At 69.7% G+C, this 53002-nt stretch carries 77 protein-coding genes (1 of these 77 cut by a window edge); 39 read left to right on the plus strand and 38 right to left on the minus strand.

Features of this window, described 5'->3' with window-relative positions; genetic code table 11:
• Nucleotides 1-195, minus strand: a 195-nt coding sequence (locus tag VF632_RS24495) for a hypothetical protein (protein WP_331025572.1), incomplete at its 3' end; no start/stop codon positions are given.
• Nucleotides 192-935, minus strand: coding sequence for a hypothetical protein (locus tag VF632_RS24500; protein ID WP_331025573.1), 744 nt, complete (start codon nucleotides 933-935; stop codon nucleotides 192-194). The genes VF632_RS24500 and VF632_RS24495, both read right to left, overlap by 4 nt.
• A 62-nt stretch (nucleotides 936-997) precedes the next feature.
• On the opposite strand from VF632_RS24500, the gene VF632_RS24505 reads away from it, so the two are divergent.
• From VF632_RS24505 to VF632_RS24535, 7 genes are all read left to right on the plus strand, one after another.
• Nucleotides 998-1327, plus strand: coding sequence for a hypothetical protein (locus VF632_RS24505; RefSeq protein WP_331025574.1), 330 nt, complete (start codon nucleotides 998-1000; stop codon nucleotides 1325-1327).
• Nucleotides 1328-1339: 12 nt separating this feature from the next.
• Nucleotides 1340-1987 (plus strand): hypothetical protein, encoded by a 648-nt coding sequence (locus VF632_RS24510; protein ID WP_331025575.1) that lies wholly within the window; start codon nucleotides 1340-1342, stop codon nucleotides 1985-1987.
• Nucleotides 1984-2280 (plus strand): hypothetical protein, encoded by a 297-nt coding sequence (locus tag VF632_RS24515; protein WP_331025576.1) that lies wholly within the window; start codon nucleotides 1984-1986, stop codon nucleotides 2278-2280. Before VF632_RS24510 ends, VF632_RS24515 begins: the two co-directional genes overlap by 4 nt.
• Nucleotides 2281-2401: 121 nt before the next feature.
• Nucleotides 2402-3547: a bifunctional DNA primase/polymerase gene (locus VF632_RS24520; RefSeq protein WP_331025577.1), complete on the plus strand. Its 1146-nt coding sequence runs from the start codon at nucleotides 2402-2404 to the stop codon at nucleotides 3545-3547.
• 27 nt (nucleotides 3548-3574) lie between these two features.
• Nucleotides 3575-5290 (plus strand): DUF3987 domain-containing protein, encoded by a 1716-nt coding sequence (locus tag VF632_RS24525; RefSeq protein ID WP_331025578.1) that lies wholly within the window; start codon nucleotides 3575-3577, stop codon nucleotides 5288-5290.
• A 415-nt stretch (nucleotides 5291-5705) separates the two neighbouring features.
• On the plus strand, nucleotides 5706-6125 hold the full coding sequence (locus VF632_RS24530; protein ID WP_331025579.1) for a hypothetical protein: 420 nt from the start codon (nucleotides 5706-5708) through the stop codon (nucleotides 6123-6125).
• 197 nt (nucleotides 6126-6322) lie between these two features.
• Entirely contained in the window at nucleotides 6323-6952 is a 630-nt protein-coding gene (locus VF632_RS24535; RefSeq protein WP_331025580.1) for a hypothetical protein, read from the plus strand.
• Between the two features lie 67 nt (nucleotides 6953-7019).
• Here the strand turns inward: VF632_RS24535 and VF632_RS24540 are convergent, their stop codons facing one another.
• From VF632_RS24540 to VF632_RS24700, 33 genes are all read right to left on the minus strand, one after another.
• Nucleotides 7020-7196: a hypothetical protein gene (locus tag VF632_RS24540; RefSeq protein ID WP_331025581.1), complete on the minus strand. Its 177-nt coding sequence runs from the start codon at nucleotides 7194-7196 to the stop codon at nucleotides 7020-7022.
• Nucleotides 7197-7509: 313 nt separating this feature from the next.
• Complete coding sequence (locus tag VF632_RS24545; protein ID WP_331025582.1) at nucleotides 7510-7680, minus strand: hypothetical protein; 171 nt, start codon at nucleotides 7678-7680, stop codon at nucleotides 7510-7512.
• Nucleotides 7671-8147 carry a hypothetical protein gene (locus VF632_RS24550; RefSeq protein ID WP_331025583.1) on the minus strand — a complete coding sequence of 159 codons (477 nt, stop codon included), beginning with the start codon at nucleotides 8145-8147 and terminating at the stop codon, nucleotides 7671-7673. Before VF632_RS24550 ends, VF632_RS24545 begins: the two co-directional genes overlap by 10 nt.
• 78 nt (nucleotides 8148-8225) lie before the next feature.
• A complete protein-coding gene (locus tag VF632_RS24555) occupies nucleotides 8226-8729 on the minus strand; it encodes a hypothetical protein (RefSeq protein ID WP_331025584.1) in 504 nt (167 codons plus the stop codon).
• A 235-nt stretch (nucleotides 8730-8964) separates the two neighbouring features.
• A complete protein-coding gene (locus VF632_RS24560) occupies nucleotides 8965-9471 on the minus strand; it encodes a hypothetical protein (RefSeq protein WP_331025585.1) in 507 nt (168 codons plus the stop codon).
• 82 nt (nucleotides 9472-9553) lie between these two features.
• Nucleotides 9554-9712 (minus strand): hypothetical protein, encoded by a 159-nt coding sequence (locus tag VF632_RS24565; RefSeq protein ID WP_331025586.1) that lies wholly within the window; start codon nucleotides 9710-9712, stop codon nucleotides 9554-9556.
• A gap of 68 nt (nucleotides 9713-9780) precedes the next feature.
• Complete coding sequence (locus VF632_RS24570) at nucleotides 9781-9960, minus strand: hypothetical protein (RefSeq protein ID WP_331025587.1); 180 nt, start codon at nucleotides 9958-9960, stop codon at nucleotides 9781-9783.
• Nucleotides 9961-10120: 160 nt separating this feature from the next.
• Entirely contained in the window at nucleotides 10121-10294 is a 174-nt protein-coding gene (locus VF632_RS24575; protein ID WP_331025588.1) for a hypothetical protein, read from the minus strand.
• Complete coding sequence (locus VF632_RS24580; protein WP_331025589.1) at nucleotides 10294-10521, minus strand: hypothetical protein; 228 nt, start codon at nucleotides 10519-10521, stop codon at nucleotides 10294-10296. Before VF632_RS24580 ends, VF632_RS24575 begins: the two co-directional genes overlap by 1 nt.
• Nucleotides 10518-10727, minus strand: coding sequence for a hypothetical protein (locus VF632_RS24585; protein WP_331025590.1), 210 nt, complete (start codon nucleotides 10725-10727; stop codon nucleotides 10518-10520). Before VF632_RS24585 ends, VF632_RS24580 begins: the two co-directional genes overlap by 4 nt.
• Nucleotides 10724-10927, minus strand: coding sequence for a hypothetical protein (locus VF632_RS24590; protein WP_331025591.1), 204 nt, complete (start codon nucleotides 10925-10927; stop codon nucleotides 10724-10726). The genes VF632_RS24585 and VF632_RS24590 overlap by 4 nt, the downstream gene beginning before the upstream one ends.
• The gene (locus VF632_RS24595) at nucleotides 10924-11319 is read right to left on the minus strand and encodes a hypothetical protein (RefSeq protein ID WP_331025592.1); all 396 of its coding nucleotides are present in this window, start codon (nucleotides 11317-11319) and stop codon (nucleotides 10924-10926) included. The genes VF632_RS24590 and VF632_RS24595 overlap by 4 nt, the downstream gene beginning before the upstream one ends.
• Complete coding sequence (locus tag VF632_RS24600) at nucleotides 11316-11585, minus strand: hypothetical protein (protein WP_331025593.1); 270 nt, start codon at nucleotides 11583-11585, stop codon at nucleotides 11316-11318. Before VF632_RS24600 ends, VF632_RS24595 begins: the two co-directional genes overlap by 4 nt.
• On the minus strand, nucleotides 11582-11977 hold the full coding sequence (locus tag VF632_RS24605) for an HIT family protein (RefSeq protein ID WP_331025594.1): 396 nt from the start codon (nucleotides 11975-11977) through the stop codon (nucleotides 11582-11584). Before VF632_RS24605 ends, VF632_RS24600 begins: the two co-directional genes overlap by 4 nt.
• Entirely contained in the window at nucleotides 11974-12198 is a 225-nt protein-coding gene (locus VF632_RS24610) for a hypothetical protein (protein WP_331025595.1), read from the minus strand. Before VF632_RS24610 ends, VF632_RS24605 begins: the two co-directional genes overlap by 4 nt.
• Nucleotides 12195-12419 carry a hypothetical protein gene (locus VF632_RS24615; protein WP_331025596.1) on the minus strand — a complete coding sequence of 75 codons (225 nt, stop codon included), beginning with the start codon at nucleotides 12417-12419 and terminating at the stop codon, nucleotides 12195-12197. Before VF632_RS24615 ends, VF632_RS24610 begins: the two co-directional genes overlap by 4 nt.
• Nucleotides 12416-12751 carry a hypothetical protein gene (locus VF632_RS24620; RefSeq protein WP_331025597.1) on the minus strand — a complete coding sequence of 112 codons (336 nt, stop codon included), beginning with the start codon at nucleotides 12749-12751 and terminating at the stop codon, nucleotides 12416-12418. Before VF632_RS24620 ends, VF632_RS24615 begins: the two co-directional genes overlap by 4 nt.
• Before the next feature lie 23 nt (nucleotides 12752-12774).
• Nucleotides 12775-13110, minus strand: coding sequence for a hypothetical protein (locus VF632_RS24625; protein WP_331025598.1), 336 nt, complete (start codon nucleotides 13108-13110; stop codon nucleotides 12775-12777).
• 15 nt (nucleotides 13111-13125) lie between these two features.
• Nucleotides 13126-13488, minus strand: a complete 363-nt coding sequence (locus VF632_RS24630; protein WP_331025599.1) for a hypothetical protein — start codon at nucleotides 13486-13488, stop codon at nucleotides 13126-13128.
• Nucleotides 13485-13841 (minus strand): hypothetical protein, encoded by a 357-nt coding sequence (locus VF632_RS24635; RefSeq protein ID WP_331025600.1) that lies wholly within the window; start codon nucleotides 13839-13841, stop codon nucleotides 13485-13487. Before VF632_RS24635 ends, VF632_RS24630 begins: the two co-directional genes overlap by 4 nt.
• A complete protein-coding gene (locus VF632_RS24640) occupies nucleotides 13834-14040 on the minus strand; it encodes a hypothetical protein (RefSeq protein WP_331025601.1) in 207 nt (68 codons plus the stop codon). The genes VF632_RS24635 and VF632_RS24640 overlap by 8 nt, the downstream gene beginning before the upstream one ends.
• A gap of 134 nt (nucleotides 14041-14174) precedes the next feature.
• Nucleotides 14175-14474: a hypothetical protein gene (locus tag VF632_RS24645; RefSeq protein WP_331025602.1), complete on the minus strand. Its 300-nt coding sequence runs from the start codon at nucleotides 14472-14474 to the stop codon at nucleotides 14175-14177.
• Between the two features lie 59 nt (nucleotides 14475-14533).
• Nucleotides 14534-15229 (minus strand): hypothetical protein, encoded by a 696-nt coding sequence (locus VF632_RS24650; RefSeq protein ID WP_331025603.1) that lies wholly within the window; start codon nucleotides 15227-15229, stop codon nucleotides 14534-14536.
• Complete coding sequence (locus VF632_RS24655; protein ID WP_331025604.1) at nucleotides 15229-15606, minus strand: hypothetical protein; 378 nt, start codon at nucleotides 15604-15606, stop codon at nucleotides 15229-15231. The genes VF632_RS24650 and VF632_RS24655 overlap by 1 nt, the downstream gene beginning before the upstream one ends.
• Before the next feature lie 55 nt (nucleotides 15607-15661).
• The gene (locus tag VF632_RS24660; protein ID WP_331025605.1) at nucleotides 15662-15889 is read right to left on the minus strand and encodes a hypothetical protein; all 228 of its coding nucleotides are present in this window, start codon (nucleotides 15887-15889) and stop codon (nucleotides 15662-15664) included.
• Nucleotides 15890-15954: 65 nt separating this feature from the next.
• Nucleotides 15955-17028 carry a hypothetical protein gene (locus VF632_RS24665; RefSeq protein ID WP_331025606.1) on the minus strand — a complete coding sequence of 358 codons (1074 nt, stop codon included), beginning with the start codon at nucleotides 17026-17028 and terminating at the stop codon, nucleotides 15955-15957.
• Nucleotides 17028-17366 (minus strand): hypothetical protein, encoded by a 339-nt coding sequence (locus VF632_RS24670; RefSeq protein WP_331025607.1) that lies wholly within the window; start codon nucleotides 17364-17366, stop codon nucleotides 17028-17030. Before VF632_RS24670 ends, VF632_RS24665 begins: the two co-directional genes overlap by 1 nt.
• A complete protein-coding gene (locus VF632_RS24675; RefSeq protein WP_331025608.1) occupies nucleotides 17366-17587 on the minus strand; it encodes a hypothetical protein in 222 nt (73 codons plus the stop codon). The genes VF632_RS24670 and VF632_RS24675 overlap by 1 nt, the downstream gene beginning before the upstream one ends.
• Entirely contained in the window at nucleotides 17587-18204 is a 618-nt protein-coding gene (locus VF632_RS24680) for an isochorismatase family protein (RefSeq protein ID WP_331025609.1), read from the minus strand. The genes VF632_RS24675 and VF632_RS24680 overlap by 1 nt, the downstream gene beginning before the upstream one ends.
• 9 nt (nucleotides 18205-18213) lie before the next feature.
• Nucleotides 18214-18345 (minus strand): hypothetical protein, encoded by a 132-nt coding sequence (locus VF632_RS24685; RefSeq protein WP_331025610.1) that lies wholly within the window; start codon nucleotides 18343-18345, stop codon nucleotides 18214-18216.
• A gap of 30 nt (nucleotides 18346-18375) precedes the next feature.
• Complete coding sequence (locus VF632_RS24690) at nucleotides 18376-18756, minus strand: hypothetical protein (protein ID WP_331025611.1); 381 nt, start codon at nucleotides 18754-18756, stop codon at nucleotides 18376-18378.
• Nucleotides 18753-18893: a hypothetical protein gene (locus tag VF632_RS24695; protein ID WP_331025612.1), complete on the minus strand. Its 141-nt coding sequence runs from the start codon at nucleotides 18891-18893 to the stop codon at nucleotides 18753-18755. The genes VF632_RS24690 and VF632_RS24695 overlap by 4 nt, the downstream gene beginning before the upstream one ends.
• Nucleotides 18893-19231, minus strand: coding sequence for a hypothetical protein (locus VF632_RS24700; protein ID WP_331025613.1), 339 nt, complete (start codon nucleotides 19229-19231; stop codon nucleotides 18893-18895). Before VF632_RS24700 ends, VF632_RS24695 begins: the two co-directional genes overlap by 1 nt.
• A gap of 71 nt (nucleotides 19232-19302) precedes the next feature.
• Here VF632_RS24700 and VF632_RS24705 point away from each other — a divergent pair, with 71 nt between their 5' ends.
• The 8 genes from VF632_RS24705 (at nucleotide 19303) to VF632_RS24740 (ending at nucleotide 23937) form a co-directional block, all read left to right on the plus strand.
• Nucleotides 19303-19545, plus strand: coding sequence for a hypothetical protein (locus tag VF632_RS24705; protein ID WP_331025614.1), 243 nt, complete (start codon nucleotides 19303-19305; stop codon nucleotides 19543-19545).
• A 36-nt stretch (nucleotides 19546-19581) separates the two neighbouring features.
• Nucleotides 19582-19971 carry a hypothetical protein gene (locus tag VF632_RS24710; RefSeq protein ID WP_331025615.1) on the plus strand — a complete coding sequence of 130 codons (390 nt, stop codon included), beginning with the start codon at nucleotides 19582-19584 and terminating at the stop codon, nucleotides 19969-19971.
• Entirely contained in the window at nucleotides 19955-20257 is a 303-nt protein-coding gene (locus VF632_RS24715; protein ID WP_331025616.1) for a hypothetical protein, read from the plus strand. Before VF632_RS24710 ends, VF632_RS24715 begins: the two co-directional genes overlap by 17 nt.
• A 68-nt stretch (nucleotides 20258-20325) precedes the next feature.
• On the plus strand, nucleotides 20326-20595 hold the full coding sequence (locus VF632_RS24720; protein WP_331025617.1) for a DUF7681 family protein: 270 nt from the start codon (nucleotides 20326-20328) through the stop codon (nucleotides 20593-20595).
• Nucleotides 20596-20659: 64 nt separating this feature from the next.
• Nucleotides 20660-22312, plus strand: a complete 1653-nt coding sequence (locus tag VF632_RS24725) for a Kelch repeat-containing protein (RefSeq protein WP_331025618.1) — start codon at nucleotides 20660-20662, stop codon at nucleotides 22310-22312.
• A 5-nt stretch (nucleotides 22313-22317) separates the two neighbouring features.
• Nucleotides 22318-22776, plus strand: a complete 459-nt coding sequence (locus tag VF632_RS24730) for a hypothetical protein (protein WP_331025619.1) — start codon at nucleotides 22318-22320, stop codon at nucleotides 22774-22776.
• Between the two features lie 7 nt (nucleotides 22777-22783).
• A complete protein-coding gene (locus VF632_RS24735; protein WP_331025620.1) occupies nucleotides 22784-23122 on the plus strand; it encodes a hypothetical protein in 339 nt (112 codons plus the stop codon).
• Complete coding sequence (locus VF632_RS24740) at nucleotides 23119-23937, plus strand: N-acetylmuramoyl-L-alanine amidase (RefSeq protein WP_331025621.1); 819 nt, start codon at nucleotides 23119-23121, stop codon at nucleotides 23935-23937. The genes VF632_RS24735 and VF632_RS24740 overlap by 4 nt, the downstream gene beginning before the upstream one ends.
• 120 nt (nucleotides 23938-24057) lie before the next feature.
• Here the strand turns inward: VF632_RS24740 and VF632_RS24745 are convergent, their stop codons facing one another.
• Nucleotides 24058-24228 carry a hypothetical protein gene (locus VF632_RS24745; protein WP_331025622.1) on the minus strand — a complete coding sequence of 57 codons (171 nt, stop codon included), beginning with the start codon at nucleotides 24226-24228 and terminating at the stop codon, nucleotides 24058-24060.
• A gap of 158 nt (nucleotides 24229-24386) precedes the next feature.
• Here VF632_RS24745 and VF632_RS24750 point away from each other — a divergent pair, with 158 nt between their 5' ends.
• The 17 genes from VF632_RS24750 (at nucleotide 24387) to VF632_RS24830 (ending at nucleotide 46417) form a co-directional block, all read left to right on the plus strand.
• On the plus strand, nucleotides 24387-24539 hold the full coding sequence (locus VF632_RS24750; RefSeq protein WP_331025623.1) for a hypothetical protein: 153 nt from the start codon (nucleotides 24387-24389) through the stop codon (nucleotides 24537-24539).
• A gap of 64 nt (nucleotides 24540-24603) precedes the next feature.
• Nucleotides 24604-24876: a hypothetical protein gene (locus tag VF632_RS24755; protein ID WP_331025624.1), complete on the plus strand. Its 273-nt coding sequence runs from the start codon at nucleotides 24604-24606 to the stop codon at nucleotides 24874-24876.
• 80 nt (nucleotides 24877-24956) lie between these two features.
• Nucleotides 24957-26564 carry a terminase large subunit domain-containing protein gene (locus tag VF632_RS24760; protein ID WP_331025625.1) on the plus strand — a complete coding sequence of 536 codons (1608 nt, stop codon included), beginning with the start codon at nucleotides 24957-24959 and terminating at the stop codon, nucleotides 26562-26564.
• Nucleotides 26561-27349: a hypothetical protein gene (locus VF632_RS24765; protein ID WP_331025626.1), complete on the plus strand. Its 789-nt coding sequence runs from the start codon at nucleotides 26561-26563 to the stop codon at nucleotides 27347-27349. Before VF632_RS24760 ends, VF632_RS24765 begins: the two co-directional genes overlap by 4 nt.
• Before the next feature lie 69 nt (nucleotides 27350-27418).
• Nucleotides 27419-27595, plus strand: a complete 177-nt coding sequence (locus VF632_RS24770; RefSeq protein ID WP_331025627.1) for a hypothetical protein — start codon at nucleotides 27419-27421, stop codon at nucleotides 27593-27595.
• Nucleotides 27595-27909, plus strand: coding sequence for a hypothetical protein (locus VF632_RS24775; RefSeq protein WP_331025628.1), 315 nt, complete (start codon nucleotides 27595-27597; stop codon nucleotides 27907-27909). The genes VF632_RS24770 and VF632_RS24775 overlap by 1 nt, the downstream gene beginning before the upstream one ends.
• Nucleotides 27909-28367, plus strand: coding sequence for a hypothetical protein (locus tag VF632_RS24780; protein ID WP_331025629.1), 459 nt, complete (start codon nucleotides 27909-27911; stop codon nucleotides 28365-28367). The genes VF632_RS24775 and VF632_RS24780 overlap by 1 nt, the downstream gene beginning before the upstream one ends.
• On the plus strand, nucleotides 28364-28555 hold the full coding sequence (locus VF632_RS24785) for a zinc finger domain-containing protein (RefSeq protein WP_331025630.1): 192 nt from the start codon (nucleotides 28364-28366) through the stop codon (nucleotides 28553-28555). Before VF632_RS24780 ends, VF632_RS24785 begins: the two co-directional genes overlap by 4 nt.
• Nucleotides 28552-28917 (plus strand): DUF1360 domain-containing protein, encoded by a 366-nt coding sequence (locus tag VF632_RS24790; RefSeq protein ID WP_331025631.1) that lies wholly within the window; start codon nucleotides 28552-28554, stop codon nucleotides 28915-28917. The genes VF632_RS24785 and VF632_RS24790 overlap by 4 nt, the downstream gene beginning before the upstream one ends.
• The gene (locus tag VF632_RS24795) at nucleotides 28914-29300 is read left to right on the plus strand and encodes a hypothetical protein (RefSeq protein WP_331025632.1); all 387 of its coding nucleotides are present in this window, start codon (nucleotides 28914-28916) and stop codon (nucleotides 29298-29300) included. The genes VF632_RS24790 and VF632_RS24795 overlap by 4 nt, the downstream gene beginning before the upstream one ends.
• 119 nt (nucleotides 29301-29419) lie before the next feature.
• Nucleotides 29420-30997 carry a hypothetical protein gene (locus tag VF632_RS24800; RefSeq protein ID WP_331025633.1) on the plus strand — a complete coding sequence of 526 codons (1578 nt, stop codon included), beginning with the start codon at nucleotides 29420-29422 and terminating at the stop codon, nucleotides 30995-30997.
• Complete coding sequence (locus tag VF632_RS24805) at nucleotides 30994-39756, plus strand: 2'-5' RNA ligase family protein (protein ID WP_331025634.1); 8763 nt, start codon at nucleotides 30994-30996, stop codon at nucleotides 39754-39756. Before VF632_RS24800 ends, VF632_RS24805 begins: the two co-directional genes overlap by 4 nt.
• The gene (locus VF632_RS24810) at nucleotides 39753-40625 is read left to right on the plus strand and encodes a hypothetical protein (protein ID WP_331025635.1); all 873 of its coding nucleotides are present in this window, start codon (nucleotides 39753-39755) and stop codon (nucleotides 40623-40625) included. The genes VF632_RS24805 and VF632_RS24810 overlap by 4 nt, the downstream gene beginning before the upstream one ends.
• Nucleotides 40626-40768: 143 nt before the next feature.
• Nucleotides 40769-42145 (plus strand): zeta toxin family protein, encoded by a 1377-nt coding sequence (locus VF632_RS24815; RefSeq protein ID WP_331025636.1) that lies wholly within the window; start codon nucleotides 40769-40771, stop codon nucleotides 42143-42145.
• Nucleotides 42142-42456, plus strand: coding sequence for a hypothetical protein (locus tag VF632_RS24820; RefSeq protein WP_331025637.1), 315 nt, complete (start codon nucleotides 42142-42144; stop codon nucleotides 42454-42456). The genes VF632_RS24815 and VF632_RS24820 overlap by 4 nt, the downstream gene beginning before the upstream one ends.
• Nucleotides 42457-42458: 2 nt before the next feature.
• The gene (locus VF632_RS24825; protein ID WP_331025638.1) at nucleotides 42459-44999 is read left to right on the plus strand and encodes a hypothetical protein; all 2541 of its coding nucleotides are present in this window, start codon (nucleotides 42459-42461) and stop codon (nucleotides 44997-44999) included.
• Between the two features lie 248 nt (nucleotides 45000-45247).
• A complete protein-coding gene (locus VF632_RS24830) occupies nucleotides 45248-46417 on the plus strand; it encodes a hypothetical protein (protein WP_331025639.1) in 1170 nt (389 codons plus the stop codon).
• Nucleotides 46418-46479: 62 nt separating this feature from the next.
• Here VF632_RS24830 and VF632_RS24835 read toward each other — a convergent pair whose 3' ends face one another.
• Complete coding sequence (locus tag VF632_RS24835) at nucleotides 46480-46872, minus strand: hypothetical protein (RefSeq protein ID WP_331025640.1); 393 nt, start codon at nucleotides 46870-46872, stop codon at nucleotides 46480-46482.
• The gene (locus VF632_RS24840; RefSeq protein ID WP_331025641.1) at nucleotides 46869-47108 is read right to left on the minus strand and encodes a hypothetical protein; all 240 of its coding nucleotides are present in this window, start codon (nucleotides 47106-47108) and stop codon (nucleotides 46869-46871) included. Before VF632_RS24840 ends, VF632_RS24835 begins: the two co-directional genes overlap by 4 nt.
• 170 nt (nucleotides 47109-47278) lie before the next feature.
• On the opposite strand from VF632_RS24840, the gene VF632_RS24845 reads away from it, so the two are divergent.
• The 7 genes from VF632_RS24845 to VF632_RS24875 form a co-directional block, all read left to right on the plus strand.
• Complete coding sequence (locus VF632_RS24845) at nucleotides 47279-48874, plus strand: major capsid protein (protein ID WP_331025642.1); 1596 nt, start codon at nucleotides 47279-47281, stop codon at nucleotides 48872-48874.
• A 44-nt stretch (nucleotides 48875-48918) separates the two neighbouring features.
• The gene (locus VF632_RS24850; protein ID WP_331025643.1) at nucleotides 48919-50073 is read left to right on the plus strand and encodes a hypothetical protein; all 1155 of its coding nucleotides are present in this window, start codon (nucleotides 48919-48921) and stop codon (nucleotides 50071-50073) included.
• A gap of 59 nt (nucleotides 50074-50132) precedes the next feature.
• On the plus strand, nucleotides 50133-50846 hold the full coding sequence (locus tag VF632_RS24855) for a hypothetical protein (RefSeq protein ID WP_331025644.1): 714 nt from the start codon (nucleotides 50133-50135) through the stop codon (nucleotides 50844-50846).
• A gap of 3 nt (nucleotides 50847-50849) precedes the next feature.
• Nucleotides 50850-51404 carry a hypothetical protein gene (locus VF632_RS24860; protein WP_331025645.1) on the plus strand — a complete coding sequence of 185 codons (555 nt, stop codon included), beginning with the start codon at nucleotides 50850-50852 and terminating at the stop codon, nucleotides 51402-51404.
• Nucleotides 51404-51826 carry a hypothetical protein gene (locus tag VF632_RS24865; protein ID WP_331025646.1) on the plus strand — a complete coding sequence of 141 codons (423 nt, stop codon included), beginning with the start codon at nucleotides 51404-51406 and terminating at the stop codon, nucleotides 51824-51826. Before VF632_RS24860 ends, VF632_RS24865 begins: the two co-directional genes overlap by 1 nt.
• Before the next feature lie 61 nt (nucleotides 51827-51887).
• Complete coding sequence (locus tag VF632_RS24870) at nucleotides 51888-52373, plus strand: hypothetical protein (protein ID WP_331025647.1); 486 nt, start codon at nucleotides 51888-51890, stop codon at nucleotides 52371-52373.
• 228 nt (nucleotides 52374-52601) lie between these two features.
• A protein-coding gene (locus VF632_RS24875) for a hypothetical protein (protein ID WP_331025648.1) crosses the window boundary here: on the plus strand, nucleotides 52602-53002 show its 5' end (the start). It continues 2917 nt past the right edge of the window; only the first 401 of its 3318 coding nucleotides appear in the window; the start codon lies at nucleotides 52602-52604; its stop codon lies off the right edge, out of view.

The raw sequence follows: 53002 nt of genomic DNA on the forward strand, positions 1-53002 counted from the left end.
CCCGGCGGCCAGCCGGTAGATGGTGTCGGCCCAGGCGGCGGCGTCCGGGGTGTTCACGGCCAGCAGGGCGGTCGCAGCAGCGTCCAGCACGTCCCTGGGCTCGTAGCTGACCCGGGTGCCCTGGTGCTGGGTCAGGGTGACCTCGGCGACCGGCTCCAGCTCGACGGCGGCGGTGCCGTGACTGATCCGGATCACAGGAAGGTCTCCTTCGCTGAGACGGTGATCTGCCGCCGGGGCTTGGCCGGGACAGGCGTGGGAGACGGGGCGGAGACGGCCGGTTCCCGGGGGACCGGCGGTAGCGCGGGGACGGGCACGGGCCCCTCGTCGTGGCGCAGCGCGGCCCGGTACCGGTTGACACCCCACTGGACGGCGAAGCAGGACCAGAGGAAGTGGTGCTTGAAGCCGCGCAGGTCCCACTCCCAGGCGTCGGAGAACCGGAAGCGGTCGGCGTGCCCCTGCCACTCGAAGCGGTCCACGGCCGAGCGGAAGGTGCCCTCGTCCTCCTCGACCTCCCCGTCCAGGATCTCGTGGCAGATGTCGTCCCAGAGATCCCGGGTCGCGGCCAGCACCCAGCCGTGCTCGTCCGCCCACTCGCGGAAGTGCTCGATGACGTGCTGGCGGGCCAGGTCCGGCTCGTAGGCCCGGATGTCCCCGGCCTTGACCTTCTCGCCCCAGTAGCCGGGGTTGATGTCCTGGCCGGGGCGGCCGAAGAAGGTGGTCATGTCCTCGACGCGGCTGAACACGTAGGTGCCCATGTCGCCGTTGAAGCACAGCGACCCGGGCCAGGTGATCAGGTCGAACCAGTAGAGGCCGGTGTCCGGTCGCCGGAAGGTCAGGTGCCGGTACAGGCCGTCGTCGTGGAGCACGGTCATCTCGTGCTTGGCCGTGTCCATCACGAAGATCTTGGCGGCGAGAGGGTGTCTCGTCTGAGTCATCTGAGATCCGTATCTAGTTGACGTTGTTGATGCAATCTAACATACCCGTTAGAGTGAACGGCATGAGCAACTTCAAGCGCCACCTGACCCTCGCAGGGGGGTCTGACAGAACCGTCATCCAGAGGTTGAGGTACGCCAGCCTTCCCGCCCGTGACCTGCACTTTCGCGGTCGGTGCCTGGTCAGGCTCACACCCCGCCGGGCGCGCAACGTCTACGGCCTGGTGACCGTGCTGCGGGCTCACCCGAACGGGTTGTCCGTGCTGAAGCGCGACATCGAGGGTCTGCGGACACCCCGGCGGCAGTGGCTGAAGCTGCGGCTGATCTGCGGCGTCCTCGTGTGCACGCGCTGGGGTTCGGTCATGGTCCAGTGGCGGGGGTTCCCCCGTGGCTGAGGGCAGGCACTGATGCCGCGCGGAGTGAAGTCCGAGCCGGGGCCGATGCGCTACGACGTGTGCCGGAGTCCTCGCGGCCGGGCCGGTGCCGAGCGGCACCGGAAGGACGGGACGCCGTCCTGTCAACCGTGCCGGGACGCGGCGTCCAAGGCGCACCAGCTCTACAAGCTGCGGTGCATGAGGCAGGGCGAGCAGCTGGTCTCCAGCATCGGCACCCGGCGGAGGCTGCGCGCGCTGGCCGCGATCGGCTGGACCTTCGGCGAGATCGGCACCGAGCTGGGCGGCTGGAACCACACGACGGTCCAGAAGCTGGCCAGCGAGCGGTCCGACCAGTGCTGGCTGTCCACCGTCCAGGCCGTCCGTGGGGTCTACGACCGGCTGTCGATGACGCCAGGCTGCTCTGCCTACGCCCGGAACCGGGCGGCGCGGCAGGGCTGGCTCCCGCCGCTGGCCTGGGACGACGAGATGATCGAGGACCCGGACTACGTGCCGCTGGAGCAGGTCATGCGGGACTGGGAGCAGGCGCTGACCGAGGACCGCGCCTGGGAGGCCCGGCACAAGAAGCGGCTGGCCCGGCAGCGCAAGGCGGCCGAGCGGGACTCGGAGTTCCTGGCGCGGCAGCGCGAGCGCGAGCAGACGGCCAGGGAGAGTGCGGCGTGACCACGGCAGCGCGGCGGACCTGGCAGCACCGGGGCGGGCAGGACTGGCGGCCCCTGTTCATCACCCGGCTGGACTGCGGCTGCTGGATCGACTCGATGGCCACCCCGGTCCGGATGTGGGAGCCCTGCATGGCGCACGAGGCCGACGGCCACCTGGCGGCGATCAGCGACGACGACGGGATGACCGTGGCCCGATGTCTGGTCCGTGACTGCAAGTGGACCGTCCGGGAGTTCTACGAGTCGGTGGCCGTCCGTGCAGCTCAGGACCACTGGCAGGACACCCGGGCCAGTTGAGCCCGGGACTATTTGAGGGCTTCACAACACGTAGTGGCCCGGTGCCCAGCTGTGAGCACCGGGATAGTGTCGATGGTCCCGGGACGGCTTCGGCCGGACCGGGATCGCAGGGGGAGATGAGATGGCGACAGCGGCGTTGACGGAGGGCTGGCCCGCACGGAGCGTGCGGAGGCTGGAGCAGGTGATCGAGCCGGGTCCGGTGCCCGGTGACGGGGCGCTGGCGGGCGAGCGCTGGATGCTGGTCTGGAACCGGGACAGCCTCGGCGAGTGCTGCTGCTGGCGCGGCACCGTGCGGTCGGTGGAGTCGCCGGTGGCGTCCGTGGGGTCCTGCCAGCGGCCGGGGAAGCACCCCTGGACGGTGCGGGTTGACGGTGAGCAGTACGGCTTCGTGCACGGGGCGGCCGACGCCCTGGAGTACGTGGAGCTGCTGGACCGCTTCGGGCCACCCGGAGGCGCGCGGCAGCTCGGGGTCGTGCTGGACGACCTCCTCCTGATCGACATCGACGGGCCGCGCGCGCTGCGGGACTTCGCCCGGATGTCGTTCACCGTGCCGAAGGACAAGATCATCGGGGTCAGCACCTCGCCTCGCGGCTACCACGTCTGGCTGGACGTGCCGGGCTGGTCGCAGAAGGCGGTCAACGAGTGGATGGCCAGCTGGCTGGGGCCGCTCGGGGGCTGGGACGGCACCGACGAGAAGAAGGCCGGTCGCCGGGGCTTCCTGGTGGACGTGCGGACCGGGAGCAACCGGTACGCGGTCTGGCCGGGGTCGGCCGCTGAACGGCGCTGGATCTCGCGCCGGGAGTTCGGCGCTGTCCTCGCGCGCGCGCTCGTGGGGATGCCGCCGTGGCGGATGGTCCCGGCCGGGGACAAGAAGGACGGCGGCAACGCCCCGTGGTCGGTTGACATGGGGGACCAGTGGCTCCAGGGCTGGATCAGTGAGCGGTCCGGCGGCGGCGAGATCTCGCTGGAGGGGCTGACGTTCTCGGGGGAGGACGCCGAGCTGGAGATGACCTGGGCGGAGCTGGAGCGCTGGCTGGCGCGGCTGGAGCGCATGGGTGCAGGTCAGGGGCGCAACAACGCGCTGAATCAGGCCGCGTACTTCAGCGGGTCACGGTGCATCGCAGCTGGATGGCCGGTGGACACGGTGCGCGCGCGGATCATCGAGGTGGGGGAAGCAGTGGGCACGCACGGAGTTCGAGCGACGGTGGAGTCGGGGCTGGGCTCCGGCCTGGCGGCGCTGCGCAAGCAGACCCAGGTCAAGGACTGACCCGGGGTGCAGGGGGATGCAGGGAAGGTGCAGGACCCGTGGACGGCGGCCACGGCGCGGATCGTCACGATGATCAAGTCCGGGGTGGACCCGCTGGAGGGGATGCTCGGGGAGGGCTACGGGACTGACCGGACCGTGGAGAAGCACGCGCGGTTGTTCGCCGAGGCCAACAGTGTGGACGTGGCGATGATCATGCCCGTGCTGCTGGCTGCCTACTCCGGGGCCACCCAGGGCGCGTTCCTCGCGCCGCTGTACTCCGAGGACTGGACCCCGGCGCACGTGCCGCTGGTCTTCCAGTTCCTGGGGATCGCGGAGTCGGGGGCCCGCAAGTCCACCGTGCTGAAGGAGGGCCGTGGGCCGCTGGAGCGCGCGATGGCCTGGGGCGTGGCCAGGCGGCGTGAGTGGTGCGCGGTGCAGCAGCAGCTGGCCAAGGAGGCGGCTGGCCACGACGGGATCTCCACGGACAAGTTCGCCGACCTCTACGCCAAGGTCTTCGCCGGTGGGGTCTGTGCCAGCACCTTCGCCGACAACGGCACGCAGGAGGGCATCCGGAACAAGCTCATCGCCAACGGCGGGCACCGCGTGCTGCTCACCGGTGAATCGGATGTCCTGCGCGAGGTCGGTGCCTATGCCAAGGGGGGCGCGGGGTCGCTGGGGTTGTTCGTCCGCACCTGGGACCAGGAGACCCTGTCAACCGACCGCGCCTCTGGGGACTCGCACCTCTACATGCCCGAGGCGTCGATGCCGTTCCTGATCTTCGTGCAGCCCAACGCCTTCACCGAGTACACGGCGGTGTCGGCCCGGGGCTACGACGAGTTCACCGACAAGGGCGTCTTCGGCCGCGCGTGGCTGTGGCGGATGCCCGAGGCCGAGATCCCGGAGTCGTTCACCTTCAAGCCGAAGCCGAAGCCGGGAGAGGGCAGTGGCCTGCTGAACTGCCGCCTGCTGGCCGAGGAGAAGATGCGGGTCCTCGTGGACCGGTCCAACGAGTACCGGGCGACCAAGGGCATCCGGTACGCCTGGGAGACCACCGCCGGTGCGGCGTCGGCGCTGAAGGAGCCCTCGGAGGTGGCCCGGGAGCTGATCGAGCTGGAGCCGGGGATCGGTGAGGACGCCTTCGTCCGGGTGCAGAACATGCTGCTGGAGCTGCGCAGGGCGCTGCGCGAGGCCGACCAGGTCGATGCGGGGCTGTCCTACAGCTACCACCCGCTGGTCGCCCGGTTCACCGACCACGTCATGCGGCTGGCTGCCCTGCTGTCGCTGGCGGATTCTCCGGACACCGCAACGGTTGACACCGCGCACATTCAGGACGTGGCCTGCCGGTTGATGCCCTGGCTGTGGTCGGGGTGGACCTCGGTGATGAGCGAGCGCCGGTCCTCGAACATCAGTGAGCTGGTCGAGGAGTCGGCCCTGAAGAACAGCAAAGGGATCGACCTCACCAAGCGCGGCGCGGTGCTGCGGGCGATGGCGGCGCTCGGGGACGGGCCTAGTGCGATGGCTGGCTTCACCGGGTCGCAGATCTCCGAGCGGGCCCGCGCGGTGGTCAAGGGCGGGAAGAAGATCAGCGGCCTGGGTGCCGAGATGCGCCGGGTCCTCGATGAGCTGGCCAACGCGGGGGAGCTGGTCGAGAGGTTCACCCTGCCCGGCGCGAAGCTGGACGCCACCGGCAAGGCCGCGCCGACCTACCGGCTCACCCCGGCCGGGCATCAGGCGGTGCAGAAGATGGGCCCTGGAGGCAGCTGATCGTTGTCACGGAGCGTGAGCAGTGATGAGGGGCCCTCGCCGTCCGGCGGGGGCCCCTTGTCGTTGCAGTGGCTGTATCTGTGCAGGTCAGGCGGGGTGTTTGCCGTTTCGCCCGTTTCGCCCCTGTTCCGCCCTTGCTTCGCCCGGACGAAAGTGCAGGTCAGGGCCCATTTCGCCCATTTCGCCCGTTTCGCCCGGGGGCAGATGTCGGAGGAGGTGATCGTCACTGTGTGTGCGTCGCGCGCGCTTGCGTGACGTGACCCGTGTTGAGAGAGAGTAGTAATACTTCTTATGCAGATTACTGGGCGAAATGGGCGGAATGGGGCGAAATGGGTCTGACCTGCGGTTTTGCTGGGCGAAACGGTGGGCGAAATGGGGGCGGAACGGTGGGGCGAAGCGGCGGGGGTGGTGGGTGATGGCCGGTCAGCCGGTGCGCAGGGGGCGGATGACGCCCGCCGAGCGGGCGACGCGACGGGTCGGGGAGCTGAAGGCCAAGGGGCGGGGGCTGCCCGTGGGGGCCCGGGAGTCGAGGGCCCATGCGACGCAGGTCTGGGAGGCGGCACGGGCGGAGGTGGCGGCGAAGGCGGCCGTGCTGGAGGTGGTGACCAGGGAGGCGGGAGCGGCGGCGCTCCAGGGGCAGATCGACCTGGTGCTGATCACGGCGGTGGCCGGGCACCTGGGGAGGTGCGAGCTGTGCTGGCGGAAGTGGGTGGACGGGTACCGGCCGGGGGACCTGCTGACGGCGGTCATCCGGTCGGGACCGGCCGGGGACATCTTCAAGGCGGTCGAGCGGGAGACGAGGGCCCAGGCCCGGAAGCAGGGGAGGTCGCCGTGAGCTGGAGGAGGCCGCTGCCGGGGAGGTGGTCGGGGGCCTGGAGGAGGGCTGGTGCGGCGATCGAGATGCTCAGCCTCGCGCGCGTACATGCGCGCGGGCGCGTAGGCACGCGCAGACGGGCGACCCCCGCCGAAAGATCTTGAACTCGGTGAGCGTTTCTAGTTGAGTTTGTTGACACGTCAGCCGATACTCAGTGCATGACGCAGAACGAGGACTTCCAGCCCGTAACCAAGATCAGCATCATCAGCGCCGTGGTGGCGCTGGCGTTCATCGCCCTGGTGCTGGCCATCTGGCCGACCAGCGGCGCGCAGACCGCAGCCGCTGCGCAGGCTCAGCCGACCCAGACCCTGGCCCAGATGACCGCAGAGCCGGTGGCCGAGCCGAGGGCCCAGGCGCAGATCGCCGCTCAGCCGTCCCAGCTGGCCGCTCCGGCCCTCGCAGCCCCTGCTGGGACCACGGACATCCCCCAGGCGATCTCAGCCCGTCCTGCGGCGTCTGAGCCGGTTCAGCGCAACGGCGCTGGGACCTCGATCCCGACCACCGATGAGCTGCTGCCCGCGACCAACCCCGTGCCGTTCGACGCCTGGGCCACCCCGGCCGACCAGGCCGAGGCGGCGCAGTACCGCGCCGAGCACCCGATCGCCTGCGCCGACTACGCGATGCTGACCGCCGAGGACGGCACCTGCGTGACCTCGGACTTCTACGCCGACCAGACGTTCCGCACCGACCCGGAGAGCAACCCCGCCGAGGTCATCCAGGAGGACGACCCCCGCTGGGACTGCGCCACGATGGGCAACCGGATCTGCGGGCCCCAGCCCCTCAACTGATCAACCCGCTCAGAAGCCCGTCAGCATCAGCTGACGGGCTTCTGGCATGTCCGGGCCCGGAACCCCCTCAGAGGCCGGGAGCGGGCGGCTCAGGCGGCGCGCTGGCCCCCTCATCACGTCCACGTGCCCAGCGCACACCGCGCCAGAAGCCGTGGGCCCAGGACAGGCTCCAGCCCGCGAACGCGGCCAGCATCACCGAGCCCGCCCACATCAAGATCCCGAAGCTGGACAGCAGCACGTCCATCAGTCCCGCTCCCCCATGCGCCGTCTGCGCTCAGCCCTGGTCTCCCGGCCGGGCTGATAACCGGGGTTATCAGCAGGGTCTGGGACAGCATCACGAACGTGTGGGACAGCGTTCAGCCGGGCCTGGACAGGGATCTCAGCGGTCTTCGAGTCAGCCCCAGCTGCGTCAACCGCTGGGAGAACGTGCAGGTCAGGGCCGGTTGACACGGGCTGATCGGCGCTCGAACGCTCATCAGCTGAACGGCGTGCGAAGAAGCCGATCAGCACGCCCAGGCCGAGACATCCCCAGCAGATCAGGACCCAGGCGATCGTGTTCACCGGCCGATGCTGTCCAGCTCGCGCCAGAGCTGGTCCATCGACTCGATGTCCGCCCTCGGCCGCCTGGAGCGGTTGAGCTTCACCAGGCGGTGCGTGAACCACAGCAGCGCGCCCACCACAGCCGCCCAGACGGCCGCCACGACCCCCACGATCAGCCCTACGCCCACGGGTTGCCCCAGTCCTCCGGATCGCTGGGAGCGCCAGGGTGGCCCTCACCCTCGCTCATCGGCATCAGCTCGGCCTCAACGATCTCGCCCTCGTCGTCATCGAGCAGACCGAGCGCATCAGCCATCGCGCCGGTCTGCTCAGCGCTGGACATCAGCGCCTGCGTCGGGCCCTTCAGGTCCTTCAGCCGCTTCCTGATCACCTCAGCGGGCGACAGCTGGGTGGTCAGGCCGTAGTCCTCGGCCTCCTGCGGCACCACCCTGAAGTGGACCTCCTTCGGCGGGGCCAGGCCGACCCTGTCCAGGATGGCCGTGGCCGCCTGGACCCTGGCCACCTCGGACTTGCCGTTCTCAGCGATGTCAACCAGGGCAGATGCCGCCACCGGTGCGCCGCCCGCCAGCACCTTCCACGCGGTCTGGATGTGCTCGGGCCCGCCCTGGACAGCCGGGGACTTCGAGGGCTCAGCCATCGCTCATCAGCTCATCGCTCATCAGCTCATCAGCGCTCATCAGCTCATCAGCCGCGCTCATCGGCCCACCCTCATCAGTCACCAGCCCAGCACGCCCTGTGCCCAGCATCCCCCACCGCAGGCGCGGCAGCTCAACTCCAGAGCAGGCCGCCCTCGCCGTGTGCGCCGCGTGGCCGGGCCGACAGCCACCTCCCGGCACCGGCACTTGCCCCACGCGATCTCGGCGTCCTGGGGCTTCCCAGCGGGCAGCATCCGCCAGGCCACGCCGGGGGCCGTGCCCACCAGCACCAGGCCCTGCCGCCCCTCCAGGCGGGCCAGCCCCGCCACCTTGGCCATGCGCTGGAAGTGCGGGCCCTTGACCTCCAGCCAGGCGCGCGCCCCCGGCAGCTGGAAGTCCGGCAGGTACCAGCCGCCCCCTGGCAGCACCACGCGCCGGGGCTCGTAGGCCCAGGGGACCCCTGCCAGGTCCAGGCAGCGGGCCCAGCGGGCCTCCAGGGCGGAGCGGAGCAGGACCCCCCGGTGCAGGGTGGGGCGGGCGTCGTGCACGGAGGGGTGACGCCGGGCAGGGGTGGGTGCTCGCACGAATCCGAGTGTGCCTGTGCTCGTGTGCTCCGACTGGGACTCCCGAATCCGGCTATGGTCAGTTGATCTTGATTTGGAATGGTTTGGATCTTGGTTTTTACTCGGCCACCCCCCTCCGCAGCGGGACCCCGAAAACATGATGATCTTGATCGCGTCCCCCTCCGCCATGTCAACCGCCAGGAATGCAGAGGGCCCCTCCTCCATCCCGGAGAAGGGGCCCTGACCAGCAGTTCTCTCAGCCCTTGTCCCAGGGGATCACCCCCAGCGACGCCGTGAAGCACCCGGTGATCAGCGGCGCTCCACCCAGGAACGCTCCCGCCACCCCGACGGCGCAGGCACCCGCCGTCTTGCGGACCGCCTTCGGCAGCAGCTTGAACTTCTTGCAGTTCACCTCGACCGACATGCCGCCGGTCCCGGCGACCACCAGCCAGCAGTGCAGCCGGTTCTTCACCACCGTCACGTAGCCGTTGGACGGCACCCCGGATGCCACCGTCTGGATCTCCGGCGACCCGAGATCCGTCTCCCCGACGACGACCTGCTCCACGCCCTGCGACTGCCCGCCCAGCTCTGCCGGGCTCGACCCCCAGAACCCCCGACTCAGGAAAGCCACCGCCAGGATCAGCACCAGCACGACCGCCAGCCGCCACCTCGATCCGCTGGCCCAGCCCTTCCTCCCCCGGCGATCGGGAGGGTCCTCGGGCTCCGGTCCCAGCTCCAGCACGTCCTGCTTCCGCTCCGCCATCAGATCCCACCCACCTGCCGCCCGCTCCCGTCGAACGGGATCCGGTCAGGTTGACAGCGCGTGCCGCTCTGGTCCACCACTCTCAGGACGGGGACGGCGACGGCGGATGCAGGTCACCCAGGATCAGCTCCTCGATCTTCTCGGCCAGGTCCACGTTCAGCGCGATCCCGGCCGAGATCCGGGACGTGCGGTAGACCCCGCAGCCCCGGCAGACCATCCACAGGCTCCAGGCCTGGTCCATCGGGTACTGCTCGGACTCCTCCGGCCCCTGCCAGCCGACCTCGACCGGATGCCCCGCCCCGCTGACGCTCACGACCGCAGGTGCCCCCGCGCCCTGGCCAGCTCCACGGACCTGACCCGCGCCTCCGCCATCCACGCCAGATCCGCCTCTCCGACCTCCATCCCGAGCGCGATCAGCGGCCTCCCGGGAATCCCCGAGTCCACGAACACCTCGACATCCCGCCCCTTGCCGCTCAGCGGCTTCTTCACGGCTTCCTCCCCCTCGGTGGCGGTCCCGGGATCTTGTCCTGGACCTTCAGCGCGGGCGCGTTCCTGACCTTCCGCTGCCCGCCGCCGCTCCGCCGGGATCCGGGCAGCGCACCGATCAGCGCCAGCAGCAGCAACAGCGACACCGCGAGGCAGACGGCGCTCACCGCTGCCCCCGCAGCGCGCCGACCATCATCGCCACCACGACCTCCTTGGCCTGGACCTCCGTCCAGCCTTCCGCCATCAGGCCCTGGACCTGCCCCTTCATCACGTCCGAGAGCCCCGACAGGGTCTGCTTCAGCTGCTCGGCCATCGCCAGCAGTTCCATCTCGTCCATCAGAACTCCTCCTCCCCCTCCTCGCCGGTCACGCACAGCCGTTCCCGCACCGACACGCAGCTGGCGATGCACCGGCCGTCCCCGGTGAACGGGCAGAAGATCTGCTCCTCGCCAGCTCCGGTGTCAACCGCCTCCCCGCCGACCCGGCACTCCCGCGCCTTGCACTTGCCGATCAGGTAGCCGTGCCGACACAGCTTCTTCGGCGGCCGGGGAACGGGGCGGCTCACCGGCCCATCACCCTGTCCCAGCGGGTCCGCCACAGCAGAGCGCGCTCCGCCGACAGCGGCCCACCCAGGCCGCTGGGGCTGGAGCCGTAGTCGTAGCTGCCCTCGCAGACCCAGCACCCCATCTTCGGCGGGCTGGAGTTGCACACCGGGCAGTACTTCCAGGCCAGCCGGTAGCGCCCCACCCAGTACCGCAGCCAGCGCTTCATCTGCCCGACCTCCGATGCCGTTGCTGCTGCCGCTCCAGCACGTCCCGGACCACCCCGGGCTGCCAGGACCCCGGGTCCAGCAGCACCCCCGCCACCCTGCGCCCGAGCACGGCCAGCGCGTCCGGCGGTTCGGCGGGGCAGTCCAGCAGGTGCTGGGCCTGGCTGGCGTGCCCGCGCGGGCAGCTCTCCCAGCTGCTCACTCCGCGACCCCGTCCAGGGCGGCGCGGATCTCGGCCGCCACGACCGGGCCGTTGAGGGTCCAGTCCTCGTCGTCCCAGCGGTCGGCCAGCTCCCGCACCCGCCGCAGCGCCTCCGTGTCAGCAGCCCGTTGGGCGGCGATCACCTCGGACAGGTTGACCAGGCTGGCGTGGATGCCCTGCTCCAGGTCGTCGCGGTCAGCCCGGTGGTAGAGACCGGCGACCCGGTCAGCCTCGGCCGCGAAGTCGATGGGGCCGTCGTCCTGCTGCGCCTCGGCCGGGGGCTCGGACGGCCGGGTGACAGGCTTCGGCTCCCCGCACGTCCGGCAGTAGTACGGGCGGTCGGTGCCGTTCCACCAGACGTGCTGGTGCCCGCTCTCCTCCGCGACGCTCACGAGGGGTCCACGTCCAGCACCTGGGCCAGCTCCACCGGCAGCTGCCCCTGGTACTTCTCCAGCAGCACCGCGATCCGGTACCGCAGCGACACCAGCTCCAGCGCCTGGGCCGCCACCAGCTCCGCAGCGACGTGCGCGATCACGTCCTCCCCGAGCCGCACCTGCCCGCAGCGGCACCCCGAGAACGGCCCGTCCTCCGAGCGCATCACGGGGTGGTGCGCCAGCAGCACCGGCCGCAGCGCCTCGATCTCGGCCCGGCTGCTCACTCGCCCACCCCCATCCGGTAGCCGTCGTCCAGGCCCTCGCGGTAGGTCCGCTTCTCCTGGCCCGTCCACGGCAGCGCCAGGCCGTCCCCCGGACGCCGGGGCACGACGTGCGCGTGCAGGTGCATCACGGTCTGGGTGGCCACCGAGCCCACACTGGTGATCAGGTTGTAGCCGTGCGCGCCCTGCCCGGCCGCGAACGCCGCCGCCCGAGCCATCACCAGGCCGGTGGTCACCGGATCCTCCAGGGCGTCAGCCACGTGCCGTTTCGGGATCACCAGCGTGTGCCCCAGCGACACCGGGTTCAGCGGCACGATGGCCAGGGCGTCCCCCCAGTCGCAGAGCACGTCCGCCTCGGCCCGCCCCGCCGCGATCTCGCAGAACACGCAGCTCATCGCGTGCTCACCCACGGGCCGACCTTCACAGTGCGCTCCATCAGCGTGATCTCCAGGTCTGCTGTCTGCTCGGTGCCACCCAGCCACTGGTCGGCGGCCTCCCGGTTGCGCTGGACCACCAGCTCCCCGACCTGCTGGGAGGGCACCCAGAACCAGATCGCGTACTCCACCCGCTCGTGCGGGAGGTTGTCCGGCCCGGTGGCCGTCCCCGCAGTGCTCACCGCGCCACCTCCCGATCGCGCTGGGCCTGCGCCTGGATCGCGGCGTCCTGGGCCCGGATCCGGCGTCCTGCCGCCCCGCCGTCGGTGCTCCGGTCCGCTGTCACCGCGCCCAGCAGCTGCCCCAGCGCCCGCAGCATCCGGTAGGCCACCCAGGCCAGCCAGACGATCAGCAGGTCCAGCCCGGTGACGGGTGTGTCCAGCAGCTCCCGCACGCCGCTCACCGGAACAGCTCCGGCAGCTCGGACATCAGGGCCCGCGCTGTCTGCCGGTACCGCTGCCGGGTCTCCTCCAGCTGGCTGCGCCAGCTGTGCGGCCCGCCGAACTCCCCGTGCAGCCAGTGCGCCAGCTTCTCCACCGGCACGGTGTCATCAGCCTCCAGCACCTCCGGGGCCTGACCCGTGTCAACCGTGCTCAGCTTCATCTCTCCCCCTCCATCCGCCTCGACCGGGTGCTCCCGGTCCATGTGCTCGAAGATCAGCTCCGAGGTGGGCGGCCCCCAGGGGACGCCGCAGGCCCGGGTGTTGCACTGCCAGCACCACCAGACCCCGGGCATCCCCACGTCCCCGGCCTGCGGGGTCAGACCGCCGGGACCCACTCCTCCAGCAGCTCCGCCAGCCAGCCGGGCATCTGGTCCACCGGCCGGTCTCCGGGTCCCCGGTGCCGGACCAGGTCCCCCAGGTAGCGGATCGGCGTCTGGCCGCCCCCGGCGGTCCCGGTCCGCACGGCGTTGCCGTGCCGGTCGGCGAAGATGACCCAGGACAGCCGCCAGGCCCCCGTCCCCTCGGCACGCCACCACTGGGCGGTGACCTCCCTGACCGGCAGCCCGCCGGTCACCGTGCGGGGCAGCTCCCAGTTCCCCTCCGGCTCCAGCCGGATCTCCCGGGTGACCTGCTCCAGCACGAGGTGGCTCATGCCTTCCAGGGTCGCTCACGCGCTCTGCTGCCTCTCGCTGAGCACCGGCACGTCCCGGTTGAGCTGCCGGGCGCGCTGCCGCCGGATGGCCTCCTCGCGGAGGTCCGTCTTGTCCGTGGGGTCGATGACGGTGAAACCCGGGACCTTCGTGTAGTGCCGGTTGTCCAGCTCGAAGGTCCCCGGCTCGACGTAGTCGGTGCGGACCTTCGGGCACGACGTGCAGCGCAGCTTCACCACCCAGACCTCCCGGCCGACCGGTGAGAACCGGTTGACAGGGCCCTGCTCCCAGCTGTGCCCGTAGGCCTTGCAGCGCAGGACGCCGTCGGAGAGGTCCGTGACCGACTGGACGTAGTACTTGCTCCGTGCGGTCCGGCTCATCCGGGCACGTCCATGCCCAGCGCCGCCCGCAGCTCGGCCACTCCGACCACGGGCACCTGGTCCGTGCTGACCTCCCGGACCAGTGCCTCGACCCGGGCCAGCTTGAACTCGGACTCCTCGGCGCGGTCGATGTGGCCGTCCCGCTGGTTGACAAGGTCCCGGACGCCGCGCAGGCCCAGCGGGTAGTCGATCCCGGCTGCGTGGAGGATCTGGTTCAGCGCCTCCTCCCGCTCCTCCCGCGCCTCGGCCATCGCACCGGCGATGTCGGCGATGTCCAGGGAGTGCCCCAGGGCCCGCTGCGTCTGCACCAGGTCCCGGGCGCGGTTCTCCTCGGCTGCGGTGGGCTCAGCCACCCGGGGCCTCCTCCACCTTGGCCGCGCAGGTCACGCAGGACCGTGCGATGACCGAGCCCCCGGGGCCGTCGGGCCCCTGGGGCTGGCCGCACAGGGCGGTGCCCTTCTGCTTCGGGTCCGGGATGTGCAGGCCGCCGTCCAGGCCCTGGACCCAGCGGGCCAGCTCGGCGGGCTCGGGGGCACGGTGCTTGCCGCCCATCAGATGCTCGTGTCAGGTGTGTGCGTCATGCCGTGACTATGGCAGATGCTGTCAACTGTGTCAACGAGACATGCGAAAGGCCCGCTCCCCGGGGTCAGGGGGAAGCGGGCCTTCGGTGAGCGTAGATGCTCAGGTCAGGGCTGCGTGCGCAGCCACTCGGCGAATCCCTCGGTGTCGCCGTCCCAGCTGCCCAGGCCGAAGCTCAGGCTGGGCTTGTCACCGATCAGGCGGCCGGTCGGGGTGATCACGACGAAGTCCCGGTCGGTGGCGATCATCTGGGCGGTGACCTCGGCGGCGGGAACCTCGCGCCGCTGGAACGGGCCGTTGAGGTAGGCCAGGGCCTCCTCGGTGGTGTTCGCCCCGGCGGCGATGGCGCGGGCCATCAGGTCGTCGTCGGTGGTCAGGTCGGCTGCGGTGTAGCTCGTCTGCGTCATGGAGAAAGTAAAGCACCCCGTGTCAACAGTGTCAACACGGGGTGCTTCGGCGTGGCGTGTCAGCCCTCGATGGCCTCGACGGTCTCGCCCTCCAGGACCGGCAGCTCCAGCAGGCCGCTGGCCTGACCGGCCTCCAGGCCCAGGTGCGCGGCGTGCTGGGAGACCATCGCCTCGATGTCGGCGCGGGCCTTCTGCACGACGTTCTCGGTGTCCTCGCGCAGCACCTTGGAGGCGTAGCCGACGTTGGCCTCGGCGTTCTCCAGCGCGAAGTGCAGGTCGCGCAGCGCGTCGTTGCGCACCTTGGCCGGGGCCTTGTCCTTCAGCGCCTGCTCGTAGGTGGCCATCGCCTTCTTGGCCCGGCCGAACATCCGCTCGGCCGCGCCCTTGACCGCGTCCATCGACTTGGCCAGCCGGGGTGCGAAGGGCAGCTCGGGGAGCTGACCCTGGCCACGCACCCAGCGCAGCGTGGCCGGGACGCCGGAGGTGTTCATCGAGGACACGAAGCTGGCCCACTGGGCCTCGCTCAGCTCGACCTCGATCAGCTGCTTGCTGCCGCCGTGGATCCAGTCGTGGTTGTTCTCCCGCTTGCGGGTGGCTGCCTCGATCGTGATCCGGATGGTGGTGCCGTGCTTGATGTCGGAGTCGAACAGCACCACGCCGGGGGTGCTGGTGACCCGGGCAGCCCGGATCATCCCGAAGGCTGGGTGCTCCTCCGCGCCGTACTGGTTGACAGTGGGCTCGACGGTCTCGCGCATCAGTTGATCACCCCGGCCGCGCGCAGCTCGGTGCGCAGGTCGCGGACATCGTCGCTGGCGTGGTTGGCCAGCAGGTAGCCGTCCTCCAGGGTCTTCAGGTAGCTGTTCTGCCGCTCCCGGGCCCGCTCCACGGTCAACTCCATGTCCTCGGTCAGCTGCTGCCGCTGCCCGGTGCTCAGGACCGTGTAGCCCAGCTGAGCGGCCAGGTCCTTCAGCAGCTGCTCGGCGGAGGCCCGCAGGGTCAGGACGGTCATGTCCGGATCGCCCAGCGTGCCTTCCAGCTTCAGCTGGAAGGTCTCGGCCGGGGTGCCCGCGTAGGCGGTGGAGACGAAGATCGTCTCGGCGGCGATGGTGGGAGTGGTGCTGGTCTGCGTCATGGGAGAAGTATGCACCCTGATGTCAACAGTGTCAACAACCTTCGTGCGTGTTGTGTCAACCGGTGACGGGCGGCAGCACCAGGAACAGCAGGCCGACCAGCACGAGGGTGGCGGCGATGACCGCCAGGAAGATCCAGCCGCGACGGACCAGCTCCTGCTCGGCCTTGCTCGGCGGGACCGGGGGCTTGCGGGTCTGGGCCGGGATGAGCGATGTCCGGGGAGCCGCCTGGGGCGCTGGCCGGACGGCGGGCGGGGGAACGGGTGGGAGGGAGTGTCGGGGCACGGTCTCTCAACACAGCGAAGACCCGCACCCATCCTTCGGGTGCGGGTCCTCGGCGTGTCAACTGCTCAACGGTGGAGTGCGTACACCTTGTCGGTCACGACCAGCGGCTTGTCCTTCGGGCCCTTCACGAACGGCGCGATCCAGATCCGGGCCCGGTAGACACCGGGACCCATCTCCTGCGCCAGCGGGTGGTTGGGCCCGCAGGCCTGCCAGCGCCAGAAGCCACGGACCACCCAGCGGTGCGACCACTCCACCAGGGACTCGCCCTCGGACTTCTTGCTCTCGCGGTTGCGCAGCTGGATGACCGTGACCCGGTCCGGGATCCCGGCCCGCCCAGCCCGCTTGCGCCGGGACCTGTCAACCGGGGCGTCGGAGGTGTCGGTGATGGTCTGGCCCAGCAGCAGCCAGAAGGCGTGCATCAGGCGCATCGGGTTCGTGTACTGGTGCGGCACGTCCCCCTCGGCCAGGATCTCCGCCCGCTTGGCCTCGTCCGGTTCCACGGCGGCCGGACCCAGGCGGGTCTGGTCGTAGGCGGTCTCCGCCCCGATGAAGCCCCAGCGGCCCAGCAGCCGGTCCAGTGCCTCCACCTCGCCGGGACCCGGCGGGTTGCCGCTGCTGTCCACCGAGGTGGGCAGCAGCCGGTAGATGTCGTCGGGCTCCTCGCGGTGGTCGTTGAACAGGTAGATCACCGTGGCCTCGAAAGGCTCGCCCTTGTCGTGCCGGGGCTCGGCGTAGTTGGCCAGCACCGGCACCCAGACCGCCCAGCTGACCAGCATCTTCCGGCCGCGCACGTCGTAGAACGGCAGACCGCCCTCGAACCGGGCGATGCCCGATCGGGTCGGCATGATCGTCCGGTCGATCCGGTCCAGGTCGTCCAGCTGGCTGGCCGCGTACTGCACGACCGTGCCCATCTCCGCGCTGACGTGGTAGGCCTCGGCCTTCGGCAGCGTGATCCGCAGGGCCTCGACCACGGCGGCCGACTGGGACTGGATCAGAGACTTCGGGGTGGCCTGCTTCAGCGGGTTGAACGGGGCCTTCAGGTCCAGGCTGACCTGGTGCCGCCAGGCCCGGCGGATGACCGGGTTCTCCAGCCGGACCATCAGGTCGGCCTTGTGGTCCAGCACCTCGGGAGCACGCATCAGCTCTCCACCACCTTCGCGGCCTTGGCCAGTTCCTCGGACTCGGTCAGGGGCAGTCCGCGCCCGAAGTCGTGCAGCACCTCCACGACACCGCTCCGCCGGGACGTGCACTCCAGGGAGCGGCTACCGGTCCGGGCGTAGCGCCAGCCCGGGGACTCCCAGCGGGAGTTGACGTACCGGCGGCCGGGCGTGCGCCGTTCGCGGGTGAGCAGCGCCCGCTCCACCGTGCCGATCGTCTCGCCGTCCAGGCGGACCTGGTAGCGCGGCAGCTTGATCGGCTCGCGCTTGTGTACGGCATCGCGGGTGCTGGTCAGCACCAGCTCCACGGTGTGGTCCATCAGCGGGTCTCCTCCCAGTTCGTGACGGTGCGGCTCTCGACCAGCACCCGGTGGACGCTGGACCCGTAGACCCGGTGGTTGATCCCCCAGCCGTGCGTGCGGGCGGCGTCCTCGGTCGGGAACGGGCCGTTCGGGTGTGCTGCGACCCGCCGCTGCGCAGGCTGACGGCAGTACGTGCACGGGTCCTCCGTGCACTCGATGACCGCCTGGAACTCCTCCATCAGAGGAAGTCCGTCGTGATGATCCGAGCGCCCATCCGCTGCATGTCGTCCAGCGCCACCTTCGTGGTGCCCTCCGCGACCCCGGCGGTCAGGTTCTTGATCACCCGGACCTCGGCCAGGCCCGACAGCTGGAGGGCGTCCAGCGTGGACTGGTAGACGCAGTAGTCGGTGGCCAGGCCGACCACGTCCATGCTGGTCACGTTGTAGCGGCCCAGGTTCCAGCTCATCGGCTGGCGGGTCAGCGCGCCCTCACCCTGGAAGGCCGAGTAGTCCGGCCGACCCATGCCCTTGACGATCTCGACCCACCGGCCCAGGCGGCCGGACAGGGTCGGGATCAGGTCGGGGTGGTAGTCCGCCCCGGCGGTGTTCCGCACGCAGTGCACCGGCCACGTGTGGACGTAGTCGGGGTCCTCACCCTCGGGGGCGAAGTGCCCGCCGTTGGTGTCCGGCAGGGCGTTGTGCACGTCCCGGCTGGCGAACACCATCGGGTAGAGCCCCGGGCGGGTGTCCAGCAGCTGGGCGATCCCAGCGGCGACGGCGTTGCCGCCCTCGACGGCGAGTGCGCCGCCCTCACAGAAGTCTCGCTGCACGTCCACGATCAGCAGTGCTCGGGCCATCTCGGTCTCCTAGTTGCTCAGGGCCCGCAGGCGTCGTGCCTGGAGCCGCCACATCAGCAGCGCGGTACGGATCTGGCCCATCTGCGGGGCGGTTGCCTCGGTCTGGAAGATCCCGTTCTGCGTCATGGGGAAAGTATGCACTCTAGTGTCAACAGTGTCAACGAACTAGAGCTAGGGCGTGTCGGTCACGACGTACTCGGGGCCCGTGACCCAGCGCTTGGCCATCCGCAGCGCCCGGCCGGGGTACTGCGGGCGGAGCCGGTTCCAGTGCCGGTTGGCCTCGAACTGGTCGCTGGTCCAGCGGTAGGCGGGGATCCAGTCCCCGGCTGAGTTCAGGTACTCCACGCGGTACTCGGCCGCGAAGCTGGAGGTGTCCAGCAGCCGCATCGTGTTGGCGGCCACCACGAACTCGGCCGCGTTCCGGGCGGCCAGGCGCGGATCGCCCAGGAAGCTGGCCACCGGTTCGTCGTCCTGCGGGTTGCCGGTGCCCGCGCCCTCGTAGACGTGCTCGGGCCGGTGCGTGCCGACCCGGAAGACCCCGGACGCGGTCACGAGATGCCCGCTGCCACGGTGAAGATCAGTCCGGCCGTGCAGAGCCCGAGGTAGAACGCCTGATGGGAGGACTGCGGACGGCGGGCGAAGATGCCCATCAGGATCAGGAAGGAGATCGCCAGGAGAACGGTGGGCATCAGACACCCACCAGCACGCCGGGCTGGCCCTCGATGACCACCCGGAAGGACTGGACCTGCTCGGTGCGGACGCGCTTGATCTGGCTGTAGCGGGCCTCGGGGCCCTCCCAGGCGGTGTACTGCTCCCACCGGCCGCCGGTCCGCCACTCGATGCACGAGCGGCCAGCGGGCTCGGCCTCCACGATCAGGGGCGTGCCGTCCTCGTCCAGGGCGGTGAAGGCGCGCTGCTCGGCCCACTGCTCGGCCTGCCAGCGGAAGCGGGTCTCGAAGGTGGTCCACGGGTCGGACAGGCGGTCCTTGCCCAGGACACGGAACACGGTGGTTCGGGTCTGCGTCATGCCCTCACTCTAGTTGACAATGTTGAGCTGCGCAAGACATACATCCGTGTGTCAACATGGAAGGCATGAGCATGAAGAACGGAGACGCAGCCATCGCCGTCGAGTGGGCGGCCAAGGGCTGGGTCGCCTACATCAACGAGATGACCGCTGGACTCCCTGCAACTCACCCGGTCGATCTGCGGATCCGGGCCGCTGCCGAGTACGCCGGGTTCGGGAAGCTGCCGACCTGGCTGGAGGACGCCGTCCGCGTGCGGCTGTCCGCCCAGCGCGGTGAGGCCCTGGTGCGCCAGCTGGGGGCCCGGCGGGCCGGGTGAACAACTGGTTGACACGGAATCTGCGACACTCGCGCCATGACCGATCCCGATCCCGACAAGGACCCCGCCGACATCCCGCCGCACCTGGCCGAGCCGCCGATGGCGGAGATGGTGCCCCGGCCCATCGAGGTCTCGCCGATCCACTTCCGGGCGCACGGCCGGTGCTACGCCGCCTTCGTCGTGGACGTGATCAGCGAGGACCCGATGTCCCCGGAGTTCCTGGTGGACGCCGTCGTCTTCGCACCGCGCGATCGTGCGCGCAAGGACCGGTTCAGCAACGCCAGCAAGCTGCCGGGCTCGGTCCGGTGGGCGAACAACCTGCACTACGCGCTGCCCGCCGCCGACGGGACCTGGCAGGACACGACCTGGCACTACCCGGGCCGCCAGTGCCTGCCGGAGGTGGTGCTCCGTGGCGCAGACGCCTGAGCCCCTGGAGGGGCTGATCGTGGAGCCCCCGGCCGGTCCCACGGTCATGCGCAAGGCCCACCAGGACGCCATGCGCAAGACCAGCGCGATGGTGAAGGCGCACCTGAAGGATCCGGAGGAGGTCGAGGACTTCGTCCGGGCGACCGTGCTCAGCTACCTGGCCGAGTGGTCGGTGATCTACACGCAGGGCGCTCGGGAGGCGGCGGAGACCACCTCCCGGGTGATCCTCCAGATCCGCCAGGACACGGTCCAGCAGATGACCGACGAGCTGCGGCCGAAGGACTGAGCTGCGTGCCCCGGCCGTGGAGCCGAACTTGACCGGCCGGGGCGCGCTCAGTCTGCCAGGATGCCCGCATGGCCTTGGGCATCCAGGAGATCGTCCGGCGCATGGGGTTCCACCCGGCGACCGTGACCACCATCCCGATCTTCGAGGAGAACAGGCACCAGGCCATCGAGTTCGCGCTGTACCTGGACGAGACCCTGCCCGACGGCCGGGACAAGTCCCTGGCGCTGACCGCCCTCCAGGAGTGCCTGATGTGGGCGAACGCGGCGGTGGCCTGCGTCAGCCCGCTGGAGGACAAGCACCTGCCCCATGACCTGCCGCCCGGCGAGCACCTGGGGTAAGCCCAGCACGACCCGGTAGCTTATGGGTGATCAGCCCGTTGCCCCGCGTTATCTGGAGGACCGAGTGGGTGCCACTCCCGGCCTTGGCTTGACCTGGCCCGAGATGACCGATCCGGCAGACGGGCCAGATGCCTTCTCGGATCTCGCCGGTCAGGTCGAGAGCTACGTGCTCAACCGCACCCCGGTCACCGGTGTCAACCACTACCCGATCCACGACTGGGGCTCGGGCAACGTCCTGCCCGAGAACGCCCGGGTCGGGGACACCTTCTGGCACACCGGGCTGAAGTGCCGCCTCTGGAACGGCGGATCGACCACCGTCGGGACGGTCACGACGCCGATCTGGCACCAGGCCACGCTGGCCCGGGTAGCCGACCGCGCCGCGCGCCTGGTCATCTCGGCGAGCTACCCGACGGTCATCTTCGGCGGCTACCAGGTCCAGCAGATTGACGATGGGTCGATCTGGAGCTGGTCCGGTACCGACTGGAAGGCCGTCGGAGCCGGAGCTGGCGGGGGCGGGGGCAGGCCGGTCCAGGAGACCCTGACCGTCCCCTACGCCTACGACGCTGGAGCCAACCAGTTCACCGGGCCGAACCCTCCACCGACCGGGGTCCAGCCAGCGATTCCGCCCTTCTCCACTGTCGCCCCTTCTGTGGGCGTCTACGACAACAAGATGTGGGTGTTCGGCAGCTCGAACACCTACACCAGTGGCGGCGTGACCGGCGGGCTCTGCGCGTACTACGACTTCGCGGCGAACACCTGGACGATGCGGCAGTCCATGCCGACGGTCCGTTACGGGATGGCCGGAGCGTGGAGTGGCGGGAAGTTCTACGCCATCGCTGGCTACAACGGGGCCAACCGGAACGATATGTACGACCCGGTCACCAACACCTGGCTGGCCAAGGCGTCGATACCAACCGCTGTCAACTACCCCGCCGTAGCAGAACTCGACGGCAAGATCTACGTCATCGGTGGCTCCACGAACACCAGCTACAGCGGTGCATCGAACCTCGTCCAGGTCTACGACACGGTGACCAACACCTGGGAGACCAGGGCGACGATGCCGACCCTCCGGAGTCGGTGCGCCGCCTTCGTCTACGGCGGCAAGATCTATGTGTTCGGCGGGCTGAGCAACGGATCGTCCACGCTTGGTGTGCTGGAGATGTACGACCCGGCCACCAACATCTGGGTGGGCAAGGCCGCAGGCCCGAGCACGTACATGCACAGCCTGCTGGTGCACACAGCGCCTGCGGGTGCACCGATCACCACGCCGATGGTCTATGTGTTCGGCGGTCCTGATTACCCGAACTACATCAGCACCTACAACCCGGTGACGAACATCTGGCAGAGCCTGGGATGGCTGGTCAGCACCTCCTATCTGTTCTCGGTCGCCACCAGTGGTCCTACGCAGCGCTACGTTCAGAACGGCGGAGCGGCCGTCTACGGCCAGCGGTTCTGGTTCATCGGTGGAGACGGCAACGCCCCTGGCAACGCCTTCTGGTGGTACCGGTGGTACGGCTGGAAGGCGAACCCGATCCGGACCCTGGATGGTCCGTCGATTCTTGCCATCATGGAGCCCAACATCACGCTCCGGAACAACCAGACCCTCTACGAGGGCTCGATCGTTGCCGGGATCCTCAACCAGACCATGACGCCCTACGGGGAGCGGATCCAGAACCGCGACATCGACGTGCTCAACATCGTCAACGCCGGAGGCTGACAGCTATGACCACGCCCACTGCCACCGACCCCACCGCGCCCACCGTGGCCGACGTGCGGAACGCGCTGGACTCCCTGTCCGACGAGCAGCGTCCCGACGGTGAGATCACCGACGCCCAGATCACCGCTGCGATCGAGGCGGTGGATCCGGCGGCGATCATCGCGGCCGAGGACGCTCATTGGACGGTGCAGCTCTGGGACCGCCGGTCGCCGATCAACGACGCCAAGGCCGAGCAGATCTTCGCCTCCCGGGACGACATCCCGGGGGTCGGGGATGTCGTGCTGGTGCTCCGGGACGACCAGGTCACCATGCTCCAGCCGCACCTGCCCAACGTCGCTGGCATCCAGCCGATCCCGGTTGGCCGAGGAGCTGCGGTGGGGGAGGAGCTGCGCCAGGAGCTGGCCCGGAACCGGGCGTCCGCCGAGGTCATCCAGGGGATCCTCACGCACTTCGGCGTGAGCTGAGCCGTTCGTGATCGAGCACTCGCGCACGCTGGCTCCCGGCTGGACCGAGGAGCAGCTGGAGCTGACCGAGGCGCACGTCCGGGAGCACCTGGCGTCGATTGCCGACGCCGACGACGACCCGAGCACCCAGGCCGAGGACGTGCGGTTGACGCGGCGGCGGGAGGAGGACGGCGGGCTGACCATCGTCGGCTACCTCGATGCCGAGCCGAACGCCCCGTACCTCCAGCCCGGGTACGACCCGGACGCCGAGGCCCGTCCCGACTGGTTGACATGGACCCCGGCGGACCAGCCGGACTGGGATCCGCACGCCGCTGACCCGGCCGAGCCCGAGGAGCCCTCGAAGTGAGCCTGGTCTTCGCCCGCGCCCTGGCGGAGTTCATGTCCGCGCACGGCGTCCAGGTCACCTGGGAGCCCGGCGCGGAAGTGCGGGGCAACGGCCAGGTGTCGGCCTACCAGGGCGTCTCGGTCCACCACACGGCGACGGCGTCCTCCACGAAGTCCCCCGGGGTGCTCACCGCCGGGCGGCCGGACCTCTCCGCCCCGCTGTGCAACTCATCGGGCCCCTCGGACGGCCGGTTCCACATCGTGGCGGTCAACCCGGCCAACCACGCCGGTGCCTCTGGTGGCTGGGACACCGCGCCGCTGCCGAAGACCGGGCTGTTCAACAAGCTCATGTGGGGCCACGAGACGGTCTACGAGGGCACGAAGCCCATGAACGACGCCCAGTACCGGACCGCCACGATCCTCGGTGCCGGTGTCTGCCGTCTGCTCGGCCACGACTACGACCCGCGCTGGGTGAAGTTCCACCAGGGCACTTCCGTCACCGGCAAATGGGACCCGGGCTACGCCTCGGGGAAGACCTACGACATCAACGAGTTCCGCTCCAAGGTGCTCATCGTGATGAAGGGCCAGGCTCCGGCCCCGGTCCAGATCAAGACTTCGGAGGACGACACGATGTACATCAGCTGCGCCAAGAAGAACGTCACCGCCATCTACTCCGGCGGCATCCTCACCGGGCTGGCATCGGCGGGGGAGATCAAGAGCATGGAGGGCGAGGTGGCCGCTGGCCGCGCTGCCCGGCAGTGGGTCGAGGACTTCACCTTCGACGCCCTGGACCGCCGGTCCAAGCTGCTCACCGGAGAGATCAAGCCCTCCACCTGATCGAGGGAAGCGCCTCGTTCGGCGAGGTGGCACACTGAGTCACGTCGGACGGCCGCTGCGTTGCGACTCGGGCCCCCCAACTGCGTCTGTAGGGGGGCCCGACCCATGTCCAGGCCCAGGTCAGCGCACCGGGGACGGCTGGGTCAGGCGCAGCTTCAGCAGCGGCTCCCGCTCCGTCCGGTGCCGGATGATCCGCTCCCCGGTCGCCACGTCCGTCACATCGACTCCGTCGGGGATGATCAGTGCCAGGCCGACCACGACACCGTGCTGCTGACTCCGAGGCAGTCTCATTCGTTCCCCCTGCGAGTGTGGATCCTGTTGACAATCAAGATTATTCTTACCGCATGACTGAGTCTCAACCAACTAGGCCCGCCGTGCCACCGACGCCGAAGACCCGTCCGGCCCCAGGCACGGCGGTGGTCCGGCGAGGCTCCGAGGACACCGGCGTCGTGGTCGAGACCGACGACTGGTACGACACCCTGCGGATCCGGGGGAAGGCGCTCAGCACGCAGGTGCTGGTCGAGTGGGAGCGCGGCGAGAATCCGGTCCGGCTCTGGGAACTGCTCTCTGACCTGGACTTTCCCGCAGATACCAAGTCGTGATGATGACGCTGGCCTGATCCTGGGTACCGGAACTCCGGGGGACGGATCAGCGTCAGGGGATCAGGTGCCAGAGCACGTCCGGATCAACGTCCACGACATCACACCGCGCACCGCGCCGCCCTACATCCGCGTCACGCACGCCGAGCGCATGGGCCCCGACGTGCTGTCAGGCTCCGGGAGCCTGCTGCTGGTCGGCCCGCTGGGCGTGAACTACTACATCGAGCGGGCCGACAGCGACTCCGTCTACCTCCGCCGCTTCGACATGCCCTCCAGCACGGGTCACAAGTCGGTCACGATCAAGGATCGGGCGGGGGCCTGGAGCTTCATCCGGACCTAGAAGTCGGCGGGCAGCTGTGCGCTCAGGTAGTTCACGCCCGAAGGATCTGCACGCACGCTGCGTGCCAGTAGCCTGGCAGCGTGTCAACCGCTGATCTGTCCCTGGAGCAGATCGTCTCGCTGCTGTCCGAGGAGGAGCAGGAAGCGGTCCTCACCGACATGGAGCTGGACGAGCTGCCCTGGGACTGGGGCTGGACCGGCCGCCCCAGCCAGATCCTCCCCGTCGAGCCGATCGGCCACGGCGAGGACTGGGAGCTGGCCCTGCTGAACGCCGGTCGTGGCTTCGGGAAGACCCGCGCCGGGGCCGAGTACATCCGGGACGTGGACAAGAAGTGGTCCACCCTGCACCGGGACCCCGGCCAGCAGCTGCGTGTGGCCCTGCTCGGCCGCACGGCCGGGGACGTGCGCGACACCATCCTGAACGGCCCCTCCGGCCTGCTGCGGATCTACCCGCCGTCGGAGCTGGACAAGGTCGAGTGGATCTCCAGCCAGCGCCGTGTCAACCTCCCGGGCGGCGGCTTCGCGCTGTGCTTCTCGGCCGAGGAGCCCGACCAGCTCCGTGGCCCGGCGTTCCACGTCGGCTGGGGCGACGAGCTGGCGGCATACAAGCAGGTCAAGGGCGAGGGTGAGTTGGACGCCTGGACCAACCTCCGGATCGCCGTCCGTCTCGGGATGCTGCCCCAGGTCATCGCCACGACCACGCCGAAGCGGGTCAAGATCCTGCGTGAGCTGATCGCCGAGATCAAGGAGAACCCGGGGTCGATGCTGCTGCGCACCGGCAAGACCACGGACAACATCCACCTGGCCCAGTCCTACCTCCAGACCCTGTTCAACCTCTACGGCGGTACCACGCTGGGGGCTCAGGAGCTGGACGGCCTGATGCTGGACGAGGTCAAGGGTGCGACCGTCTCGATGAAGGTCATCGAGGACAACCGGGTCACCGCCGTGCCGCACCAGCGCCCCGGGACCAACTGGCTGCGCGTGGTCTCGGTGGACCCCTCGGTCGCCGAGAAGCCGAACGACGAGTGCGGCATCACGGTCATCTACGCCCCGGCCACGATGCCGATCCTCCAGCGCCACGCCTACGTGGTGGACGACCTCTCGCTGAAGGGCTCCCCGACGGTCTGGGCGGACGTGGTGGTCCGCGCCGCGATCAAGCACCGCGCCACCATCGTGGTGGAGAACAACCAGGGCGGCGGCCTGGTCCGGCGGCTGATCAAGGAGCGCGCGTCGGCCATGAACGTGGCACCGCCGCCGATCCGCGATGTCTGGTCCTCCCGCTCCAAGGCCGTCCGCGCGGAGCCGATCGGGGCCGCCTACGAGCGCGGCCGGGTGCACCACCTGAACACCCTGGTCGAGCTGGAGGACCAGCTGTCGGCCTGGACGCCGGAGGACCGGGGCTACTCCCCTGACCGCCTGGACGCCGTCGTGCACGGCCTGTCCGCGCTGCTGTTCCCCGAGTCGATGACCAAGGGCGGCGGGATTTCCGGAGCTGCCCAGTCGCACTCGCCGGTCGGCGTGCAGATCCCCCGGGTCGGGTCGGCCATCGCCCGCCGGAGCGGCCTGCGGATCGACACCTCCCGCGCCGTCCAGCGCACGTCCGCCTTCCGCTCCGGTGCCCCGGGCATGGGAGCGCCCCGCCGGACGCTGCCCGCCCGCCTCATCCCGCCAGGAGGCTCCAGCCAGTGACCGCCCCACCGCCTCCCACCGGTCCCCAGACGCCCCCTCAGCAGCCCGCCACGACCCAGCCAGCCGGGCTGGAGGCAGCCGCTACCGCCGCTGCCCAGGAGGAGGAGATCAGCGCTCTGGGCCCGGCGCTGGCTGCCTTCGTGGTCTCCGTGCTGGCCTTCGCCCGAGCAGGCGGCCGGGTGGCCGGGCTGCCGTCCACGATCGCCAAGAAGATCGGCTACGACGCGATCATCATCGCGGCGCTCACCGCCGTGGCCATGCGCGCGCTGGACCACCAGCGGACCTTCAGCGGTCCCCGCGCCGCCGAGGAGCTGTGGGAGCACAGCGACCAGGCCGTGGTGGCCGGGGTCGAGGCGGGGCTGGAGACGCTGGCCCAGGCGGCCAAGCACATCGCCCGCTCCGCGCGCGCCGACGAGGCCACCGGCGGATCCCCGGGGGTCTCCCTGCCGGGTGAGCCCTACGACCCCGACGCCGCTGAGCACGCCAAGAGCTACGCCGACCCCGAGCAGATCGCGCTGCCGGTCGTGCAGAGCACCCGGCACGCGGCCCAGCTGGCTGCCGCCGAGGCTGCGGGCTGGACCCGGAAGACCTGGGTGGACATGCACGACAACCGGGTGCGGGCCAGCCACGCCTTCCTCGGGTCGCCGAAGTACGAGTACCACGCGGTTCCGATTCTGGAGCCGTTCGTGACCATCGACGGCAACAAGCTCTGGTACCCCGGCGACACCTCCGCTCCCCCGCACGAGTGGATGCGCTGCCGCTGCTGGCTGAAGCTGACCAGGTAGGGACACATCTGGTTGACACGGACTGACAGACTGGCGATCGTGCCGCCCTCCCGTCGCTCTCAGCTGCTCATGTACTCCCGGCGTCTGCGCTACTGGCTCTGGCAGTTCAGCTGGTTCGGGATCTTCGCCGTGCTGTTCGGACTGCTGGCGGTCGGGCTGTCACTGCACGAAGCACCCATCGGCCAGGTCGTGGCGGCGGGCTTCGCCGCCGTCACGCTGGCCATCCTTTCGACCAAGGAGACCTGATGACCCAGATCGAGTTCACCGAGTCCGAGCCCACCGAGCCCGAGTTCGAGGTCCGCCGGGCGATGAAGAAGCCGGTGGAGATCCAGTCGGTCAAGGCCACCACCGACAACCTGCGCGAGATCGTGGAGTGGATCGAGGGGAACAACCACGCCGCCGTCCTCGGTGAGGGCCAGCTGATCATCCAGACGCTGGAGGGCCCGTTCACCGTGCGCCCCGGCGACTACGTCATGCGCGGCATCCGAGGGGAGTTCTACCGGTGCGACGCAGAGATCTACTCGGAGAGCTACGACGATCTGGGCCCGGCCGAGTCCTGATGGCCGCCATCTCTGACGTGTTCGCCGAGGCCCTGACCAAGGTGATCACCGACCGGCTGAGGCCCGAGCAGGCCAGCCGCCTGGCCGCTCTGGTGGCTGCGCGCGGTGCGCGTCCGAACACCGATGCCTCGGACCAGATCCAGCTGGCGCACTTCATCCTCACGGGCAGCGGGGACATGCCTTCAATCGAGGAGCTTCAGCGTCTGGAGGCCCTGGAGTTCTCCAGGCGAGGCACGGACGAGAGCTACACCGTCGAGCTGGGCGGCCAGCACTTCACGAAGGCCCAGTGGGAGGCCGTCCAGGTCTACGCCCAGGGCACGACCGCCGAGACAGCGCCGCTGGCCGAGGTGGCGATCGAGGAGCACCCCGACGATCCCGGTCCGGCGGCTCCGCCGGACTTCGATGCCGTCCCGCCCGCGCCCCGCGCCGGTGAGGGGTGGCAGGGTCACGCCCCGTGAGCCTGTTCCCCTTCCGGTGTTCGGCCTGCGGGACCGTCCACTACATCAACCGGGCGCTGGCCGTGGAGTGCCCGGTGGAGGCCTGCAAGGCCAAGGTCGGCCAGCCCTGCCGGGATCTCCGGACCAAGGAGGAGGCGGGGAAGACCCGGCTCCAGCCGCACCCCGAGCGAGAGGCGCTGCTGCCATGACGTTCCGCCGCAAGGGTGGGGGTGTCCCCGCTGCAAGCGTGGGGGTCACCCCGCTGCAAGCACTGACCCTCGGGCTGGCCACGGCCCGGTTGACACAGCTGGTGGTGGACGACGAGATCACCGAGCCGGGCCGGAAGGCCGTCCGCCGGGCCTACCAGGCTGCCGCACCCGGCTCCCAGCGAGAGACAGCGCTGGACTTGGCGGACACCGTGCTCAACTGCCACGCCTGCTCATCGGTCTGGGCCGGTGGCGCGGTCGTGACAGCCGAGCTGACCGGGGTGGGACGCTTCCTGGTGCGGGTGCTGGCGCTGAGCCAGGCTGCCCTGGCCGTGAAGGCCGTGATCGAGAGGATCGACCGATGACCGCCAGCATCACCCTGATCGCCGACATCTACCCGGCGTCGATCATCGACGGCCGGACCGGTGCCCGGCCCGAGGGCGTCCCGGCCAAGGCCAAGATCCGGGTCATCCTGGCCACCACCGAGATCAAGGTGGCCTGGGCCGCGCCGGGCGGCGGGGTCGAGAGCCTGACCATCCCGCTGACCTTCGAGGAGACGGCCGAGGCCGACCACAACGGCGGCACCGTCGGGACCTACGAGATCAAGCGCGCGGGCGGGTGTTCGTGCGACAAGATGCTGAAGCGCTGGAACCCCTACGCCGGGCAGCCGACAGCCCAGGTCGTTCGGTCCACGCCCAGCTCACGGACGGAGTCCTGGGGTCTGCCCCAGAAGTACAAGCGGCTCTGAGTCCAGGCCTTGTCAACCGCACCCGGTGACTCTGCCGCTACGCTGCCGTCATGGCTGGTGGGGTTCTCCGACGGAAGCGTGACGCCGCCCCCGAGGAGGGCCTGACCGCCGGAGCGCAGGTGGTCAAGCTCCCGGAGCGCCAGGCATCGGCTGCCCGGTACAGCAAGCCCCGGGCCATCGTCGCCTCCGCCGAGCGGGTGGACCTGGACACCGCCTGGCAGGAACGATCGCGGGCGTCCTACGCCGCCTGGCAGTCCGAGGCCTGGACCGGCTACGAGCGCGTGGGCGAGATCCACTACGGCTTCAACCTGGTCTCCAGCGTGCTGTCCCGGCTGCGGGTCTTCCCCGCAGCGCTGGTTGACACCGAGGAAGCCCCGATGGGGGCCCAGGACGCGGCCGAGAAGGGCCTGGTCAGCACGGACCTGGCGCAGGACGCCGAGGAGATCATGCGGGAGATCTCCGGCCCGGCCTTCGCCGGTCTGGTCCGCAGCTTCGGCCTGAACATGAACGTCCCCGGCGAGTGCTACCTGATCCGCCTGGTGGGCGAGGACAAGGACAAGCGCAAGACGGTCCAGTGGAAGATCGTCTCCACCGACGAGCTGGTCGTGGACGCCACCGGCGCAGTGCTCCGCCCGATCCGGGGCGAGACGACGCAGCAGAAGGTGCTCCCGAAGAACACCTACATCGGCCGGATCTGGCGCTCCCACCCGCGCTACTCCGGTGAGCCCGACAGCTCCATGATCGGCGTCGCCGACGCGGTCGAGGAGCTGCTGATCCTCCAGCGCCTGGTGCGCTCTGCGACCCGCACGCGGCTGAACAACGGCCTGCTGTTCCTGCCCGACGGCCTGCTGACCACGCGCATGGCGATGGCCCTGAACGGGCTGAACGAGGACGGCAGCCCGATCCCCGAGGATCAGCTGGCCGAGATGACCAACGATCCCGGCAACCAGCTGGTGGCCGACATCCTCCAGGCGATCGTCACGGCGGTCTCCGACGAGGGCGACGCCAGCGCGGTCGCGCCGATCATGGTCACCGGCGAGGGCGGCCTGGCCGAGCAGATCAAGCACATCACCTTCGAGCGCGGCTCCGACGAGTGGCTGGTCAGCCGCACCGAGCGCGCGCTGGAACGGATCCTCCAGGGCATCGACGTGCCCAAGGAGGTCGTCACCGGCCTGGCCAACGTCAAGTACTCCAACGCCCTGGTGATTGACGAGAACCTCTACAAGGCCAACATCGAGCCGCTGGCCCTGGTCCTCTCCGACGCCCTGACCGAGGTCTTCCTGCGGCCCATGTTGAGGGCCAAGGGGTATTCTGAGTCCGATCTCAACAGGATCGTCGTCTGGTACGACCCGAGCGAGATCGTCACCCGCCCGAACCAGGCCCAGGACTCCAGCGATGGCTACGACCGCTTCGTGCTCGGCCCGGGTGCCTGGCGGCGGGAGCACGGCTTCAGCGACCAGGACGCCCCGAGCGAGGCCGAGATGGGCATGATGCTGCTGACCAGCGGCGCAGCCCTCCCGCCCGAGGTGCAGATGGCCCTGCTCCAGGCGATGCTGCCGAAGCTGCTGGGTGAGCAGCGTGAGAAGAACCTGGCGGAACAGCCGGTTCAGCAGCCCGACTCCGCCAGGAACATCCTGAGTCCAGCCCCCGAGTCCGTGAACGTCAGCGATGCAGCGACTGGAGTCAACGCCGCGTGAGCGACAGCCCGAAGTACACGACCGCGATCATCGCGGCGGTCCCGGCCAAGGCCGACCCCGTCAACGACGTGGTCATCGAGGACGCCCACGTCACGCTCCAGTTCCTGGGCGAGGCCGACAGCCTGTCGCCGGAGCAGATCAAGGACATCCAGGACGCCCTGGCCCTGATGGCCCCGAACCTCTACCCGTTCCCGGCGGACGTGGCCGGGACGGCCGAGCTGGGCCCGGACAAGGCCAAGGTGCTGCTGGTCCAGAGTGAGCCGCTGACCAAGCTGAAGGAGCTGCTGGGCACGGTCCCGGCGGTGTCAACCGCTGTCGCGGCGGCCGAGCAGTTCCCGAACTGGATCCCTCACCTGACCCTGGCCTACGGCGACGACGGCACGCAGGCCGACGGTGACGGCATCGAGCAGGTGACCATCGGCTCCCTGGAGCTGTGGCTGGCAGAGGAGCACCACGTGTACGAGCTGGCCAAGAGCGCACCCGGCCCGGTCGAGGAGGACAGCGAGGTCGCCAGCGTGATCGCGGCCGGACTCAAGAGCTTCGAAGAGGGCCTGCACCCGCGTGCGGCGGACGGCCGGTTCATCGACAAGTTCGGGGTGGTCAAGTACCTCTCGCCGAAGGGCGGCTGGGAGTACGGCAAGGTCGAGGGGATCAACAAGGACGAGGACAGCGGGGCCATCCAGGTCACGGTCACGCCCTCGGACCTGTCCGGGAAGATCACCGGCGCGGAGAGCAAGGTGCTCTCCCCGAAGCAGCTCTACCACGCACCGAAGGCCAAGGCGCACCTGACGATCGCGGCTCCCGGCTCCAAGAAGGTCGGCGGCCAGGGCGGGTCCAACCCCGGCGGGCTCTACACGATCCCAGTCGCCTTCCCGAAGGAGGGCAGCAACGGGCAGCCCGAGAAGTACTACGTCAAGCAGCCGAAGACCAAGTCCCACGGGGCCAACGAGGCGCTGGCCAACGACCTCTACGCCGAGGCCGGGGTGCCGGTCCCCGAGGTTGACATCGGCTCGGACGGCCAGATCTACAGCAAGATCATCGAGGGCAAGCAGGACATGGCTGCCCAGCTGAACAACCCCGAGTGGACCGACCAGATCCAGCGGAACTTCGCCGTGGACGCCTGGCTCGGGAACCGCGACGTGTTCGGCATGACCTACGACAACGTCCTCACCGACGAGCACGGCACCGCCTGGCGCATCGACAACGGCGGGGCCCTGCTCTACCGCGCGATGGGCGAGAAGAAGACCGACTTCGGCTCCCAGGTCACCGAGCTGGACGCCTTCCGTCAGGGCAAGAAGGCCAAGATCTTCGGCCCCTCGATGACCAAGGCGCAGGAGCTGGATGGGGCCGAGCGCGTGGTGGCCATCTCGCCCTCGCGCATCGAGGAGATGGTGGCCGACGCCGGGCTGCCGAAGTCCCTGGCCGACACCCTGAAGGCCCGCCGCCAGTACATCGCCAACTACTACGGGCTGGAGCTGCCCGAGACCAAGAAGGCCGACGAGGCCCAGGAGGGCTCCAGCGCGCCGCTGGTGGACCCGGCCGACATCTCGGCGACCAAGGGCAAGGCCCGGGGCTGGTTCAAGACCACGCTGGCGCAGGCCGCCTTCGTGCTCCAGACCGGGGACAAGGTCGAGTTCGGCGACGGCAAGCGGGTCGATCCGGGCGTGGACGACGACGGCAGCCCGCTGTCGATGATCGGCGCGGCGGCCCAGCTGCTGGGCTGGCAGAACGAGCACGGCGCGAACGCCGAGATCTTCGTCTACAAGGGCAAGGTCACCGCCGGGATCCCCCGGCCGAGCCACGGCCAGAAGCTGGCCACCGCCGACCTGGCCGACCAGCGCTGGCAGCGCGGCGACACGATCACCAGCCCGCTGGGCAACGACGCCAAGATCCTCGGCTGGAACTCCGACACCGGCGCGGTGCTGATCCAGTACCCCAACCAGCAGCCGCAGCTGCTGGACTCCAAGGGCACGAACGCCAACGCCGGGCCCTGGACGGTCAAGAGATGGGACCCACCGGCCCAGGAAGACCTGGACCTCTCGGCCCCTGAGTCGGCCACCCCGGAGGCTCAGGCCCCGGCTCCCGCGCCCACGCCGATGGTCGAGGACGTGCCCGCGCCGGACACCGTCCCGCCGACCGCTGAAGACCTCGGGATCGTCATCCCGACGCCGGGCAAGACGGGTCAGGCCGCTGAGGCTGAGACCGCGATCAAGGCCGACCTGGACCAGCCCCTGCCCGCCGGTACCGGCGCTCCCGCTCCCGCCAAGACCTCCGCCAAGGGCGGGGCCAAGACGATGGTCCTGGGCGACGGCACCGAGGCCGCCCCGGGCGCTGAGGTGGTCAGCAAGAAGGACGGGAAGACCTACAAGTTCGTCAAGCCGAAGGGCCAGTACTCGGTCGTCACCGACCCGAACGGCGACGACCCGGACAAGCTGCTGCTGAAGCTCGCGTCCACCATGACGCAGCCCGGCAAGGAGCCCACGGCCGACGCGGGCGCGATCGAGGCCCCGAAGACCGCTACCGGGGAGATCCCGGCGCTGGGCATGATGGCCGTCTCCAAGGACGGGCACGCCGGTGAGATCACGCTGATCTCCCCGGATGGCAAGTTCGTCTTCATCACCGACGCGAACGGCGTCCGCAAGCGCAAGAGCACGGGCACGGTCACGATCACCTCCGCCCCGCAAGCGGTTGACACGACCCCGAAGGCCGCGCCCGGCCCGCTGAAGGACTACGGCGCGGCTCCCGACCTGAAGGCGGCCAAGGAGGCCTTCCCCGGGCTGGACTACGACCCGGCTGAGGATCTGGACGCCGGGGACATGGTCATCGTCGGCTACGCCGATGGCAGCTTCGGCAAGGAGCCCTACACCGGCCAGCCGCTGGACAGCCTGCTCCAGAACACCGGGGGCAAGGTCGCCAACCACGGCACGGTGAAGGACTACACCGGCCCGATCTCCACCCAGCAGCTGGTCCAGGCGTCGGCGGTCAAGAACAACAGCACGACCTTCGAGGTCGTCTGGGGCGGCACGATCGGCTTCACGGACGGCACGGTGGGCCCGAGCGGCGGGCTGGTCATCTGGGGTGTTGAGAACGGGATGCCGGACCCCGGCTACGCCTTTGAGCTGCCGAAGGAGGGGCAGAACGTCCACATCCTCGGCTCGGAGGAGAACTTCGCGCTGGCGCTGCCCGGCGGCACGGGCTTCCAGGCCAACGATGGCTGGACCGGCACCGCCTCTCCGGCTCCGCTGTACGGCGACGAGGCCAAGACCCCGGCCGAGTGGTCCGGCCAGATCTCCGTCGGCCAGGAGATCAGCCTGGACGGCCAGAACTGGCTGACGGTCACGAACGTCATGGCCTCCGACTCCCTCCAGGTGGAGGACAGCAACGGGGCGACGGCCTACCTGGCTTCCTCCTCCCCGGCCACCTACGTGCTGAAGGCCCCGCCGATGAAGGACGCGGACGCGCCTTCCCCGGCCTTCGACCCGGCCAACGACACGACCCCGGACATCCCGGGTGCGGACGAGACCACGACCACCGGGCCGCCGACCAAGAAGCCCAGTGAGCTGGTCAGCGGTGACGTGGTGGTGGCCTTCGACGGCACCTACGCGATCATCGAGCAAGCCGAGAAGGAGGACGGCTTCGGCGGCTGGAACCTCACGTCCCTGGGCACCTTCGAGACGGAGTGGGCACCCAGCTCGGCCGACCTGAAGTACCAGGGCAACATCAAGGCCGGGTCGGTGGATGTCCCGATCGGTGCCTTCGCCGGGCAGTTCTACCCGGGCGTGAACTTCCAGCCCGGTCCGGACCACGACATGACGGTGGTCTCCTACCCGTCCCTCCAGGACAACGGCAACCAGAAGTTCGCCGTGATGATCAACGGCGACCCCGAGAACCTGGCGATCGTGCAGGTCGGCCCGGGTGCCGGAGCGGACATCGGGCCGGACGCGGTGATGGGCGTCTACCTCGCGCCCTTCCAGACCTCGGCCGAGAGCGGCGTGGACACGGGCAAGGTCAACGACCTGTTCGACGCCAGCGTGACGGTCGATCAGACCCCGCCGGACCACTACTGGGCGATGTCTGACCAGGGCATCGACTTCGGCAACGCGCAGTACCCGATCTACGCCAGCGGCAGTGGCGGCTACTACCGGATCGGCCCGAACGGCGGGCAGGTCTGGAACGCCGCGCAGCTGGAGTGGGAGTCCTCCAGCACGACCGTCACCGGCATGGACAAGGTCTGGGACGGCAAGCCTTTCGAGGGCAAGCTGAAGATCCCCGAGGGCACGAGCCTCTCGCTGTACGGCGCGGGCTCGGCGGACTACAAGCCTGACGCGGGCGAGGCCGTCGCCCTCATCACGCTGCCCGGCACTTCCGGCGCGCTGATCGTCTCCCCGTCCGGCAGCTTCTCACCGGGGTCGAAGGTCTACACGGTCAAGGGCGACGGCTCCGGGGTCTACTCCCCCGGCTACAACGTCGAGGACCTGGGCCCCGGCCAGATCACCGTCATCCACGACCCCTTCGGTCCGGTTGACACGGGTCCGGCGCTGGTCCACCACCAGGGCCCGCTGGCTCCGACCTTCCTGGCGAACAAGCTCAACGACTACGGCTACACCCCGGCCGACGGGGAGACCTTCCTGATCGCGCAGATGCCCTCCGGGGGCATGTCGGTGCTGACCAAGCAGTCCGACGGCACCTACAAGAAGATCGGCTACTCCGGCCTGGGTCAGAAGACCTGGACGCTGGACGAGGTCATCGAGCAGGGCAACGACGTCGGGGCGGACTTCTACACCTGGACGCATGTCCCCGAGGGTGAGAACGGGCCGACCGTGGTTGCCGGGCTGCCCGGGGACTACGCGCCGTTCATCCCGGGCGAGGGCCAGGCGGTCCTGAAGTCCACGATGCCCAACGGCAAGGTGAGCATCTACCTCCAGCAGCAGCCCGGCGGCGGCTGGTACCTGATGTCCCCGGACGGGACGATTGACGAGTCCTCGGACGCGATCAAGAGCAACCACGTCGTCCAGATGAAGCTGTCGGGCAAGGGCTCCAGCAGCCAGAAGTACGAGCTGCTGCACCCGACCGAGGGCGGCACGAAGGCCACGCCGGACGCCCCGCCGACCTTCAGCAACCAGTCCACCTCGTTCACCCCGGCCCCGGGGCAGAAGGTCGTGCAGCTGCTCAGCTACGAGGGCGACGACGACCCTTGGTTCTTCGTGCAGAGCACGCCGGGTGGCGAGTGGGCTCCGGCCCCGACCAACCCCGAGGCCGGGGCTCCGCTGGGCGACTCCGGGATGCAGGCCTACCTGGCCAAGTCCCTGGCTGCTCAGCCGGGCGCTGCCGGGTCCAAGTACACGCTGGTCTACGACGGCACCGGCAGCGCGGCTGCTCCGGCGGTTGACACCGAGGACACCCCGACGCCGGACTTCGAGGGGTACATCCCGCAGACCGGCGACAAGGTCATCTCCTACGCGCCGAACGGCACGACGGACCCGTACTTCTACGTCCAGCAGGGCGGCGAGGGCCCGTACAAGATGGCCGTCGGGGGCCAGCTCTCCAGCTCCACGGTGATGCAGGCCAGCGAGATCCCGACCAACCTGGGCCCGGAGTTCGGCAACGACTTCCACCAGGAGTGGCCGCTGCCCGAGACGACCCCGGCCGCTCCGGCCGGTGGTGGCGTCTTCGACGGCTACCAGAGCGACCCCGGCGACAACGTCGTCTCCTTCACCGGCCCCACCGGCGGGACCACCACGGTGGTCAAGAAGGACGGCACCTGGCAGCCGATCGTCAACGGCCAGCTGGAGGCCGATGACGCCTACAGCCAGGACACGATGGAGTGGGCGGCCAGCCAGTCCGGCTACACCGTCAACGTCCTCCAGGGCTCGCTGAAGGGCGTCCCGGGCGAGGGTGCACCGCTGGACACCGGTGGGGAGCACTACGCCGGGGTCAGCGTCGCCACGACGCTGTCCAAGGACGCGGTCACCACCCAGGACGCCTCGCAGCTCAGCCCGACCGCGATGGACAAGCTGGACGGCCTGAAGCTGGCCGTCGGTCAGTCGGCCTGGGTTGCTGGCAACTCCGTCTTCGTGCGGAACAGCACGGGCGAGTGGTTCTACGCCTACACGGACGGGTCGCTGGACCTGGCTCCCACGTTCAGCGACGACGCGGACATGGCGGCCTTCTTCGGCAACACCACCGCCCCGGCCCCGGTCAAGGTCATCGTCACCGCCCCGACGGCGGCCCCGGCTCCCCCGGCGGCCAACCTCTACGCCGGTCCGGCCATCTCCGGCTGGGCTGCTGAGGGGCTGCCCGACCCCACCGGCTTCGGTCACCTGGCCAGCTCGGCCGATGCGGTCGGGATGAAGGCGGGCGACTGGCTCTACGTCCAGGGCCTGACCGGCGGCGGCAACAGCGGCCTGTTCATTCAGCTGCACTCGGACGTGGACCCGGCCACCGGCGGGGACGTGGTCAAGCTCAGCCAGTGGGCGGCCGTGAAGGACGGCCAGGTCCAGCCGATCAAGAAGCCCAGCGGCACGCTGGACTTCACCAGCTTCAGCCTGGTCGCGGCGGACTCGATCTACGCGCAGGGCAGTGCGGGCACCGCGCCTGCGCCGACCGTGCCTGCCACCCCCACCGCGAACGCCCCCATCGCGTCTGTGCCGTCCGCTCCCGAGGCCCCGGCCACTCCGGCCTACCCCGGCGCTCAGAAGCCCTCTCAGGAGGACATCAACGCCTGGGGCGGGTCGCTGACCAAGGACGGGCACATCCCGACCTCGGGCATGTACGTCACGGGCAAGGGCCCGATGTCGGGCAAGGTCATCTCGGTCTCGAAGGACAAGACCAAGGCGGTCGTGCTCACCTCGGACGGGAAGAAGACCACCCGCCTGATCGAGGCCCTGAAGACCGACAAGTCGGCGAACTACAAGGCCTACGCGGCCCCGGTCACGCTGAAGGACATCCCCGGCGGGATGCCGCTGGCGGTTGACACGCCTGGAGAGGCGCTGGCCAAGACCGCGAAGGACGGGAAGTTCCGGGCCATCCTCACGGCGGCTCCGGGCGTCAGCGGCGGCCAGATGGTCGTCACGAAGACCACCGGCCCGTCGGGCAAGACCTACAACCGGGTGCACCTGACCCTGACCCCCGCCCAGCGGGAGCAGCTGGTCGCGTCGCTGGCGGGCTCCGGGGAGAAGGGCGACTGGGTCACCAGCTCCAAGATGTCGCAGGCGGTCGCCGCCGGTGACCTGCTGCCGATGCGGAAGTCCTCCACGGACAACCCGGACGGGACCCCGCGCTGGAAGGTGGACCCCGCCCAGGTGCCGCCGACCCACGAGGTCACCGGCGTGGTGGACGACCCGGCCGCCAGCGGCGTCAAGATCGTCACGCTGAAGGACCGGAACACCGGCGAGGAGATCACCAGCCGGTTCCACCCCGGCAAGAGCCTGACGGTCTACGCCTGGGACGAGAACAAGCCGAAGAAGATCACCGCCGGTGCCTTCTCGGTCGGCGAGATCGCCAAGGCCCAGGGCTGGTCCCTGGTCACCGATGGCGGGATCTCGGCGGTCAAGGGCGGTGCGGAGAACGGCTCGCTCTACAACGAGCCCGGCTCGGCCGTGACCAAGAGCGCGCTGGGCCAGGTCTCGCACAGCTGGAAGACGCTGCGCAACGTCTCGGAGGACGGCGTCGTCATCGAGACGGTGGACCCGAAGGGCAGCAACGGGCACTCGACCACCGGCGTCACGGTGATCACGCTGCCCGAGGGTGTGGACGAGAAGTCCCTGGGCGCGGCGCTGGCCAAGATGGGGATCGACTACTCCCCGATGACCCAGGACTCGGCCAAGGACAACGTGCGGGGCGCGCTCCGCACGCTGCTGAGCCTGGACACCCACGACGTGGACACCCCGAAGCACTACACCGACGAGATGCTGTTCTCCCAGGCCGGGAAGACGATGGGCATCACCGACCTGGGCTGGCAGGACGTGCTGGTCGGGGTGGACGAGTCCACCGGCAAGACCAGCTTCTTCTGGTCGGACCGGGCGCGGAACGCGCTCGCCGCGAAGGCCAAGTACAACCTGGTCTACCGGGCGGCCACCACGGCCAACGCCGCGCAGATCGTGTCAACCGTGAAGTACGGCTCGGCCAGTTCGATCCTGAAGAAGACCACCGGGATGCTGGACGGCTCCGGCTCGGTCGGGAACGGTGCCTCGGCCAGCTCGGACAACGCCAACCACGCCGGGCACGGGTCCTACGCCTCGGCCAGCACGGTCAACAAGCTGCCCAGCTCCAACGCCTCGGCCAGCTACAAGACCGCCGGGATGATGATCTACCACCGTCCCGAGGCGGTCCTGGGCCGGATCATGGACTTCCGGGTGGCCAACCACGACGCCTTCGGGATGGGCCACGGCCAGGGTGCCGACCACCTGGCCCACGCCACCTCGATGTCCTCGGTGAAGGACTACTTCCTCGGCGGCGGGCTGCCGACGGAGGCGGTCGGCTTCATCGCCGTGCAGAGCGCTGAGGAGCGGCTGAAGGCGATCGAGCAGCTGAAGAAGGACGGCTTCGAGATGATCAACGGCCGCCCGATCGAGGACATCGTCATCACGAAGCAGAAGGCCGCGACGATGACCCCCGACGACCTGCCGCCGGTCACGATCCCGGCCAACGCCCGGCCGATCCTGGACCTGCCGGTCTCCTACGACACCGCTGCCCCGGCGGCGAGTGCTCCGGCCGCTGCTGCTCCCGTCACCGCTACCGCTGGAGATGCTGTCGCATGACCGCGCCCGTGCAGTTCCCCAACCCCGCGATGGTGGAGACCACCTACCGGGTGACGACCGACCCGGTCACCGACACCGAGGAGGACCGGGTGCGCCTCCAGCCGGTCGGTGGCCTGGTCGCCGGTCTCGCCGACACCGGCGGCTGGAGCGTCGGCTGGGACGAGGACGGGGGCGACTACATCTCGGGTGTCATCCTGACCTCGGTGGAGGATCAGGGTGACTGGATCGTGGGCGTCTCGGACAACGGGCAGGCCTTCCGGTTCCGGGACCTGGACCCCTACGACGCAGTGACGATGTCGGCGGCTGGAGTTCCCCAGCCGCTGTCGGTGGTGCAGGCAGAAGTGATCCGAGGGGGAGTCTTGGCGAGTCAGCTGGACGCAGTCGTGGCACCGGACAACACGGTGGCCACCCTGATGCTGGAGACGGGTCTGGGCACCTACGTGCGCTACGCCGGGGACTGGCAGTTGCTCAGCAGCGACACCGGGGCCCTGGAGGACATGAGCCTGGTGGCAGTCGGTGCGGCGGCCCTGGATGTCTGGGACGCCGCTGACGCGGCCAGCCACACGATCTCGGTCTTCGACCTCCCGGTGCCCAGCGCTGACGGCCCGGACATCGACCCGACCACGGACGTGGACGTGGAGACCACGGCGGCCATCGCGGCCAGCGGCGTGCAGATCCCGCAGATCGTCCGGACCGAAGACCTGGACCTCGGCATCCGCTACGCCAACACCCACCCGGCCGCGCGCTGGTACGTCACCAAGCGGGCTCGCGCGCTCAGCGCCTCCGCTCGGATCCCGGCGCACTGGAACGTGGCTCCAGTGGCCGTGACGCCCCCTTTCTCGATGGCCGGGCGGGAGATGGAGATGTAGTCCAGCTGGACTGCCCGGCGGCCATCCGATCGGCCGCTGGACTGTTCGCCGGACTGGCCGCTGCCGGGCAGCGACCACCCGATGGGATGTACCTGGCCATCGTTGCTGCCGCACGTGTCAACGGGATGCTGCATGATCCTGCTGTGCTGACAGCCGCCAAGTGGCAGGACTGGCTGCACCCGCGCGGCAAGGACGGGCGCTTCATCGAGAAGCAGAGCTTCGTCAACGTCTTCGCCAGCGAGAACGCGCTGCTGTCCGACCGCACTGCGGTGCGCCGCCGGGCCAAGATCAGCGACCTCCGTCCCGAGGGTGCCTACGTCGCCTACCAGGACGTGGAGGGCAACCCGATCCCGTCCGACGACGCGGCTGGCTTCCCCGCGCTGATCCCGGTCGAGCAGCTGTCCACGAAGGTCTCCACCGCGCCCAAGGCGCTGGCCCACCTCCAGCCCGGCGAGTCCGCGCGCAAGGAGGTCCAGGACGCCCTGGTCCCGGCGATGAGCCAGGACGACTACGACGTGAAGATCGCCGAGATCAACGCCCAGATCCACGAGAAGCACCCCGAGCAGGCGGCGATCGTGTCAACCGGCCAGGGGGCCATCACCGACGCCGAGATGGAGAGCCACCTGGGCTTCATCGCCGAGGTGCACAGCCAGTACCTGGAGGGCGAGGGCCTGGGCTACGACTCGGCCTTCAAGGACAGCTTCGGCCTGTGGTCGGAGGAGTGGCAGCAGATCTTCGACGCGGTCGTGGACGAGGTCTACGACGAGGTCACGGTCAACCAGTCCAAGCCGAAGAACCGCCGCGCCATCATGCTCGGCGGGCTGCCGGGGGCCGGGAAGTCCTCCACCCTGGATGCGATGGCGCAGAGCGGGTCCTTCCGCAAGGACGAGTGGATCACGATCAACCCGGACCTGTTCAAGGACAAGATGTTCGAGCGGGGGCTGCACCCGGACATCGAGGGCCTGGCCCCGGCCGAGACGGCCAGCTTCGTGCACGCCGCCAGCTCCGAGATGAGCTACATGCTGGAGCAGCTGCTGAGCGTCGAGGGCTACAACCTGATCTTCGACATCACGATGGGCGGCACGGCGCGCGCCGGGCAGAAGCCGAACTACGAGCAGGTCACCGACCACCTGGGCAACTGGGACTACGTCGTGGACGGCGTCTTCGTGGACGTGGACCCGGGCACCTCCCGGGAGCGGGTGGCGCTGCGCCACCAGCAGGGCCTGGACGCACTGCGCACGGGGCGCTCCCGGCGGCCGGACGATCCCGAGATCGTCAACGGCGGCCGGGTCGTGCCGGACTCCGTCATCGCGGACAACATCCTGGACGAGAACGACCCCGACGCCCAGCGCTACAACTCGGCGAACGCCCGGAACTTCGACCAGATGAAGGCCACGTTCGTGCGGTGGGCGGAATGGGACAACACCGGCAAGAAGCCGGTCTTCATCGGCGGCAGTGGCACTGGTCCCGATGACACCGAGGGCACCCCCGGCTTCTATCCCGAGGAGCAGGCCGCATGACCGCACCCGCAGATCTGACGACCGGTCAGAACGTCCAGCCGGTACGCGATGCCCTGGAGGCGCTGCGCGCTGGCACGGGCGACTACGAAGCGGTCAGGAAGGCCGTCGGATTGGCGCGGTTCGCCATTCGGCCGCCGCTGCGCACGCTGGAGGAGATCGGCCGGAACTGGGACTACGTCCCGATCCCGGACAGCTTCACGGATACTGTCAGTGTCGCGCGGTGGCAGAAAGTGCTGACGCCTGAGCAGGAGAGGGAGCTGAAGGGCTTGGCCAAGTTCATCGCTCCCGCACCCCAGGACCAGGAGAGCTGACCATGCCGCTGATGATGTCGGGGTTCGACCTTCAGCACCGTCCCACCCGGACGATGCGCGAAGCAGCCCGAGGCTCCAGCGATCCGGTCTCCGCCCTCGTGTCAACCGGCCAGGTCCGGTCGTGGGACCTGCTGACCCTGAAGTCCTCCTCGATCCCCGGAGCTTCCGACTGGGCCGAGCGCACGCTGGACGCGGTCGTTGCAGCCGCTGCAACGAGTGCGACCAAGCCGCTGGACTGCGCCGACTGCGAGGACGTGGGCTTCTACGGCATCGCGGACGCCGAGGACACCGACAAGCTGGTCGGCCTGCTGCGCCGGGTGGGCGAGAACGGCTACGAGCAGCTGGTGGCCGGAGCCTGGCGGCCTTACGAGACCCGCTACGACCAGCACGTGGAAGTCCTCTCCCGGGACCTGGCCGGAGATCTGGCCGAGGCGTTGACCGCCGGTGCCACCGGCCTGGTCCGCCGGTACTTCTGGCCGATCGCCTTCCTGCCGCCCGAGCGCCTGATCGCTGCGGGACCAGCACCCGAGGAGGTGCTGAGCACTCCGCCGAAGGCAGCCACCGAGGACGTGACGGCCGGTCCCGAGGACGGCTGGACCGAGTACGCGATCGTGGACGAGCTGGACACCGGCGCGGTGCTGGAGCTGATCCGGCTGCGTCCGGGGCCCGAGCTGCTGGCCTACCGCAACGGCAAGTGGGACGAGGCTCCCGAGGTGCTGGCCCAGCTCCAGGGCGTCCAGCCTCCACCCCTGGTTGAGCTTGACCAGGCCCAGCTGGACAACGTCCTGGAGCAGATCGGCCAGGGTCAAGGTGAGGCTGAGGGTTCCGAGGACAGCGGGGATCCGGGCGAAGGCCTGGACGAGGCCGACAAGACCGAGCCGGTCGCGGCGGCCGGGGAGAAGAAGCACACGCTGCCCGAGGGCGCGTTCCCCATCGACAACCGCGACGACCTGAAGAAGGCCGTCAAGGCGCTCGGCCGGGCGACGAACAAGAACGCCGCGAAGCGGCACATCATCAAGCGGGCCCGGGAGCTGAACGCTGTCGGCGTGCTTCCCGAGGACTGGGGGATCACGGCCGGAGCGAAGGGCGCGCTGGTCGCTGACGCCCCGCTGACGGTCTCCCCTGACCCGCGCGCCGAGAAGCTGCGCCGCTACTGGACCAGTGGCAAGGGCGCGGCCAAGATCCGCTGGGGGACGCCGGGCGACTGGACCCGGTGCTACCGCCAGCTGCGCAAGTACATGGGCGTGCGGGCCAAGGGCTACTGCCAGAACCTGCACAAGCGGGCCACGGGTCAGTGGTCCGGAGCCCGTGGGAACCGGACCGCAGGAGCGGTCGCAGCATCTGGGCGACCCGCTCAGGCCGTGCTGTCGATAGAAGCTGCGCTGGTCGCAGCGATGTCAACCGGCCGCTGGATCGGCCCGGGAGGAGAGAGCATGACCACGACCCTGAAGGACGGCATCTACGCCGAGGCAGGCAACGAGGGTGGCCTGCTCCGGACCCTCACCGCTGCGGGGTTCCCCGTGGCACCGCCGGACGACTGGTTCGCTGACCCTCAGCTGGAGGGTCCGACTCCGCTCACGGTGGACGACGACGGCCGGGTCTACGGCCACATCGCCACCCGGGACGTGGCGCACATCGGCCTGCCCGGCCGGGTGCACGCGCCGAAGTCCCGCACCGACTACGCCTACTTCAAGACCGGCCAGCTGGTGACCGCCAGCGGCAAGCGGATCAACGTCGGGCAGCTGACCCTGGCTGGCGGCCACGCGCCCCTCCAGGCCGACGCTGCGGCGGCCGTGGCCCACTACGACAACACGGCCAGCGCGGCGGCCGATGTCAACTGCGGCGACGACAAGTGGGGCATCTGGGTGGCCGGGTCGATCCGGCCGGAGGTCACCCCGAACCAGCTCCGCGTGCTCCGTGCGAGTGCGCCGTCCGGCGACTGGCGGCCGATCAACGGCAACCTGGAGCTGGTCGCCTGCTGCCAGGTCAACGTCCCCGGCTTCCCGGTCACCCGGGCGCGCGTGGCCAGCGGCGCGATCATGTCGCTGGTGGCCGCCGGTTCCCGGCCGCTCTACGCGATGCGCCTGGCCATGCTGGCCGACGCCGCTGTGGCCGAGCGCCTGACCGCGCTGGAGGCCCACGTTTACGGTGTAAGCGACGGCCCGGACCTGGTGGGCGACGAGTCTGTCGTGGCCGACGGTGAGCCGGTGGACGCCGATGCTTCCGTCACGACCGAAACGGACACCGCCGAGGAGGTCGAGGAGGAGGAGACTCCGGCCCCCGAGGAGAAGCCCGTCTCCGAGGCTGTCCAGCGTGCTCGCGCGCTGGCCGCCGAGCGCCGGGCGGCTGCCGCTGCCACTGAGGAGGTCCCGGCCGAGGAGGCTCCGGCCGTCGAGGCCGAGACCCCAGCCGAGGAGAACGTGGCCGAGCTGACCCCCGACGAGCAGGAGCGGGCCGACCGCCTGGCCGCGCTGCGTGCTCGCGTGCACGGCGGTGACAAGCAGCCGGTCGCCGCGTCCGCAGGTGACCCGGGAAAAGCCTGAGCCTGGCCCCACGCCAGGCACCAGCGCTGCTGGCTGCCCCGGGCCAGTCCGCCAAGGAGCGGGCGGCTGAGGCTCAGTCCAAGGCCGCCCAGCACATCGCCAAGGGCAACCCCGGCAGCGGGCCCATCCCGAAGAAGGCCGGGCGGAAGGTCGCCACCGAGGCCGGGGTCAAGCGCTACGGCCTGCCCATCGGCACGCCCCTGGGACAGGGCAAGGCGAAGAACGAGAAGGACGCCTACGACCGGTTCATGTCCCAGAGCACCCCGGCCGAGCTGACCAAGGCCGCCCAGTGGATGTCCAACGGGGACCTGGCGCTCACGGCCAAGGCGGTCTTCTCCACCCCGCACGGGAACGAGCGGAACGAGGCGGCCCGGATGGCGCTGGTCCGGGAGCTGGCCAACCGTGGGATCGACCCGCACACGCTGGGCTACGACGGTGGCTACGTCCCGCTCAACCCGAAGCCGAAGAAGGACCCCACCCTCCCGGCCGAGGTGAAGGCCAAGAAGGATGCCAACCCGGGCAACCTGGGAGAGGTCCAGCTGAAGTCCGGGCTGGACGCCGAGAAGCTGCCCGACGCCGACCTGGCCGCGCTGACCGAGGCGGGCTGGAAGGGCGTGCCCGGCGACGACAAGGAGGCGGTCTACCCGCCTGCGGACGTGCTGCCGATCAACAGCTCCAAGCTCAGCGACGCGACCAAGTCCCAGCTGATCAAGGCTGGCTGGAAGCTCGGGGGCAAGGGCGAGTTCGAGCAGCTGACGCCGCCGCAGGACCGGTTGACAGCGGCCCGGGACAAGCTCGCCAAGGCGGCCGAGAAGGACACCGGACCGGCCGGGATCAACGAGGTCCAGCTGCGCTCGCAGGTGGACGCCGATGATCTGCCCGAGGCTGACCGGCAAGCGCTGCTGAAGGCCGGGTGGAAGGGCGCTCCCGACGACAAGAAGGAGGCGCTGTACCCGCCAGCCGACACCGCACCGCTGAGCACGGCGGGGATCAGCGACGAGACGAAGTCCAAGCTGATCAAGTCGGGCTGGAAGATCTCGGGCCAGGGCACCGACGAGACCCTGGTCCCGCCGAAGGACCGGGTGACAGCCGAGCGGGACCGGGTGACCAAGGCGGTCGAGACCGAGGCCAAGCGGGCGGCTTCCGCTGCCGAGGCCGAGGCCAAGAAGCAGGCGGCGGCGGCAGCTGCGGCCCAGAAGGCGGCGGACAAGGCGGCGGCGGCTGCGGCGAAGTCCGGGGCTACCCCGGCCCAGACCGATGCCTCAGACGCGGCCATGTCGGAGGCGCAGGCGGCCGTGACCACGGCGCGCAAGGCCTACGACGATGCGGTGACTGCGATCGGGGACGCCCTCTCCAAGGGCGAGATCAACGAGCAGGAGGCGCAGGACCGCCGGAACGCCCTGGGCAGGAAGCCCTGACAGCCGGTTGACACGACGAAGGGCCCCGCACCAGAGGTGCGGGGCCCTTTCGTTTGTGCAGGTCAGAAGGGAGGAGTGTCGTCCTTCGGCTTATCGGCCTGCTCGGGCTCGGTGGCCAGCGCGTTCCCGCTCAGCTGGGCCACCAGATCCTGGAAGGTCAGCGCCTCCATCTGCTTCTGCTCGCTGTCGGCGACCTTCTCCACCTCCGGAGCGGCAGCCGCCGCGTCCTTGGCCGCCTTGTAGGCGTCGAAGTCCCGGGTGGACACGATCTCCCGGGCCTCCTTGGCCTTCTCCAGCGCCTCGGTCAGGAGCGAGATCTGCTTGTCCAGGATCTGGACCTGCTGTTCCTGCGTCGCGCCGGGCAGGCCCTTGGTCAGCTGGAAGATCCAGAAGGCGCGCTTGCGGATCGAGTGGCGGAGCTTGCGGACGTTGCGGTCGGTGCGGGGAGCGGTCATGGCTGGTCCTCGTTCTTCTTCTCGGGGTCAGGAGCGGTCACTGCGGCTACGACGATGGCGGTCCCGAAGATCAGGACGACGCCGAGCACCGGGGAGGCGGAGGCGATCAGCGCTACGACGATGATCCAGCCGACGAGCTGCCACCACCGGTCCGCCTTCGTCTTCGGCTTGCGATCGGTGGCCCCGCCGACCATGACGGGCCCGATCTTCACTCCCCAGATGTCCTTGTCGGTCATGGGAGAAGTATTGCATGGCCCTGTCAACACTGTCAACTAGGACTTGCCGCGATTCTCGTTGACCACCCGATCGGGTACTGTCCCGACCGAAGCGACGACGCACGGTGACCACTCCCGCGCGATGACCCTTCCGGTGATGTAGAGCCCCTTCCCACCGGAGGCATCCCTTCATGGACCCCCTCGCCGACTTCCAGGGAGACCTGGACCGTCTGGCCGACCTCACCGACGAAGAACTCTCCGCCCTGGAGAGCCGTCTGGTCGAGGCGTTCGACGCTGCCGACTCCGGCGGTGACGACGCAGCTGCTGGTCAGCTGGCCGACGCTCTGGACTCCGTCCGCAACGAGATCGGGCAGCGCTCCGACGCTCCGCCCGCCGAGCCGGTGGCTGCTGCCGCCGACACCGCCACCACCGACCCCGCCCCGACCAGCCAGGAGAGCACCCCCGTGACCGCTTCCACCGTCGTCAACGACGTCGAGCCCGAGGTCCCGGAGGGCCGGGCTCCCGTCGTCTCCAGCACCAGCGCTGTTGTCGCTGGCGCGAACCTGGGCGGGTACGACTCCGGCCAGGTCATCCCAGACCTGAACCGCATGTCCAAGGCGATGGCCGACCGCATCTCCACCCTGGGCCGCGTCGGCGGTGCCGACGGGGAGCAGGTGCTGGTGGCCTCGATCCGCAGCAACATCCCCGACGACCGCTTCCTGAAGTACGGGGACGCGATGGGGAACCGCGAGAAGATCGACGCCGCGACCAACCTGGACGCCATCACGGCGGCCGGTGGCTGCTGCGCCCCGCTGGACACCCGCTACGACCTGTTCGGCATCGGCGACACCGTCCGGCCGGTCAAGGCCAGCCTGGCGGGCTTCGGCGCTGACCGGGGCGGCATCCGCTTCTTCGAGGGTCCGACCCTGGACCAGATCGGCGCGGCTGTCGGCTTCTGGACCTGCGCCGACGACGCGGCCGTGGACGCCGACGACGAGGCGACCTGGAAGGTCTGCGCCCGTGTCAACTGCCCCGACGAGTCCGAGGCCCTGGTCCAGGCGGTCACGCTCTGCCTGACCTTCGGCGTCATGCAGTCCCGGGTCTTCCCGGAGATGGTCACGGCCAACAACAAGCTGGCCCTGGTCGCCCAGGCCCGCCTGTCGGAGTCGGCGCTGCTCTCCCAGATCCGCGCGCAGTCCAAGAAGGTCACCGGCGGCACCGTGGAGGCCGGTCTCGGCTTCCTGCGCACGCTGCTGGACACCGCTGACCGGGCCATCGCCTACTACCGCGACCGGCACCGCATCGCGGCGAACGTGCCGCTCAGCGCCCGCTTCCCGGTCTGGATGATCCAGGCGATCGACGCCGACATGGTCCGGCAGCCGCCCTCGACCGCGCAGATGGCCGACAACTTCGGCATGAGCGTGGACGAGATCGAGTCCTTCTTCCGGGACCGCAACGTCAACGTCGCCTGGACCTTGGACTCCCACGTCCCGGGCACCAACGGCGGTGGCTTCTACGGCAACGTCGCGGACGGCGGGGTCCTCCCGGCCTTCCCGGAGACCGTGCAGTGGTCGCTCTCCATCGAGGGCAGCTTCCTGTTCCTCGACGGCGGCCAGCTGGACCTCGGCATCGTCCGCGACAGCACGCTGGTCCGGACCAACGACTACCAGACCTTCACGGAGACCTTCGAGTCGGCCGTCCGGACCGGTGGTGAGGCCCTGTGGGTCACCACGCCGGTGGCCACCACGGGTCGCTACGCCGGGCCCATCACCTACCCGGCCGTCTGATCCCCCTCGCTGAGGCTGGTTGACAGAGAGAGGAGGGACAGATCGTGCCTGGTTACGTGCAGGACAACGCCGCTTCAGTCCGAGGCCGCGCGCTTCGGGTGACGCAGCTGGGGTCCGACGGTGCACCCATCACCGGATCCTCGTGTGACGTGTACCTGACCGGCGGCTTCATCTCGTTCCAGTTCACCCCGGAGTACTCCGAGGGCGACGAGATCGAGATCAAGAACGCCGCTGGAGAGACCTGCGTCTACTACAAGCTCCCCGACACCCTGAAGAACGTCGGGCTGAGCATGAGCATCTGCGACCCGGACCCCGTCCTGACGCAGATGCTGGTCGGTGGTGAGGTGCTGACCGCTGGTGGCACCTCCACCTTCGCCCCCTCGGGGACCGACGCCGGGGACATGGTGGCCATCGGCTACGCCTCCGAGCTGGCCGGTGCCGTGGCCAACCCGAACGGCGTGGCCGTGGAGGTCTGGGCCGACGCGGTGGTCAACGGGCGCTCTGCGTCCCGCGCCCCGTTCTGGCACTACCTGTTCCCGTCGGCGCAGTTCCGGCTGGACGGCGACCGGGTCATCGAGAACGGCAACCTGGCCACGGCCTTCGCAGGCACGGGCACGGGCAACGAGGCCTTCGGCTCCGGTCCGAACCTGGACCTGGCCGGAGTCACCCCGGCTCCGCCCGCTGGTGCCTTCGACTGGCGCTTCCCGGCCCACACGGACCGGCCCTTCCTCTACACGCGCAGCTTCTTCGCGCCGCTGGGGCTGAAGGGTCAGTTCGACAACCTCGGGATCCCGATCGTGCGGATCACCGCTGGGGATCCGGGCGTCTTCAGCCCGGTCAACGCCACGCGACCGGCCGATCTGGCCGACCTCCAGTCGCAGGGCGCTCTGGGCAGCACCACCGCCTGGGACCCCAACGAGTTCGTCACGCTGCGGGACAACACCGAGGCGTACTGGGACGGGGCCGCCTGGGTCGCCGGTCGGGCTCCGGCTCCGGCCATCGTGGCCACCGGCGCGACGGCGGGCACGCCGGGCATGTTCACGCCTCCGGGCGCGGACGCTCCGGCCGACCTCGATGCGCTGGAGGATGTCGTCGCCACGCCGACCACTGCCTGGACCGTCGGGCAGCGGATCGTCCTGGCGGACGGTACGACGGCACACTGGAACGGCACCGCCTGGGTTGCGGGCTCCGCGACCTGATCGGGCCGGGGTTCGCCCCGGTTGACATGGCATGACCAGCGAAGGCGGAGGGTGTTCGGATGCTCTGGGTTGACCCCACCGACCCCTCCGTCTTCGCTGCCGTCACGGGGCAGGCGGCACCTGAGACCGCACCGGCCGAGCCGGACGAAGACCTGGTCCTGGCCCTGGCTGTTGCCAGCGAGATCCTGACGCTGGCGACCGGGCACCTGATCCACCCGGCCGGGACGCAGGTGGAGGAGATGATCTCCACGCCGAACGTCCGCCGGATCTCGCCGGTCTACGGGCCGGTCCTCGAAGTCCTCGGCATCAACGTGGTGGACCCGCTCAGCGGCTCTGAGAGCCCGATCCGGAAGACCTACCGGCTCGTGGGCTCCACCATCCACTTCTTCGGCTCAGCGGGCGCTGTGCCGGGCTGGCGCGGCGGCTCTGCCTGCGGCGCGTCCGGGCAGCAGATCCTGCGGGTCGAGTACCGCTTCGGCTCCACCCTCACCCGGGGCGCTCGCAACGCGCTGCTGGCCTACGCCCGCCAGCTCTACCTGTCCTTCATCGAGGACGGCGAGTGCCAGCTGCCCGACCGGGTCACCAGCCTCACGCGCGAGGGCATCAGCATGGAGCTGATCACCCCGCAGGACTACCTGGACAAGGGCCGCACCGGGCTGCCGACCGTGGACGCCTGGCTGTCCCAGATCAACCCGAAGCGCGCGCTGCGGCCGTCGGGGGTCTACACCCCGGACTCACCTCCAGGCGTCGGTGTGCGGCTGCGGAGGGCCTGAGCCATGACCTACGCCCGGACCGACCCGTTCGCGGCCGACCGGCTGGCTGAGGCCGATGCTGCGGCTGCCGCGATGATCGAGGCGGCCGAGGCCGGTGCCAGCACCGGGCCTTCGACCCTCTCCAGCATGGGTGAGGCCTTGCTGGAGATCGTGAAAGCCGCCGCCCTTGCCAAGGGCACCCCGCTCCCGGCCAGGCAGTCGGTCTACATGGCCCCGATCCCGGCCGACTGTGAGCAGGTCGCCGTGCTGTTCACCGGCTGGAACCCCACCCCGGCCGCCGACGGGCCGACCATCTGCAAGCCGTGGCGCTGGATGGGCAGCTACTCGGTGATCATCACCCGCTGCACACCCGCCGTGCAGAAGGGCAAGACCCCGCCCTCGATGGAGATGATGATCGAGGCCGCGCGCCTGGCCAGCTCGGACGCCGAGATCCTGCTGGAGGCTGTCAACCGGCTGGACGAGATCGGCTCGGACATCTCGGTGGTCACGAACGCTCCCTCCGGCGGCTTCCAGACCGTCGAGCTGAACGTCCAGCTGCTGGCGGTCGGCACCTTCTGATGGCCCGGACCAAGGTCGAATGGGTCCCCGACGAGGCAGCCATCAAGGAGTTCGCCGGGTGGACCGGGCCCGTGGGCCAGTCGGTCAACCGCCTGGCGATGGAGGCCGTCTTCCGGATCCGTGGCCTGGCCAACCGGCGCTCGGGCGTGATGACTGCCGGGATGCACTACAAGAAGGGCACCTGGTCCCGGGGGATCCAGTTCGATGCGGGCTCCGACGTGGGCTACACGCTGTTCGTGGACCAGGGGACCAAGCCGCACCCGATCAAGCCGAAGAACCCCGGTGGGGTGCTGACCTTCTACTGGCCCAAGGTCGGCCGGGTCGTGCACTTCAAGTCCGTCCAGCACCCCGGCAACAAGCCCTACAAGTTCCTGGAGCGCGGCCTGGAGGCCGCCCTGAGCATGTGGGAGCGCGGCGGTTGACATGACCGGCTGACAGACTGCAAGCGCACGTGCACGCCCCGCTGATGAGATGGAGATGTCGATGCCACGCAAGACGTTCAGGGTCGCTGCGGCGGTCGAGCCGATCAGCTTCGACCTGGAGGGCCCGATCCGGGGGATCCAGAACTTCCCCTGCCGCGACCGGATGGCCGCCGGTTCGCTGATGCGCTTCGCCGAGATGTTCTCCTCGATCAAGGACGAGGCCGAGGGCTCTCCCGAGGCCGCCTCCGACGGCGCGAAGGCCATCCCCGCGATCCGCCAGTTCTTCGACTCCGCCCTCCAGAAGGAGGGCCGCTCCCGCTTCTGGGACATGATCAACGACGACGACGAGGGCATCCCGCTGGACACCCTGGTCGAGGTCGCTGGCTGGCTCGCGGAGGTGTACTCGGGTGGACGCCCTACTGGGACGAACTCCGGCAGTACATCGGAGGGGACCTCAACTGGCGACGGTTCTCCGGCTACGCCCTCAGCCGGGGACATCGTCGAGTACTCACGACCCTCACAGCTGACGAGTTCTACGACCTCGTAGAGCACTGGCTGGAGGAGAGGTCGATCGAGGACAAGGAACAGCACGACGCCCGGGATCGGGTCAGGGTCAACCTGGCCAGGGCCACGAAGGTGGCCGAGCAGATGGCCTCGGGTGAGGACGTGAGCGACGTGCCGCCCCACCTGCTGGGGAGGTAGCAGGACCGGCGGGGCTCGGTTGACACGGGCCCCGCCGGACGGGACAAGCCGTACAGGACAGGGGGGTGCGCGGGTGGCAATCGTCGGGACAGCGTTCGTCCGGCTGAAGGTCATCGGCGACACCCTGGCCAACGACATCGGCAAGTCCGTCAAGCAGTCCGTCGATGCCTCCTCCGCCGACCTGGACAAGGCCGGGGAGGACGTAGGCAAGAAGGTCAGCGACAGCACCGGCAAGGCGCTGGGCGACGGCATCAACGAGAAGATGGGCCCGCTCGCGGACTCCATCGGCGACCAGATCGGTCGCCGCATGGGCGAGAACATGAACAAGAGCCTGCGGGTCAAGGTCGTCTCGGCCGTGACCAACAGCTTCGAGTCCGCCAAGACCGAGGTCCAGGGCTTCGGCGAGAAGTTCAAGCCCTCCATCGACAAGTTCACGACGGACTTCAAGAAGCAGACCGAGGGCGGCCTGAAGAA

Source organism: Longimicrobium sp. (assembly GCF_036388275.1).
Lineage (GTDB): Bacteria > Gemmatimonadota > Gemmatimonadetes > Longimicrobiales > Longimicrobiaceae > Longimicrobium.

Excerpts from the sequence above, each read along its gene's own strand:
- VF632_RS24500 (WP_331025573.1), bottom strand. The coding sequence starts at position 935 with ATGACTCAGACGAGACACCCTCTCGCCGCCAAGATCTTCGTGATGGAC.
- VF632_RS24505 (WP_331025574.1), top strand. The coding sequence starts at position 998 with ATGAGCAACTTCAAGCGCCACCTGACCCTCGCAGGGGGGTCTGACAGA.
- VF632_RS24510 (WP_331025575.1), top strand. The coding sequence starts at position 1,340 with ATGCCGCGCGGAGTGAAGTCCGAGCCGGGGCCGATGCGCTACGACGTG.
- VF632_RS24520 (WP_331025577.1), top strand. The coding sequence starts at position 2,402 with ATGGCGACAGCGGCGTTGACGGAGGGCTGGCCCGCACGGAGCGTGCGG.
- VF632_RS24530 (WP_331025579.1), top strand. The coding sequence starts at position 5,706 with ATGGCCGGTCAGCCGGTGCGCAGGGGGCGGATGACGCCCGCCGAGCGG.
- VF632_RS24535 (WP_331025580.1), top strand. The coding sequence starts at position 6,323 with ATGACGCAGAACGAGGACTTCCAGCCCGTAACCAAGATCAGCATCATC.
- VF632_RS24540 (WP_331025581.1), bottom strand. The coding sequence starts at position 7,196 with ATGGACGTGCTGCTGTCCAGCTTCGGGATCTTGATGTGGGCGGGCTCG.
- VF632_RS24550 (WP_331025583.1), bottom strand. The coding sequence starts at position 8,147 with ATGGCTGAGCCCTCGAAGTCCCCGGCTGTCCAGGGCGGGCCCGAGCAC.
- VF632_RS24560 (WP_331025585.1), bottom strand. The coding sequence starts at position 9,471 with ATGGCGGAGCGGAAGCAGGACGTGCTGGAGCTGGGACCGGAGCCCGAG.
- VF632_RS24565 (WP_331025586.1), bottom strand. The coding sequence starts at position 9,712 with ATGGACCAGGCCTGGAGCCTGTGGATGGTCTGCCGGGGCTGCGGGGTC.
- VF632_RS24575 (WP_331025588.1), bottom strand. The coding sequence starts at position 10,294 with ATGGACGAGATGGAACTGCTGGCGATGGCCGAGCAGCTGAAGCAGACC.
- VF632_RS24585 (WP_331025590.1), bottom strand. The coding sequence starts at position 10,727 with ATGAAGCGCTGGCTGCGGTACTGGGTGGGGCGCTACCGGCTGGCCTGG.
- VF632_RS24605 (WP_331025594.1), bottom strand. The coding sequence starts at position 11,977 with ATGAGCTGCGTGTTCTGCGAGATCGCGGCGGGGCGGGCCGAGGCGGAC.
- VF632_RS24620 (WP_331025597.1), bottom strand. The coding sequence starts at position 12,751 with ATGCCCGGGGTCTGGTGGTGCTGGCAGTGCAACACCCGGGCCTGCGGC.
- VF632_RS24625 (WP_331025598.1), bottom strand. The coding sequence starts at position 13,110 with ATGAGCCACCTCGTGCTGGAGCAGGTCACCCGGGAGATCCGGCTGGAG.
- VF632_RS24630 (WP_331025599.1), bottom strand. The coding sequence starts at position 13,488 with ATGAGCCGGACCGCACGGAGCAAGTACTACGTCCAGTCGGTCACGGAC.
- VF632_RS24640 (WP_331025601.1), bottom strand. The coding sequence starts at position 14,040 with ATGGGCGGCAAGCACCGTGCCCCCGAGCCCGCCGAGCTGGCCCGCTGG.
- VF632_RS24645 (WP_331025602.1), bottom strand. The coding sequence starts at position 14,474 with ATGACGCAGACGAGCTACACCGCAGCCGACCTGACCACCGACGACGAC.
- VF632_RS24650 (WP_331025603.1), bottom strand. The coding sequence starts at position 15,229 with ATGCGCGAGACCGTCGAGCCCACTGTCAACCAGTACGGCGCGGAGGAG.
- VF632_RS24655 (WP_331025604.1), bottom strand. The coding sequence starts at position 15,606 with ATGACGCAGACCAGCACCACTCCCACCATCGCCGCCGAGACGATCTTC.
- VF632_RS24665 (WP_331025606.1), bottom strand. The coding sequence starts at position 17,028 with ATGCGTGCTCCCGAGGTGCTGGACCACAAGGCCGACCTGATGGTCCGG.
- VF632_RS24670 (WP_331025607.1), bottom strand. The coding sequence starts at position 17,366 with ATGGACCACACCGTGGAGCTGGTGCTGACCAGCACCCGCGATGCCGTA.
- VF632_RS24675 (WP_331025608.1), bottom strand. The coding sequence starts at position 17,587 with ATGGAGGAGTTCCAGGCGGTCATCGAGTGCACGGAGGACCCGTGCACG.
- VF632_RS24680 (WP_331025609.1), bottom strand. The coding sequence starts at position 18,204 with ATGGCCCGAGCACTGCTGATCGTGGACGTGCAGCGAGACTTCTGTGAG.
- VF632_RS24695 (WP_331025612.1), bottom strand. The coding sequence starts at position 18,893 with ATGCCCACCGTTCTCCTGGCGATCTCCTTCCTGATCCTGATGGGCATC.
- VF632_RS24700 (WP_331025613.1), bottom strand. The coding sequence starts at position 19,231 with ATGACGCAGACCCGAACCACCGTGTTCCGTGTCCTGGGCAAGGACCGC.
- VF632_RS24705 (WP_331025614.1), top strand. The coding sequence starts at position 19,303 with ATGAAGAACGGAGACGCAGCCATCGCCGTCGAGTGGGCGGCCAAGGGC.
- VF632_RS24710 (WP_331025615.1), top strand. The coding sequence starts at position 19,582 with ATGACCGATCCCGATCCCGACAAGGACCCCGCCGACATCCCGCCGCAC.
- VF632_RS24720 (WP_331025617.1), top strand. The coding sequence starts at position 20,326 with ATGGCCTTGGGCATCCAGGAGATCGTCCGGCGCATGGGGTTCCACCCG.
- VF632_RS24730 (WP_331025619.1), top strand. The coding sequence starts at position 22,318 with ATGACCACGCCCACTGCCACCGACCCCACCGCGCCCACCGTGGCCGAC.
- VF632_RS24745 (WP_331025622.1), bottom strand. The coding sequence starts at position 24,228 with ATGAGACTGCCTCGGAGTCAGCAGCACGGTGTCGTGGTCGGCCTGGCA.
- VF632_RS24770 (WP_331025627.1), top strand. The coding sequence starts at position 27,419 with ATGTACTCCCGGCGTCTGCGCTACTGGCTCTGGCAGTTCAGCTGGTTC.
- VF632_RS24775 (WP_331025628.1), top strand. The coding sequence starts at position 27,595 with ATGACCCAGATCGAGTTCACCGAGTCCGAGCCCACCGAGCCCGAGTTC.
- VF632_RS24780 (WP_331025629.1), top strand. The coding sequence starts at position 27,909 with ATGGCCGCCATCTCTGACGTGTTCGCCGAGGCCCTGACCAAGGTGATC.
- VF632_RS24790 (WP_331025631.1), top strand. The coding sequence starts at position 28,552 with ATGACGTTCCGCCGCAAGGGTGGGGGTGTCCCCGCTGCAAGCGTGGGG.
- VF632_RS24795 (WP_331025632.1), top strand. The coding sequence starts at position 28,914 with ATGACCGCCAGCATCACCCTGATCGCCGACATCTACCCGGCGTCGATC.
- VF632_RS24810 (WP_331025635.1), top strand. The coding sequence starts at position 39,753 with ATGACCGCGCCCGTGCAGTTCCCCAACCCCGCGATGGTGGAGACCACC.
- VF632_RS24820 (WP_331025637.1), top strand. The coding sequence starts at position 42,142 with ATGACCGCACCCGCAGATCTGACGACCGGTCAGAACGTCCAGCCGGTA.
- VF632_RS24825 (WP_331025638.1), top strand. The coding sequence starts at position 42,459 with ATGCCGCTGATGATGTCGGGGTTCGACCTTCAGCACCGTCCCACCCGG.
- VF632_RS24830 (WP_331025639.1), top strand. The coding sequence starts at position 45,248 with ATGTCCCAGAGCACCCCGGCCGAGCTGACCAAGGCCGCCCAGTGGATG.
- VF632_RS24835 (WP_331025640.1), bottom strand. The coding sequence starts at position 46,872 with ATGACCGCTCCCCGCACCGACCGCAACGTCCGCAAGCTCCGCCACTCG.
- VF632_RS24840 (WP_331025641.1), bottom strand. The coding sequence starts at position 47,108 with ATGACCGACAAGGACATCTGGGGAGTGAAGATCGGGCCCGTCATGGTC.
- VF632_RS24845 (WP_331025642.1), top strand. The coding sequence starts at position 47,279 with ATGGACCCCCTCGCCGACTTCCAGGGAGACCTGGACCGTCTGGCCGAC.
- VF632_RS24855 (WP_331025644.1), top strand. The coding sequence starts at position 50,133 with ATGCTCTGGGTTGACCCCACCGACCCCTCCGTCTTCGCTGCCGTCACG.
- VF632_RS24860 (WP_331025645.1), top strand. The coding sequence starts at position 50,850 with ATGACCTACGCCCGGACCGACCCGTTCGCGGCCGACCGGCTGGCTGAG.
- VF632_RS24865 (WP_331025646.1), top strand. The coding sequence starts at position 51,404 with ATGGCCCGGACCAAGGTCGAATGGGTCCCCGACGAGGCAGCCATCAAG.
- VF632_RS24870 (WP_331025647.1), top strand. The coding sequence starts at position 51,888 with ATGCCACGCAAGACGTTCAGGGTCGCTGCGGCGGTCGAGCCGATCAGC.